Source organism: Pseudomonas sp. 29 (genome assembly GCF_002754355.1).
GTDB classification, from domain to species: domain Bacteria; phylum Pseudomonadota; class Gammaproteobacteria; order Pseudomonadales; family Pseudomonadaceae; genus Aquipseudomonas; species Aquipseudomonas neuropathica.
The window spans coordinates 4,984,360-5,042,030 of sequence record NZ_PEEY01000001.1 but is presented as its reverse complement, the minus strand read 5'-3'; the positions used below and the strand labels follow the sequence as shown (position 1 = coordinate 5,042,030).

General features: G+C 60.9%; 37 protein-coding genes (2 of these 37 only partly in view). 26 read left to right on the top strand and 11 right to left on the bottom strand.

The features are described 5' to 3' along the window. From CLU80_RS23315 to CLU80_RS23290, 6 genes are all read right to left on the bottom strand, one after another. Positions 1–11,927: the 5' portion of a non-ribosomal peptide synthetase gene (locus CLU80_RS23315; protein WP_099758497.1), read on the bottom strand. It extends 394 nt beyond the left edge of the window; only the first 11,927 of its 12,321 coding nucleotides appear in the window; its start codon is at positions 11,925–11,927; its stop codon lies off the left edge, out of view. Positions 11,928–11,940: 13 nt separating this feature from the next. Further along, positions 11,941–19,773 carry a non-ribosomal peptide synthetase gene (locus CLU80_RS23310; RefSeq protein WP_099758496.1) on the bottom strand — a complete coding sequence of 2,611 codons (7,833 nt, stop codon included), beginning with the start codon at positions 19,771–19,773 and terminating at the stop codon, positions 11,941–11,943. Next, positions 19,770–23,171 carry a non-ribosomal peptide synthetase gene (locus tag CLU80_RS23305; protein ID WP_099758495.1) on the bottom strand — a complete coding sequence of 1,134 codons (3,402 nt, stop codon included), beginning with the start codon at positions 23,169–23,171 and terminating at the stop codon, positions 19,770–19,772. Before CLU80_RS23305 ends, CLU80_RS23310 begins: the two co-directional genes overlap by 4 nt. Positions 23,172–23,349: 178 nt before the next feature. Further along, the gene (locus CLU80_RS23300) at positions 23,350–24,333 is read right to left on the bottom strand and encodes a TauD/TfdA family dioxygenase (RefSeq protein WP_099758494.1); all 984 of its coding nucleotides are present in this window, start codon (positions 24,331–24,333) and stop codon (positions 23,350–23,352) included. Positions 24,334–24,372: 39 nt separating this feature from the next. After that, positions 24,373–25,113 (bottom strand): thioesterase II family protein, encoded by a 741-nt coding sequence (locus tag CLU80_RS23295; protein ID WP_099758493.1) that lies wholly within the window; start codon positions 25,111–25,113, stop codon positions 24,373–24,375. Positions 25,114–25,185: 72 nt separating this feature from the next. After that, the gene (locus CLU80_RS23290) at positions 25,186–26,358 is read right to left on the bottom strand and encodes an MFS transporter (protein WP_099758492.1); all 1,173 of its coding nucleotides are present in this window, start codon (positions 26,356–26,358) and stop codon (positions 25,186–25,188) included. A gap of 263 nt (positions 26,359–26,621) precedes the next feature. Between CLU80_RS23290 and CLU80_RS23285 the strand changes: the two genes are divergently transcribed. The 6 genes from CLU80_RS23285 to CLU80_RS23260 all read left to right on the top strand — a co-directional run bounded on the left by CLU80_RS23285 (position 26,622) and on the right by CLU80_RS23260 (position 32,675). Next, positions 26,622–27,623, top strand: a complete 1,002-nt coding sequence (locus CLU80_RS23285) for a family 2 encapsulin nanocompartment cargo protein terpene cyclase (RefSeq protein ID WP_286079762.1) — start codon at positions 26,622–26,624, stop codon at positions 27,621–27,623. Between the two features lie 91 nt (positions 27,624–27,714). Further along, positions 27,715–28,515 (top strand): glucose 1-dehydrogenase, encoded by an 801-nt coding sequence (locus CLU80_RS23280; protein WP_099758490.1) that lies wholly within the window; start codon positions 27,715–27,717, stop codon positions 28,513–28,515. Next, positions 28,508–30,334 (top strand): glycoside hydrolase family 15 protein, encoded by a 1,827-nt coding sequence (locus CLU80_RS23275; protein ID WP_099758489.1) that lies wholly within the window; start codon positions 28,508–28,510, stop codon positions 30,332–30,334. Before CLU80_RS23280 ends, CLU80_RS23275 begins: the two co-directional genes overlap by 8 nt. 394 nt (positions 30,335–30,728) lie before the next feature. After that, positions 30,729–31,118, top strand: a complete 390-nt coding sequence (locus tag CLU80_RS23270; protein WP_099758488.1) for a hypothetical protein — start codon at positions 30,729–30,731, stop codon at positions 31,116–31,118. Positions 31,119–31,130: 12 nt separating this feature from the next. Next, positions 31,131–31,763 carry a BRCT domain-containing protein gene (locus tag CLU80_RS23265; RefSeq protein ID WP_099758487.1) on the top strand — a complete coding sequence of 211 codons (633 nt, stop codon included), beginning with the start codon at positions 31,131–31,133 and terminating at the stop codon, positions 31,761–31,763. Positions 31,764–31,775: 12 nt separating this feature from the next. Then, positions 31,776–32,675, top strand: a complete 900-nt coding sequence (locus tag CLU80_RS23260; protein ID WP_099758486.1) for an alpha/beta fold hydrolase — start codon at positions 31,776–31,778, stop codon at positions 32,673–32,675. Here CLU80_RS23260 and CLU80_RS23255 read toward each other — a convergent pair. Next, on the bottom strand, positions 32,644–33,627 hold the full coding sequence (locus CLU80_RS23255; protein WP_099758485.1) for a GlxA family transcriptional regulator: 984 nt from the start codon (positions 33,625–33,627) through the stop codon (positions 32,644–32,646). The two genes, CLU80_RS23260 and CLU80_RS23255, sit on opposite strands and share 32 nt — an antisense overlap. Before the next feature lie 89 nt (positions 33,628–33,716). Between CLU80_RS23255 and inhA the strand changes: the two genes are divergently transcribed. The 3 genes from inhA to CLU80_RS23240 all read left to right on the top strand — a co-directional run bounded on the left by inhA (position 33,717) and on the right by CLU80_RS23240 (position 37,116). Beyond that, on the top strand, positions 33,717–34,403 hold the full coding sequence (inhA, locus tag CLU80_RS23250) for an isonitrile hydratase (protein ID WP_093431900.1): 687 nt from the start codon (positions 33,717–33,719) through the stop codon (positions 34,401–34,403). A 253-nt stretch (positions 34,404–34,656) separates the two neighbouring features. Further along, positions 34,657–35,448, top strand: a complete 792-nt coding sequence (locus CLU80_RS23245) for a CPBP family intramembrane glutamic endopeptidase (protein WP_099758484.1) — start codon at positions 34,657–34,659, stop codon at positions 35,446–35,448. 102 nt (positions 35,449–35,550) lie between these two features. Continuing rightward, positions 35,551–37,116 carry a methyl-accepting chemotaxis protein gene (locus CLU80_RS23240; RefSeq protein WP_099758483.1) on the top strand — a complete coding sequence of 522 codons (1,566 nt, stop codon included), beginning with the start codon at positions 35,551–35,553 and terminating at the stop codon, positions 37,114–37,116. 253 nt (positions 37,117–37,369) lie between these two features. Here the strand turns inward: CLU80_RS23240 and CLU80_RS23235 are convergent. The 3 genes from CLU80_RS23235 to CLU80_RS23220 form a co-directional block, all read right to left on the bottom strand. Next, positions 37,370–38,553, bottom strand: a protein-coding gene (locus CLU80_RS23235; RefSeq protein ID WP_286079761.1) for an IS3 family transposase whose coding sequence is annotated in 2 segments (ribosomal slippage) — positions 37,370–38,289 and positions 38,289–38,553 — 1,185 coding nt in all. Because the reading frame shifts where the segments join, the coding sequence is not laid out codon by codon here. A gap of 66 nt (positions 38,554–38,619) precedes the next feature. Beyond that, a complete protein-coding gene (locus CLU80_RS23230) occupies positions 38,620–38,985 on the bottom strand; it encodes a DUF6124 family protein (RefSeq protein WP_099758482.1) in 366 nt (121 codons plus the stop codon). A gap of 1,182 nt (positions 38,986–40,167) precedes the next feature. Beyond that, on the bottom strand, positions 40,168–40,848 hold the full coding sequence (locus CLU80_RS23220) for an alpha/beta family hydrolase (RefSeq protein WP_099758481.1): 681 nt from the start codon (positions 40,846–40,848) through the stop codon (positions 40,168–40,170). Between the two features lie 95 nt (positions 40,849–40,943). Here CLU80_RS23220 and ccoN (CLU80_RS23215) point away from each other — a divergent pair, with 95 nt between their 5' ends. The 10 genes from ccoN (CLU80_RS23215) (at position 40,944) to CLU80_RS23170 (ending at position 49,046) form a co-directional block, all read left to right on the top strand. Beyond that, positions 40,944–42,368, top strand: a complete 1,425-nt coding sequence (gene ccoN, locus CLU80_RS23215) for a cytochrome-c oxidase, cbb3-type subunit I (protein WP_099758480.1) — start codon at positions 40,944–40,946, stop codon at positions 42,366–42,368. 10 nt (positions 42,369–42,378) lie between these two features. After that, positions 42,379–42,987 (top strand): cytochrome-c oxidase, cbb3-type subunit II, encoded by a 609-nt coding sequence (gene ccoO / locus CLU80_RS23210; RefSeq protein ID WP_003223389.1) that lies wholly within the window; start codon positions 42,379–42,381, stop codon positions 42,985–42,987. 3 nt (positions 42,988–42,990) lie between these two features. Then, complete coding sequence (locus CLU80_RS23205) at positions 42,991–43,188, top strand: cbb3-type cytochrome oxidase subunit 3 (protein ID WP_095047711.1); 198 nt, start codon at positions 42,991–42,993, stop codon at positions 43,186–43,188. Then, a complete protein-coding gene (ccoP, locus tag CLU80_RS23200; protein ID WP_099758479.1) occupies positions 43,185–44,138 on the top strand; it encodes a cytochrome-c oxidase, cbb3-type subunit III in 954 nt (317 codons plus the stop codon). The genes CLU80_RS23205 and ccoP (CLU80_RS23200) overlap by 4 nt, the downstream gene beginning before the upstream one ends. 482 nt (positions 44,139–44,620) lie before the next feature. Beyond that, positions 44,621–46,063, top strand: coding sequence for a cytochrome-c oxidase, cbb3-type subunit I (ccoN, locus tag CLU80_RS23195; protein WP_093431876.1), 1,443 nt, complete (start codon positions 44,621–44,623; stop codon positions 46,061–46,063). After that, positions 46,063–46,671 carry a cytochrome-c oxidase, cbb3-type subunit II gene (gene ccoO, locus CLU80_RS23190; RefSeq protein ID WP_095047713.1) on the top strand — a complete coding sequence of 203 codons (609 nt, stop codon included), beginning with the start codon at positions 46,063–46,065 and terminating at the stop codon, positions 46,669–46,671. Before ccoN (CLU80_RS23195) ends, ccoO (CLU80_RS23190) begins: the two co-directional genes overlap by 1 nt. A gap of 5 nt (positions 46,672–46,676) precedes the next feature. Continuing rightward, a complete protein-coding gene (locus tag CLU80_RS23185; protein ID WP_003175465.1) occupies positions 46,677–46,862 on the top strand; it encodes a CcoQ/FixQ family Cbb3-type cytochrome c oxidase assembly chaperone in 186 nt (61 codons plus the stop codon). Continuing rightward, complete coding sequence (gene ccoP / locus CLU80_RS23180) at positions 46,859–47,842, top strand: cytochrome-c oxidase, cbb3-type subunit III (RefSeq protein WP_093431872.1); 984 nt, start codon at positions 46,859–46,861, stop codon at positions 47,840–47,842. The genes CLU80_RS23185 and ccoP (CLU80_RS23180) overlap by 4 nt, the downstream gene beginning before the upstream one ends. Before the next feature lie 530 nt (positions 47,843–48,372). Then, positions 48,373–48,627: a type II toxin-antitoxin system Phd/YefM family antitoxin gene (locus tag CLU80_RS23175; protein ID WP_175559588.1), complete on the top strand. Its 255-nt coding sequence runs from the start codon at positions 48,373–48,375 to the stop codon at positions 48,625–48,627. Continuing rightward, entirely contained in the window at positions 48,627–49,046 is a 420-nt protein-coding gene (locus CLU80_RS23170) for a type II toxin-antitoxin system VapC family toxin (protein WP_099758478.1), read from the top strand. The genes CLU80_RS23175 and CLU80_RS23170 overlap by 1 nt, the downstream gene beginning before the upstream one ends. Positions 49,047–49,084: 38 nt before the next feature. On the opposite strand, the gene CLU80_RS23165 is transcribed toward CLU80_RS23170, so the two are convergent. After that, complete coding sequence (locus CLU80_RS23165) at positions 49,085–50,089, bottom strand: metallophosphoesterase family protein (RefSeq protein WP_099758477.1); 1,005 nt, start codon at positions 50,087–50,089, stop codon at positions 49,085–49,087. A 138-nt stretch (positions 50,090–50,227) separates the two neighbouring features. Here CLU80_RS23165 and CLU80_RS30365 point away from each other — a divergent pair, with 138 nt between their 5' ends. From CLU80_RS30365 to hemN, 7 genes are all read left to right on the top strand, one after another. Further along, positions 50,228–50,677 carry a hypothetical protein gene (locus tag CLU80_RS30365; RefSeq protein WP_286079760.1) on the top strand — a complete coding sequence of 150 codons (450 nt, stop codon included), beginning with the start codon at positions 50,228–50,230 and terminating at the stop codon, positions 50,675–50,677. Further along, positions 50,677–52,092 carry a cytochrome c oxidase accessory protein CcoG gene (gene ccoG / locus CLU80_RS23160; RefSeq protein ID WP_093431860.1) on the top strand — a complete coding sequence of 472 codons (1,416 nt, stop codon included), beginning with the start codon at positions 50,677–50,679 and terminating at the stop codon, positions 52,090–52,092. The genes CLU80_RS30365 and ccoG overlap by 1 nt, the downstream gene beginning before the upstream one ends. Before the next feature lie 11 nt (positions 52,093–52,103). Then, positions 52,104–52,643, top strand: coding sequence for a FixH family protein (locus CLU80_RS23155; protein WP_093431857.1), 540 nt, complete (start codon positions 52,104–52,106; stop codon positions 52,641–52,643). 212 nt (positions 52,644–52,855) lie between these two features. Next, on the top strand, positions 52,856–55,306 hold the full coding sequence (locus CLU80_RS23150; protein ID WP_099758476.1) for a heavy metal translocating P-type ATPase: 2,451 nt from the start codon (positions 52,856–52,858) through the stop codon (positions 55,304–55,306). A gap of 24 nt (positions 55,307–55,330) precedes the next feature. Beyond that, the gene (ccoS, locus tag CLU80_RS23145) at positions 55,331–55,543 is read left to right on the top strand and encodes a cbb3-type cytochrome oxidase assembly protein CcoS (protein ID WP_093431851.1); all 213 of its coding nucleotides are present in this window, start codon (positions 55,331–55,333) and stop codon (positions 55,541–55,543) included. Further along, the gene (locus CLU80_RS23140) at positions 55,536–56,219 is read left to right on the top strand and encodes a sulfite exporter TauE/SafE family protein (RefSeq protein WP_016984739.1); all 684 of its coding nucleotides are present in this window, start codon (positions 55,536–55,538) and stop codon (positions 56,217–56,219) included. The genes ccoS and CLU80_RS23140 overlap by 8 nt, the downstream gene beginning before the upstream one ends. A gap of 200 nt (positions 56,220–56,419) precedes the next feature. Further along, positions 56,420–57,671: the 5' portion of an oxygen-independent coproporphyrinogen III oxidase gene (gene hemN / locus CLU80_RS23135; RefSeq protein ID WP_099758475.1), read on the top strand. The gene runs 131 nt beyond the window's last position; only the first 1,252 of its 1,383 coding nucleotides appear in the window; the start codon lies at positions 56,420–56,422; its stop codon lies beyond the right edge, outside the window.

Below are 57,671 nucleotides of genomic sequence, written 5' to 3'. Positions count from 1 at the left end.
GACTGACCGATGTCGTCGCTGTCCGGGCGCAAACGCACCGGGAACATGCTGGTAAACCAGCCGAGGCTGCGGCTCAGGTCGATGGACTCGAACAGGTCTTCACGACCATGGCCTTCGAGCAGGATCAGCGCCGACGGTTGTTGACTCCAGCGGCACAGGGCACGGCTGAGCGCCGACAACAGCAGGTCGTTGATCTGCGTGCCATACACCGCCGGGGCCTGTTTGAGCAGTTGTTCCGTGTGCTCGCGGGACAATTTGAGCCGCGCCTGTGCCTGCTGACGCACGAGGTTTTTGCCGCGCAGGTTGTCGCATGGCAAATCGACGCCCGGCTGATCCAGTTGCTCCAGCCAATACCCCAGTTCCTGCTCGGCAATCACCGGCGCCTGCGCCTGCAAGGCTTCGGCGAACGATCGGTAACTGCTGGTGCGAATCGGCAGTTTCGGCTGCAGCCCCTGCACGCACGCCTCGTACGCCACTTTCAAATCATCAAGCAGAATTCGCCACGACACGGTGTCGACCACCAAGTGATGAATCACCACCAGCAGGCGCGCCTGGCCATCCGGCAAGGCGACGTGCATCACTCGCCAGACCGGCCCGTCATCGAGTTTCAAGCTGCGCTGGGCAAGGTTGGCCAAGGCTTCGACCTGCTCGCTGTTGTCCGCCTCGCGGCGCCAGAGCAACGTCTCGCCCTGTTCACTGAGGTCGCAGTAACGCTGCATCCAGCGCCCGCCTTCGTGGGAGAAACGCAGGCGCAACGAGTCGTGATGTTGCGCGATCCAGCCCAATGCCTGCTCGAGTGCATCGAGGTCCAGCGGCTGGCGTGCACTCAACAGCAATGACTGGTTGTAGTGATGCGCCTCGGCCATGCCTTCGGCAAAGAACCACTCCTGAATCGGCAAGAGATTGAACAGGCCCTCGGCGGCCACGTGCGTGACGTCCGTCTGCGGTTGTGCCGTGCCTTCCTTCGCCGCTTCCTGCTCGACGATGCCGGCGATGGTCTGATAACGCATCAGGTCGCGCAGCTTGAGATCCATCTGCAACGTCGGGTGGTTTCTGACGCGGGAGATCACTTGCAAACTCAGAATCGAATCGCCGCCCAGTTCGAAGAAGTTGTCGCTGATGCCCACTTGTTCGACCTGCAGCACCTGCGCCCAGATGTCCGCGAGCAGGCTTTCCTGCTCGTTGCGCGGGGCGACGTATTCTTCGGTTTTGAATTCCGGTTCCGGCAGCGCCTTGCGATCGAGCTTGCCGTTAGGCGTTACCGGGAAAGCGTTCAGGCAGACGATCTGCGCCGGCACCATGTATTCCGGCAACGAGGCGCGCAGGCCCGCCTTGAGTTCATCGCCGATGTCCTCGCCGCTTGCGGTGACCACATAACCGATCAGTTGCTTGCCCGAGGCATTGTCGCGGGCGATCACCAGTGCATCGGTGACCGACGGCAACTGGCGCAGACTGGCCTCGACTTCACCCAGTTCGATGCGGAAGCCGCGCACCTTGACCTGATGGTCGATGCGGCCGACGTAATCGACCACACCGTCGGCGCGTAAACGCACCAGATCGCCGCTGCGATACAGGCGCTCGCCCGCCGCGAACGGGTTGGGCACGAAGCGCTCGCAGGTCAGGTCCGGACGGCCGTGATAACCCCGGGCGACGCCATAGCCGCCGATGTACAGCTCACCGGCAAAGCCTGGCGGCAGCGGGTTCAGGTCTTCGTCCAGCACGTACAGCGAGCGCGCGCCCACGGCACGGCCGATCGGCGCGTACGCCGCTTCGCAATGCTGGCTGACCGGGACTTTCCAGAGCATCGGTGTGACCACGGTTTCGGTCGGGCCGTAGCCGTTGGTGAAGTACTGCGGACGCAGCGCAGCCTTGACCTGCTCGAAGGTCTGATCCGGCACCGCGTCACCGCCGAAGCAATAGATGCGCACGGGTGGCGGCGCAATGCCGCTGGCCGCCGCGTACTCGGCCAGTTGCTTGAGATAGGCCGGCGGGAAGCAGGCAATGGTGATGCCGTAGTCGTGCAGCGCCTGATAGGTCTGCTCCGGTGTCCACAGGCAACCGTCGCGAATCAGCAGACGACCGCCGCTGTACAAGGTGCTCAACCAGCGCTCATGGGCCCCGTCGAAGGCGAACGACATAAAGTGCAGCTCGCAACTGCTGGCGTCCATTTCGTACAGCTCGGCGATGGCCTGACAGTGCATGCTCAGCGGGCCTTGGGTCACCGCGACGCCTTTCGGCCGGCCGGTGGAACCCGAGGTGTAGACCAAATAGGCCAGGCCCTGCTCCTGCACGCGACGTTCGGGGGCGTGGTCGGCGTAGCGGCTTTCATCGAGGTGATCGATTTCCAGGCGCAGCAGGCCTTGCGGCGCCGGCAACGTGCTGCGCAGACTGCTCTGGGTCAGCAACAGCGCCATGCCGGAATCTTCGATCATGTAGGCCAGACGCTCCGGCGGATAGTCGATGTCCAGCGGCACGTACGCCGCCCCGCTCTTGAGCACGGCGAGGAAGCTCACGACCATTTCCAGCGAGCGTGGCAAGGCCACGCCGATCACCACTTCCGGCCCGGCGCCGTGTTCGATCAGGCAGTGCGCCAGTCGATTGGCCCGTTGCTCGAGTTCGGCGTAGGTCAGGTTCATTCCGGCGCATTGCAGGGCGATGGCCTGCGGCTGCTGTTGCGCGTGACGGCTGATCAGTTCCGGCAACAGCGCGGCTTGATGGGTGTGCGTCGGCTCGGCGCTCCAGGCTTGCGCCGCTTGCCATTGCTCGCCGCTCAGGCGCTGCAAATTACCGAGGCGCTCGTACGGCGCCGCCAGCATCGCGGCGAGGGTGTTTTCCATGGTCTGGCGAATACCGACAACCGCCTCGGCGCTGAAGTGGCTGCGCAGGTACAGGTATTCGATCGACAACTCGTCGCCAAGCATCACCGCGAGGTCCATCGGCACGTTGGTCACGCCATGGCCGATGGATTTGCCGAAGGTCAGATCGGTGTCGTTGTCTTCCTGCAAGCGATCGTCGATCGGGAAGTTTTCGAACACCACGATGCTGTCGAACAACGCCTGCCCACCGAGGCTGGACCAGCGCTGTACATCCGCCAGCGGCGCCTGGGAATAATCACGGATGTCGAGGTTGTAGGCCTGCACTTCGCCCAGCCAGTCAGCCAGACGCTGATCGGCTTGCGGGGTCTGAATGATCGGCAAGGTGTTGATAAACAGACCGAGCATGTTGCCGACATTCGCCAGACTTTCCGGACGCCCCGACACCGTGGCGCCAAAGGTCACCGTCTGCTGCCCGGTGTAGCGTTGCAACAGCAGCAACCATGCACCCTGAATCAGCGTGTTGGGGGTGATGCGCAGGTCGCGACAGAACTGCAACAGCCGCGCGGTCTGCGCTTTATCCCAGTTCGAATAGATCGCATCGTGACCGGCGACATCGGCGCTGTGGCGCGGGTGCATCGCCTGGCTCAGTGCCGTCGGCTCGTTGACCGCCGCCAGCCGCGCCTTCCAGAACAGCTCCTGAGCGTCCTGATCCTGCGCCTGCAACCAGGCGATAAAGTCGCGGTAACGACCGTTCTCGCCGATGATTACGCCCTTGGCGTAATACTGCAGCACCTCACCGAACAGCCGCGAACTGCTCCAGCCGTCCATGAGGATGTGGTGGCTGGTCCAGATCATCTGGTACTGATCGTCGCTCAGGCGCAGCAGGGTCACCCGCAACAAACGCGCATCGACCAGATTGAAACCGAGCGCACGGTCATCGCTGGCGAACTCGGCAATCAGTTCTTCACTGGTTTCGCGCTCACGCCAATCGAGCACCTGCATTTGCAACGGCGCATGGCGATGCACCACCTGCAACGGTTTGGCCAGGCCGTCCTGCCAATGGAAACTGGTGCGCAGAATCGCCTGACGGGCGATGACAAATTCCCACGCCTGACGGAAGCGCTCCACGTCCAGGCCCTTGATCGGCAGGCTGACCTGTTGCACGTAAAGGCTGCTGCCGTTATCCGACAGAGTGTGAAAGAGCATGCCTTCCTGCATCGGCGACAGCGGGTAGACATCCTCGATCTGGTCGGCCGGCACCGGCAACGCATCGAGCTGCGCCTGATCGAGTTGCGCCAGCGGATAATCCGCCGGCGCCTCGTCGGTCGACGACTCGAGCGCAACCACAGCGGCGAGCTTCTGCACGGTCTGCTGCTGGAACAGGTCTTTGGGGGTGAAGCGAATCCCCTGCTGGCGCGCACGGCTGACCAGTTGAATCGAGATGATCGAATCGCCGCCCAGCGCAAAGTAGTTGTCGGTCACGCCGACCCGTTCGATCTTCAGAATGTCCTGCCAGACCTCGGCGAGTTGCTGCTCCAGCGGCGTCGACGGCGCCACGTATTCGCGCTGCGACTGGCTGAGGTCCGCTGCAGGCAAGGCTTTGCGGTCGAGTTTTCCGTTGGGGGTCAGCGGCAACTGTTCGAGGAACAGCCACAGCGCCGGCACCATGTAGTCCGGCAGATGCGCCTTCAACGCGGCCTGCAGCGTTTCACTCAAATCATCCAATTGTTCGAGGCTGAGGCTGCTGTCACTCGGCACCACATACGCCACCAGTTGCTGACCGCTGTGGCCATCCACCGCCAGCACCACGCCTTCGCGCACGCTGTCCTGAGCGAGCAGACGCGCTTCGATTTCACCCAGTTCGATGCGGAAACCGCGCACCTTGACCTGATGATCGATGCGGCCGACGTATTCGATCCGGCCGTCATCGCTGAAGCGAGTAAGGTCGCCGGTGCGGTACATGCGTTCGCCGCTGCTCGAGAATGGATTGGGCACGAAACGTTCGGCGGTCAGGCCCGGGCGGAACAGGTAGCCACGGGTGATGCCGTCGCCGGCCAGATACAGCTCAGCCGCCACGCCCAGCGGCGCTTGCTGCAATTGACCGTCGAGCATATACGCCGTGGTGTTGACCAGCGGCCGGCCGATATTCGCCTGACCACCCAGTTCGCGGCGGGTGCAGGTCGAATAGGTGGTGTCTTCCGACGGCCCGTACAGGTCGTAGACGTGCGCCACCGCCGTTTCGCGGTAGAGCGTGTCTACCAGGCTCTGCTTCAGTGGCTCGCCGGCGAGGTTGATAATGCGCACGCCCGGCGGAATTTGCCCGGTGCGTTGTAGCGCGGCAATCGCCGACGGCACGGTGTTGATCAGGCGCACCTGATCGCGCTCGGGCAAGTCCGGCAGTTCCAGGGCATTGCGCGCCATGACGATCGAGCCGCCGCGTGCGAGGGTGACGAAGATCTCCCACACCGACAGGTCGAAGCACACCGACGTCGACGCCAGCCCCCCTTGCAGATCGTCTTCGCTGTAGACCTCGGCGGACCAGTGAATCAGCGCCTGCACGTTGCGATGGGCAATGGCCACGCCTTTCGGCTTGCCGGTAGAGCCGGAGGTGTAGATCACGTAGGCCAGATTGGCTGAATCCCCGCGCGCAGGAAGATTGTCCGCAGGCTGCTCGGCAAATGCTGCACCACCCGCCTCGACCAGCACCACCTGCGCATCGGTCTGCGGCAGTTGCGCCAGCAGCGACTGCTGCGTCAGCAATACTTTCGCCTGACTGTCGTCGAGCATGTAGGCCACGCGATCCGCCGGGTAATCCGGGTCCAGCGGCACATAGGTGCCACCGGCCTTGAGCACCGCCATCAGGGCAATGACCAGCTCCGCCGAACGCGGCATCGCCACGCCTACACGGATTTCCGCACCGACACCCAGTGCGACAAGATGATGAGCCAACTGGTTGGCGCGTTGATTGAGCTCGGCATAGCTCAGGGCGAAGCCGGCATGACTCAGCGCCAGTGCCTGCGGATGTGCCGCGACGCGACGTTCAAAACTTTGCGGGATCAACCGCTCAGCCGGATACGCGGCCTGATGGTCGTTCCATTGCGCCAGGGTCTGGCGTTCGGCGAGTGGCAACAGGCCGATCTCACCGAGCAGACGCTGCGGCGCCTCGATGAATTGACGCAGCACTTCTTCCAGATGCCCCGCCAGACCTAGCACGCTGCGTTCGGCAAAGTGTTCGGTGAGGTAGTTGAAGTCCAGGTTCAAGACATCGCTGGCCCCGGCGATCAGGGTCAGGCCGTAGTTGGTTTGCTCGCGATGCTCCAGGCCAGCGAAACGCAGACCGCCCGGATTGGCTTCCAGCGCTTCGGACACCGGATAGTTTTCAAACACCAGCAAGGTGTCGAACAACGCTTCGCCGCTCAGCTGGGCCAGACGCTGGATGTCCTGCAACGGCGTCTGCTCGTAGTCGCGCAGCAACAGGTTTTTGTCCTGCACGCTGCGCACCCAGTCGCCGACGCTGAGCGTGGCTTGCGGGCTGGCGATCACCGGCAAGGTGTTGATGAACAGGCCCAATTGCTGCTCGATGCCCGGCAGATCCACCGGACGTCCGGACACAGTCGCACCAAAGGCTACCGTGGCCTGGCCGGTGTAGCGCTGCAACACCAGCAACCACGCGGCTTGCACCAGACTGTTGAGGGTCACTTGCTGCTGACGGGAGAAACCGTTCAGGCGCTGAGTGAAGGCTTGGTCGAAATGCAGGCGATGCATCTGTTTGCCAGGCCCCGGCACGGTACGCCCGTGACAGGCCGAAGCCAGTCGGGTCGGTTCGTCCAGTGCGGCCAGTTGTCCGCGCCAGAATGCCTCTGCGCCCGCCTTGTCCTGACCTTGCAGCCAGACGAGGAAGTCGCGATAACGGCCCTGCGCGCTTGGCACCGGCTGACCGGCGTAATCCTGCAACACCTCGCCAAACATCCGCGAGTTGCTCCAGCCATCCATGAGGATATGGTGGCAGGTGAAAATCAGGCGATGGCGATCATCGGCCGTGCGCAGCAGGCACAGGCGCAGCAGCGGCGGATTCTGCAGATCGAAACCGCGTGCGCGATCAGCCTGCGCCCGCGCTTCGAGCACGGCCGGCAAGTCCGCCATACCGCGCACATCGACTTCGGGCATTTCCAGGGTCAACTGGCGATTGATCACTTGCAGCGGCGCATCGAGGCCATCGCGGCCCCAGATAAAACCGGCACGCAGCACTTCATGGCGATCCACCACGCGCTGCCAGGCCTGCTGGAAACGCGCCACGTCGAGGCCGTCGATATCCAGCAGCATCTGATAGACATAGGCGCTGGCATCGGCGTCGTACAGGCTGTGAAACAGGATGCCTTGCTGCATCGGCGCCAGTGGATAGATGTCCTCGATGCGCTGGGCGGCGATCGGCAAGCTATCCAGATGCGCCTGGGACAACCCGGCCAACGGCACGTCCGATGGTGTCAAACCACCGCTCGGATGGCTCAGGCAATGGTCGATCAACTCGCCCAGCGCCACTTCGTAGGCGCGGGCCAACGCGTTGATGGTGCTCTCTTCGAAGACATCACCGCTGTAGGTCCAGGTCAGGCTCAACTGCCCCTGATAAACCCGGCCATCGATGGTCAGCCAGTTGGCCATCGGCGCGTTTTCGTCCTGACCGGCGCCCTTGTCTTCAGTGGCCGGCACCCACAGGGCGTGTTCATCGAAGTTGTTGTCGAACTGGCCGAGGTAGTTGAACGTCACCTTCGGTTGCGCCAGTTCGTTCAAGACCCCTTGCGACTCGGCGCTGCCCAGATGACGCAGCAAGCCATAGCCGAGGCCTTTGTTCGGGATCGCGCGCAGTTGTTCCTTGATGCCTTTGATCGAAGTTTCCAGACTGGCGTCCGGGGTCAGGCGCACCGGGAACATGCTGGTGAACCAACCCACCGTGCGGCTGAGGTCGACGTCATCGAACAGGTCTTCGCGACCATGGCCTTCAAGCTGCACCAGGGCGCTATCGGTGTTCGTCCATTGGCACAGCACGCGGGCCAGCGCGGTCAGCAGCAGGTCGTTGACCTGGGTGCGATAAACCGCAGGTGCCTGTTGCAGCAACTGGCGAGTGCGTTCGGCGTCGAGACGCGTATCGACGCTGCGCTCGAAACGGTTGCTCAACTGGCCATGCGGGTTGTCCAGCGGCAGTTCGACCGACTCATCGCGCAGTTGCCCGCGCCAGTAATCCAGTTCGCTTTCCAGTTCAGCGCTACGGGCATGCTTCTGCAGACGCTCGCCCCAATCCTTGAACGCGCTGGTCTTGGCCGGCAGACGCACAGCCTGACCGCTGCTCAGTTGTTGATAAGCGCTTTGCAGATCTTCCAGCAGAATCCGCCACGACACGCCATCGACCACCAGGTGATGGATCACCAGCAGCAGACGCTGAGTGGCGTCCGGCAAGTCAACCAACACTGCACGAATCAGCGGACCATCGAGCAAATCGAGGCTGCGTTGCAAGTCCAGGCACAGCGCTGGCAATGCTGCGCTGTCGTCCAGGGTGACCGTGCGCAACAAGGTTTGCGCCTGATCCGCCGGCGCGTGGCTCTGCTGCCAGCCATCGTTGGTTTGCCGGTAACGCAGGCGCAAGGCGTCGTGGTGGCGCTGCAACTGCACCAGCGCCTGCTCCAGCGGCGCCGCGTGCAGTGCGCTGGCCGGGGTCAGCAGGATCGACTGGTTCCAGTGATGCCGCGCCGGAATGTCGCTGTTGAAAAAGTAATGCTGGATCGGTGTCAGCACTGCGTCGCCGAGCACTTCGCCCTGCTGCATTTGCACCGCGTCGCTCTGTTGCGCGACGGTCGCCAGACGTTGCACGGTCTGATGCTGGAAGATGTCTTTGGGGGTGAAGCGAATGCCCGCCTGACGCGCGCGGCTGACCACCTGAATCGAAATGATCGAGTCGCCGCCCAGCTCGAAGAAGTTGTCGTTGAGGCCGACACGCTCGACCTTCAACACGTCCTGCCAGATCTCGGCCAGACGCTGTTCCAGTTCGTTGCGCGGTGCGGCATAGACTTCTTGCGCCTGCGCAACTTCCGGGTGCGGCAGTTGCTTGCGATCGAGTTTGCCGTTGGCCGTCAGCGGCAGGCGTTCAAGGAACGCCCAACTGACCGGAACCATGTAATCCGGCAGGGTTTCGCGCAGATGCGCCTTGATCGAATCGCGCAGTGTGCCCTGCCCTTCGGTATCCAGCGCCTCGTTGGCGACAATCCAGGTTGCCAGTTGCTGGCCGCTGATACCGTCGACCGCCAGCACCACCGCTTCGCGCACGTCGGCGTGCTTGAGCAGTTGCGCTTCGATTTCGCCAAGCTCGATACGGAAACCGCGAATCTTCACCTGATGGTCGATCCGCCCGATGTACTCGATCACCCCGTCGCCGCGCAGCCGCGCTAGGTCGCCGGTGCGATACAGACGCTCGCCGGCCTGCGGATTGAAGGGGTCTGGCACAAAACGTGTGGCGGTCATGCCGGCCTGATTCAGATAACCCCGGGCCAGACCGGCACCGGCGATATACAACTCACCGATGCAACCTTGTGGCACCAGGTTCAGCGAGCCATCGAGCAAGTACCACGACAGGTCGACAATCGGCTCGCCAATCGGGCTGCTATGGCTTTGTTCAAGATCGGCCATCGACAACGGCCGGTAGGTCACGTGCACGGTGGTTTCAGTGATGCCATACATGTTGATCAGCGTGGGCGCACGGTCGCCGAAACGTTCGAACCACGGGCGCAGGCTCTGCACTTCCAGCGCCTCGCCGCCGAACACCACGTAGCGCAGAGCGTTGTTGCGCGATGACTCGCTGGCGACCTGCATCAAGGGCTTGAACGCCGACGGCGTCTGGTTCAACACGGTGACGTTTTCATCGCACAGCAGCGTGTAGAAATCCTCCGGTGAACGGCTGACGTCGTGGGGCACCACCACCAGTTTGCCGCCATACAACAGCGCGCCGAAAATCTCCCAAACCGAGAAGTCAAAGGCGTAGGAATGGAACAGCGTCCAGCTGTCCTGCGGGCCGAAATCGAACCAGTGTTCGGTGGCGCTGAACAGCCGCATGACGTTGCCGTGCGGCAGCAATGCGCCTTTCGGTTTACCGGTGGAACCGGAGGTGTAAATGACGTACGCCAGACTGTCCGGCGAGGTCAGGCATGGCGGGTTGGTTTCATTGCCGGGCTCTGGCGCCTGATGCAGATCGAGGCACGCCAGCCCCGGTGGCACCGGCAGTTGCGCGAGCAGATGACCCTGGGTCAGCAGCAGCTCGATGCCGCTGTCCGCGATCATGTAGCTCAAGCGATCATCCGGGTAGCCCGGATCCAGCGGCACATAAGCGCCACCGGCCTTGAGCACGGCAAGGATGGCAACAATCATGTCCAGCGAACGCTCGACCGCGACACCAACACGCACGTCCGGGCCAACGCCACGCGCGATCAACGCATGCGCCCACTGATTGGCGCGGCGATTGAGTCCGGCGTACGTCAGGCGTTGCCCGTCGTACGTCACGGCGATCGCGTCGGGATAACGCTCGGCCTGCGCTTCAATGGCTTGGTGAATGCACTGCTCGAGCGGTTGCTTGATGCGCTCGGGATTCCACTGCGCCAGCAATTGTTGCTGCTGGCCGGCATCGAGCATCGGCAACTGGCCAATGCGCTGGGTCGGCGCGGCGACGATGGCCTGCAACAGCGCATTCCAGTGTTGTGCCAGACGCTCAATGGTCGCGGCGTCGAACAGATCGGTGGCGTATTTCAGTACGGCTTCGATGCCATGGGCTTGTTCGGTGGTGTTGAGGGTCAGGTCGAACTGCGCGGTCTGGCTCTGCCATTCCAGCGGTTCGATGCTCAGGCCATTCAAACGGGTTTCGACACTCGCGCGGCGCTCGGCCTGATGGTTGAACATCACCTGGAACAGCGGGCTGTGACTGAGGCTGCGGCCCGGTTCCAGTGCTTCGACCAGTTGCTCGAACGGCAAGTCCTGATGGGCCTGCGCTTCTTGCGCGGTCTGTTTGACCTGACGCAGCAGATCGACAAAGGACATCTGCCCATCGATGTCGGCCTTGAGCACCTGAGTGTTGACGAAGAAGCCGATCAGCCGCTCAATCTCTACCCGGCCACGGTTAGCATTTGGCACGCCGACGCGGATGTCAGCCTGACCGCTGTAGCGATGCAATAAGGCCTGGAACGAGGCCAGCAAGACCACGAACAGGGTGACGTTTTCTTGCCGGGCGAAGGCTTTGAGCGCGTTGCTCAGCGCCGGATCGAGAATCAGGTTGTGGCTGGCGCCGGCGAAGCTTTGCTCGATGGTGCGCGGGCGATCCATCGGCAGTTCCAGCACCGGTTGTTCGCCACCGAGTTTCTCTTGCCAGTAGGCCAGTTGCCGCTCCTGTTCACCGGCCTCCATCCACTGCCGCTGCCACAAGGCGTAGTCGGCGTATTGAATCGGCAGCGCCGGCAGACCGGCGTCGTGATCGAGGTTGAAACCGGCGTAGAGCTGCACCAGTTCCTCGATCATCACTTGCAGCGACCAGCCATCGGAGACGATGTGGTGCAGGGTCAGCACCAGCACATGGTCATTGGGGCTGACTTGCAGCAGCGCTGCGCGCAAGAGCGGGCCGTGCTGCAGGTCAAAAGTTTTCTGGCTCTGGGTCTGCACGAACGCCTGGATCGAGGCATCCGCGTCGTTGGCCAGCTCAGCGCTCAGTTGATGGATCTCCAGTGCAAAGGGCCCTGCAGGCAGGACCACTTGCAAAGGTTGCGCGGTTTCCTGGGAGAACACCGTGCGCAAGGTTTCGTGTCGTTCGATCAGCGCCTGAACGCTGCGCTCCAGCGCGCTGACATCCAGCGGACCCTGCAAACGCAGGGCCGTCGGAATGTTGTAGGCCGCACTGTGCGGCGCCCACTGCCAGAGAAACCACTGGCGCTGCTGAGCGTAGGACAGCAGCAACGGCTCTTCAGCCGTGCGCTTGAAAACCGGGGCAATGTCAAAGAGGTTGACGCCTTTCTGCTTGAGCAGAACCGCCAGAGCCTTTCTTTGCTTAGCCGAAAGTTGTCCTACCGACTCGATTAACTCTTGCACGCGTTTTTCCCTCTCAAGAAATCAGTTTTTCCAGATCATCGAGGGATAGACGTTTGAGGGCCTCCAGGGATTTAGCCAATTCATCCTGAACGGGCGACATTTCGACGCGCAGAGCCTCGATTCGCGCGCAGAACGCCTTGAGGGTATCGGTTTCGAACAACTCTTTAAGCGGCACCTTGTCGCCCAGACGTTCCTTGATCCGGGTCACCACCAGCGTGGCCAGCAACGAATGCCCGCCGAGCTGGAAGAAGTTGTCCGCGAGGCCCACCTGCTCGACCTCCAGCACCTCCTGCCAGATCGTCGCCACCTGCCACTGCAAATCGCTTTGCGGCGCCTGATAGTGCTGCTGCGTCGGGCCGTCGCCCAAGGCCATCAGCGCCTTGCGATCGAGCTTGCCGTTGGGAGTCAGCGGAATGGCGTCGATCAGGTGCAAGTGGCCCGGCACCATGTGCGCCGGCAAGCGACTGGCCAGCGCATTGCGCAAACGTTCCGCCAACACCGTTTGATCGACCACTGCCTGCGCCACCACCACATAGGCGTGCAGGTGTTTGCCGGCGGCTCCGTCCTGCGCGAGCACCACGGCTTCACGGATCTCATCCTGCTCCAGCAGCCGTGCTTCGATTTCGCTGAGTTCGATACGGAAGCCGCGAATCTTCACCTGATGGTCGGCCCGGCCGATGTACTCGATGTTGTCGTCGCCGCCCTGGCGCACCAGATCGCCAGTGCGGTACAGGCGCTCGCCGTTGCTGGCGTACGGGTTCGGCACAAAGCGCTCGGCGGTCAGTGCCGCGCGCAGCAGATAACCCCGGGTGACACCGGCACCGCCCAGGTACAACTCGGCAGGCACGCCACTCGGCAGTACTTGCAACTGGCTGTCGAGCAGATAGGCCACGGTGTTCGGCAACGGCCGGCCGATGTTCGCCTGCCCCTGCGGGGTGCGCAGGGTGAAGGTCGAATAGGTGGTGTCTTCCGACGGCCCGTAGAGGTCGTAGACCTGTTGCACCGACGTGCTCGCGTACAACGTGTCGACCAGGCTTTGCTTGAGCGGTTCGCCGGCCAGGTTGATGGTCGCCACCGAAAGCGGAATCTGCCCGGCCCGTTGCAGCGCGGCAATCGCCGACGGCACCGTGTTGATCAGGGTGACCTGTTCGCGGGCCGGCAAATCGGCCAGCGCCAGCGCATTGTCCGCCAACACTAGGCAACCCCCGCAAGCCAGGGTGACGAAGATCTCCCAGACCGACAGGTCGAAGCAGATCGACGTCGACGCCAGCACGCCACGCAACTGTTCTTCGCGATAGACCCCGGCCGACCACTGAATCAGCGCCGACAGGTTGCCGTGGGTGATGGCTACGCCTTTCGGTTTGCCGGTGGAACCGGAGGTGTAGATGACGTACGCCAGATTCTGCGCAGTGACATTCATCAGCGGCGCAGTTGCCGGGAACGAACTCAACGCACCCTCGTCCACCAACAGCACCTGCGCGCTCAAGGTTTCAGGCAACAGCGCCAGTGCGGCCGGTTCGGTGATCAGCACGGCGGCGCGGCTGTCATCGAGCATGTGCAGCAAGCGTTCCTGCGGGTAGTCCGGATCCAGCGGCACATACGCGCCACCGGCCTTGAGAATGGCCAACAACGCCACGAGCATATCTGGCGTGCGTCGCATGCACACGCCGACGCGCACTTCCGGCCCGACGCCCAGTGCCTGCAGCTTGTGCGCCAGACGATTGGCCCGAGCATCGAGGCTTTGGTAATCGATCTGTTGTTCGGCGAACAGCACCGCGTGCGCTTGCGGTTGGCGCTGCACTTGCGCGGCGAGGTGTTCCAGCACCGTACACGCGTCCGTTGCCGTGAGGTCAGCTTTGCCCCAAGCGATGGCTTGTTGACGCTGCGGTTCTGCAAGCAATTGCAACTCGCCCAGCGGCAGAGAAGCATCGGCGAGGAACTGCGTCAGCAGGCTCTCCAGTTGCGCGCTCAAACTGCTGATTGCGGCCGCATCGAAACTGGCCCGGTCGTAACTGATCCCCAGGCTCAGCTCACGTCCGGTGACCGCCACCAGCGTCAACGGGTAGTTGGTCTGTTCCTGACGACGAATCGCCGAGAACGTCAGACCGGTGGCCGGGCCCTGTTGCAGCGCTTCGGCCATCGGGTAGTTTTCGAACACCAGAATGCTGTCGAACAACGCGCCGTTACCGGCACCGGCCCAACGCTGAATGTCGTAGAGCGGCGTGTGCTCGTGTTCACGCAGGGCCAGATTGACGTCCTGCACCTGTTGCAGCCACTGGCTGACGGCGATCTCGGCGGACGGCGCCGCGACCACCGGCAAGGTGTTGATGAACAGACCGATCTGCTGCTCGACACCCGGCAAATCCGTCGGACGCCCGGCGACGGTCGCGCCGAAGGCCACATGGTCCTGCCCGGTATAACGCTGCAACAACACCAGCCACGCCGCTTGCACCAAGGTATTGAGGGTGACTTTCTGCTCGCGGGCGAAGCGGTTCAACTCAGCGGTCAAGGTCTCGCTGAATACATGCTCGTGATCGGCGTAACCGCTGGCCGCGTGCTGCCCGCCCGACACGGCACTGGCCAGACGCGTCGGCTCATCAAGATCAGCGAGGGCCGTCGTCCAGAACTCACGGCTGGCCTTCTGATCGCGCTGACCCAGCCATTCGATGTAATCGCGATAACGCCCCTGCCCGGCCACCGGGGTTATGCCGGCATACCGCTGCAGCACTTCGCCGAACAACTGCGAGGTGCTCCAGCCGTCCATGAGGATGTGATGGCAGCTGTAAATCAGGTGATGCGTGGCCTCGTCGGTGCGCACCAGCGTCACCCGCAACAGCGGCGCGCCAGTCAGGTCGAAACCGTTGGCCAAGTCCTCGCTGGCCAGTTGCTCCAGCGCCGTGCCGAGGTCAGCACGACCGCGCCAGTCCTGCACGCGCCATGGCATCTGCGCACTTTGACGCACCACTTGTACTGCGGCGCCAGCGTCTTGTGGCCAGACAAATGCGGTGCGCAGGATCTCGTGGGCATCAACGGTTTGCTGCCAGGCCTGACGGAAACGCTCGACGTCGAGTTGTTGCACATCCACACGCAATTGATTGGTGTACGCCGGGCTTTCCGGATCGTTGACGCTGTGGAACAGAATGCCCTGCTGCATCGGCGACAGCGGATAGAGGTCGACGATGTCGCGGGCCGGGATCGGCAGCGCCGACAGTTGTGCCTGGGTCAGCGTTACCAGACTGAAGTCCGACGGCGTCACAGCCGCCTCGCCACTGTCGCAGCAATGTTCGATCAAACGCTCCAGCTCGCGACGATAGGCTTCGGCCAGCGCCGCGACGGTTTCTGCGCGATACATGCCGCTGCCGAAGGTCCAGGTCAATTCCAGCTCACCGCCGTAGACCTGACCGTCAACGCTCAGCCAGTTACCCAGCGGCGCTGCCGCGTCCTGATTGGCGCCGGTGCTTTCGCCGCTTGGCACGAACAGCGCACCCGCGTCGGCGTTGAACGCGCCGTCGAACTGGCCGAGGTAGTTGAAGGTCACGCGCGGCTGCGGCAATCCCTGCAACTCGGCGGATTGGCTCAGATAACGCAGCACACCAAACCCGATGCCTTTGCCCGGCACCGCCCGCAGTTGTTCCTTGATCGCACAGAGGGACGCACCTGGCGTCGCCGCCGGTGTCAGGCGCACCGGGAACAGGCTGCTGAACCAGCCCACGGTGCGGCTCAGGTCGATGTCGTCGAACAGATCTTCGCGACCATGACCTTCGAGCTGAATCAGTACCGAAGGCTGTTCGCTCCAGTCACACAACACCCGCGCCAGGGCCGTCAGCAACAGGTCGTTGATCTGCGTGCGATACGCCGCTGGCGCCACTTTCAGCAGCTTATGGGTCAGCGCCTGACTCAAGCGCGTGCTGGCCCGGGCCGCTTGTGCGCGGGTCTGGGTGTCCTGCGGGAAATCCCGTGGCAGTTGCGCGTCGCCCGCCGCCAGGGTTTGCCGCCAGTAGGCGCTCTCAGCGGCCAGCGCTGCGCTTTGCCCGTAACGGTGCAAATGCTCCGCCCAGCTGTGCAGCGAGCTGCTTTTGCCCGGCAAGACCAGCGGCGTGCCCGCCGCCAGCGCAGTGTAAGCGTGCTGCAGATCTTCCAGCAGAATGCGCCACGACACACCGTCGACCACCAGGTGATGGATAACCAGCAACAGGCGTTGCTCAGCGTTCGGCAGGTTCACCAGCAGCGCCCGCACCAAGTGCCCTTGTTGCAGATCGAGACTGCGCTGGGCGTCGTCGGCGAGTGCCGGCAAAGCGTCCAGGCTGTCCAGCTCACGCACCCACAACAGCTGCGGATCACGCTGGGGCTGTGGCATTGCCTGCCACGTGTCAGCGGACGCCTGGAAATTCATCGCCAGCGCATCGTGCTGTTCGATCAACGCCGCCAGCGCTGTGCGCAGATGCGCGGCGTCGAGCGGCGTGGTCGGCTGCAACATCACCGACTGGTTCCAGTGCTGACGCTGGGCAATCGCGGTTGCGAAGAAACGTGCCTGAATCGGCAACAACGGCAACGGTCCGCGAGCAGCAGGTGCCGCAGCCGCGACGGCTTTGGCTTCGATCAACTTGGCCACCGCAGCCAGTTGGCCGATGGTCTGTTTTTCGAACAGTTGCTTGGGGCTCAGCTTGATGCCCTGGCGTTTGGCCCGGGCAATGATCTGCAGGCTGAGGATCGAGTCACCGCCCAGTTCGAAGAAGTTGTCGCTGCTGCCCACGCGTTCAAGCTTGAGCACATCGGCCCAGATCGCCGCGAGTTTTTCTTCGACTTCACCCACTGGCGCGACGAAGTGCTGAGTGACCACGCCCGACACCGGCAAAGCACGCTTGTCGAGCTTGCCGTTGGCCGTCAGTGGCAATGTTTCCAGCAGCACAATCTGCGCGGGAACCATGTAATCCGGCAGGCACGCCTGCAATTGCTCGCGCAGCGCCTGCGCCTGCGCCTGCATGGTCCGCCCCGCCGCCGGCACACACCACGCGACCAGTTGCAGACGCGTCGGGTCGTCATCCAGTGACAGCGCCAGCACCGCCGCTTCACTGACACCGTCGAGGCCCAGCAACACCCGCGCGACTTCCGCCGGCTCCACGCGATAACCGCGCACCTTGACCTGATCGTCGGCGCGGCCGATGAATTCCACCGTTTGCTGACGATTGCGGCGTACCCGGTCACCACTGCGATACACCCGCGCACCCGACGCGCCAAACGGATCGGGCAGGAAGCGCTCGGCCGTCAGCCCCGGCTGATTCAGGTAGCCCAGCGCCACGCTGTCACCACCGATATACAACTCGCCGGCCACCTGATCGGCAACGTTGTTCAGCACATCGTCGAGCACGTAAACGTGAGCGCCGGCCAGTGCGCTACCGACCGGTACGCTGCGCGTCAGGGTCAGATCACCGACTTCATGGGCCAGCACGCCCACCGTGGTTTCACTCGGCCCGTAGTGGTTGATGAGGCGGCAGCCCGGTTTGAGCTGGCGCACGCGCTCGACCAGCGCCGGCGAGCACGCTTCACCGCCGACAATCAACGCGTGTTCCGGTAGCACGTCGGCAGCCCGCGCGGCCTGTAATAACGCGGCCAGATGGCCCGGGACGATTTTCAGCATGCCCACTTGATGCGCGGCCATGTACTCGGCAAAGCGGTCCGGATCGAAACCCAGCTCTTCCGGCAAGACATGCAACAGGCGCCCGGAACACAGCGCACCGAACAGCACGGTAAAACCAAGATCCGCAGCGATGGTCGAGACCAGCGCCATGCTGCTGTCCGCCGTCGGCGCCATCCGTTCCAGCACTCCGCGCACATAACTGCCCAGCGCACCGTGGCTGACCAGTACGCCTTTCGGTTGCCCGGTGGAACCGGAGGTGTGAATCACGTACGCCGGTGATTGCGCGCACCGCGTCACGGCTGGGCAAGTGTCCGGCATTGACTGCCACTGCAACGCTGCAAAGGCGATGCCCTGACAGCCATCGACCGCCAGCGCGCAGACACGCGCATCGCCTTCGGCGCACAACAGCAGCCGTGCTTTCGCAGCGCCGAGCATCTGCTGCAAACGTGCGTCCGGCGCCTTGACGTCCAGCGGCATGTACACCGCGCCCGCCTTGAAGATCGCCAGCACACAGGTCAGCCAGTCCAGCGAACGCTCCATCAGCACTGCCACCGGCTCGCCGTCGCGCACGCCTTGGGCGCGCAAATGATGGGCCAGTCGATTGGCCGCCTGATCCAGCGCCTGAAAACTCAAGGTCTGATTCAAGTCGCGCGCGGCCAATGCTTCGGGCTGGCGCGCGACTTCACGATCCCAGTGCTGCAACACCAACAACGCCGGTTCGGCGTGTGCCGGGAGCGGCGCTGGCGAGATCAACGCAACACGGTGCAACGGTGCCTGCGGCGCTTTCAGCAATTCGCTGAACAGACCGAGCAAGGCCGGCACGAAAGCTTCGACGGTCTGCGGGCGATAGAGGTCGCTGGCATAAGTCATCTGGCCGTGAATCAGCGTGCCGTCATCGGTGATGTCCAGCGCCAGATCGAAGTGAGTGCCGTCCTTGTCCAGCGGATATTCGGCAACCGTCAGCCCCGGCAGAGCCATCGCGCGCTGTTTCTGCATGCCGACGTTCTGGTTGAACTTGGCCTGGAACAGCGGGTTGTGGCCGAGGGTGCGTTCAGCCACCAACTCGTCCACCAGTTGCTCGAACGGCAACTCCTGATGCGCCTGCGCGCCGAACGAAGCTTCACGCACCCGCGCCAGCAAATCCTCGAAACTGCCGCGCTCATCCACCTCGCAACGCAGCACTTGGGTGTTGACGAAAAAGCCGATCAGCCCTTCGACTTCAGCGCGGCCACGGTTGGCATTGGGCACGCCGACGCGAATGTCGCGCTGCCCGGCCTGCCGCGACAGGAACAACGAGAACCCGGCCAGCACCAGCATGAACAGACTGATGCCTTGGCTACGGGCAAAAGCGTTGAGTTGCAGGGACAGCGGCGCACCGAAATCAAAACTCAGGGTCTGGCCTTCGAAGCTTTGCGTCAGTGGCCGGGCGAAGTCCGGTGCCACTTCCAGCAGCGGATGCTCTTCACCCAATTGCTGACGCCAGTAATCGAGTTGACGCTCGCCCTCGCCGGCTTCCAGCCAGCGGCGTTGCCAGATTGCATAGTCGGCGTATTGCAGCGCCAGCGCCGGCAATTGCGGTTCGCGTTCGAGGCTGAAGGCCTGATAGCACTGGACGAATTCCTTGACCATCACGTCCATCGACCAGCCGTCAGAGACGATGTGGTGCATGCTCACCACCAGCACGAATTCCTCGTCGGCCAGGGCAAACAGACTGGCGCGCAGCAGCGGCCCGTGGCGCAAATCGAATGGTCGTGCGGTAACGGTCTGCACCTGTTGCGCCAACGCTTGCTCGCGTTCTGCTGTCGGCAAGTCCGTCAGGTCGATGCGTTCCACGGCCAGCGGTTGCTGCGCAAGGATCACCTGATGCGGCTGATCACCGTCAGTCTGGAACACCGTGCGCAGGACCTCATGGCGCGCCACCAGATGATCGAACGAACGCTGCAGTGCCACTTCGTCCAGACGCCCGCTCAGGCGCAGGCCGGCGGCCATGTTGTAGGCGGCGCTTTGCGGTTCGAGTTGCCAGAGAAACAGCAGGCGCTGCTGAGCGAACGACAACGGAATCGGCGCGACATCGTGACGACTGACCGGCAGCGGCAACAGGCTGAAGTCCTTGCCATCTTCGCGCAATTTGGCCAGAAACAGCCGACGCTGTTCCAGCGGCAAGCCGACGAACCTCTTCGCGATACGTTCCGCCATGGTGCCGCTCATACTTCTTCTCCTTCCAAAGCATTCATGAACTGATCCATGTCGGACCAGTCGTCGTTCGTTGCGCCATCTGCCAGTTGCGCCAGCACGGCGGCCAGCTCGGTCAGCAGCGGCTTCTCGAACAGGCTGCGCAGCGGCAGCACCACGCCCAATTGAGTTTTGATGCGCGCAATCACCTGCGCCGCCAGCAACGAATGGCCGCCCAGTTCAAAGAAGTGATCGTCCAGACCGACCCGCGAAACTTGCAGGACATCCGCCCAGATCTGCGCCAGTTGTTGTTCGGTGACTGTTTGCGGCGGGCGATAGTCGCCTTGCAGTTGACTCGGATCCGGCGCCGGCAACGCCTTGCGATCGAGCTTGCCGCTGGGTGTCAGCGGCAGGTTCGCCAGCAACAGCAAGTGGCCCGGCACCATGTAGTCCGGCAAATGGGCTTGCAGGGCAGCGCGAATTTGCTGACGGAACGCCGCTTGCGTCGCGGCGTTTTCGAGCGTGGCCTGATCGGCGACTACGTAGGCCACCAGTTGCTGGCCGCCGCTGAGCGGCACCGCCAGCACCACGGCTTCGCGAACGCCAGGGCATTGCTGCAGGCGCGATTCGATTTCGCCCAGCTCGATGCGGAAACCGCGAATCTTCACTTGATGATCGACCCGACCGATGTACTCCACGGCTCCGTCAGGTCGCAAGCGCGCGCGGTCACCGGTGCGGTACAGGCGCTGGCCATCGGCAAACGGGTCGGCGATAAAACGCTCGGCGCTGAGCATCGGCTGGCGGTGATAACCCCGCGCCAGGCCCGGACCACCGATGTACAACTCGCCCACCGCGCCTTGCGGCAGCAGGTTCAAATCATCGTCCAGCACGTATAAACGCCGCGCGTCGAGACCGTGGCCGATCGGAATGCCGCGCCACGACACGGCGTCTGCCGTCAATGCCGTGCAATCGTGAATGGTCGAAACCACGGTGGCCTCGGTCGGCCCGTAGGTATTGAGCAAGCGCACATGGCCCAAACCGACCTGTTGCCAAAGGCGCAAACCGTCCACCGCCATCGCTTCACCACCGACGTGAATCTGCCGCAGCGCACCGAAGCCGCTCGGTGGATTAGCGGCATATTCCTGCACCAGCCAATACCAATAAGCGGCCGGCAAGTCGGCCAGGGTGATGCCGTGATCGACAATCACTTGATGCAACGCCGCGCTGTCCCACAACCGCGCATCGCGCAGGACGACTGCGGCGCCGTGGCACAGCGGCGGGAAAAACTGCTCGACAAAGCCGTCGAAGCTGCTGGTGGCGAACTGCAGAACGCGATCGCCTTCGCGCAGGTCGCTGTAATCAATGGCACGGGCGATGAACTCACTCAGCGCGCCGTGGCTGACCGCAACACCTTTCGGGCGCCCGGTGGAACCGGAGGTGTAAATCACATAGGCGAGGTTTTGCGCGGCGACCATCACCGGCAAATTGTCGGCCCGATCACTCTCGGCCAGTTGCTCCAGGCACAGGCAATCGACGCCATCCAGATCCGGCAGGCTGGCGAGGCTTTCGCGATCGGTCAGCAGCAGTTTCAGACCGCTGTCATCGAGTACGTGACGCAAACGTTCGGCCGGGGTTTGCGGATCCAGCGGCACGTAGGCGCCGCCGGCCTTGAGCACCGCCAGCAATGCCACCGCCAGTTCCAGCGAGCGCCCCAGCGCCACGCCGACCAGCACGTCAGGGCCGACACCGCGAGCGCGCAACTGATGGGCCAGACGATTACTGCGGCTGTTCAACTCGGCATAGCTGAGTGCCGGCGACGGCTCGGTCGCCAGAATCACTGCCGATGCCTGTGGCGTGCACGCTACTTGCGCTTCGAACAGGCTCTGCACGCTGGCGAACTCAGGTTCTGCTTCGGTGGCCTGAATCAGTTGTGCACGTTCCGCCTGCGCCAGCAGTTCGACTTCGCCGACGACTTGCTGCGGATCGCGACACACGGACGCGAGGATGTTGCGCCAATGCCCGGCCATCGCGGCAATGGTCGCGGCATCAAAAATATCGGTGGCGTAGGTGAACGCCGCGAACAACTGCTCGCCCTCCTCGCGGGTGTCGAGCATCAGGTCGCTGGTGGCGGCATGTTGGCGACCGCTGCCGGCCAATTGCTCCTCAGTCAAATAGCCCACCTGCAAACCGGACTCCAGTTGCACATCGTGCAAGTCGGTCACCAGCGGCTGGTGGTTGAACATCACCTGGAACAACGGGTTGTGGCTTTGGCTGCGCGCCGGTTGTAAGGCTTCGATCAAGGCATCGAACGGCAGATCCTGATGAACCTGAGCACCGAGCGCGGCCTGACGCAGGCTCTGCAACAGATCGGCAAAACGGGTTTGTGCGGTGACTTCACTGCGCAGAATCTGCGTGTTGACGAAGAAGCCGATCAGCCCTTCGGTTTCGCTGCGGGTGCGGTTGGCAATCAGCCCGCCGACGCGAATATCGGTCTGGCCGCTATAGCGATGCAGCAACGTTTTGAACGCGGCCAACAGCACCACAAACAGCGTCACGCCCTGACGTTGCGCGAGGCTTTTCAGCGCTTGACGCAGCGCTGCGTCGATCACCGTTTCCAGACGCGCGCCCTGATGACTGGATTGCGCCGGATAGGCACGATCGGTCGGCAGCTCAAGCAGCGGATGCTCGTCGCCCAATTGTGCACGCCAGTAATCCAGCTGACGCTCGCGCTCTCCGGCCTCCAGCCAACTGCGTTGCCACAGGGCGAAATCGCGGTAGTGCACGGTAAGTGCCGGCAATGACGGCTCGCGCCCCGCCACCAGAGCATCGTAAGTGCGCATGAATTCATCGATGAGAATGTTCATCGACCAGCCATCAGCGATGATGTGGTGCAAGGTCAGCAGCAACACATGCTCCTGCTCGGCCAGGCGCAAAAGGCGCAGGCTGAGCAGCGGACCGTTCTCGAGATCGAAGGCCTGAGCGGCCTCAGCCATCATGTGCTGCTGCGCCAGCGGCCAGCGCTGGGCCTCGGGCAGCGCACTCAGATCAGTGATCGGCAGTTTCAACGGCTGCGGTTCGGCGACGCGCTGAAACGCGCGCTCACCTTCCTGACCGAAGGTGGTGCGCAAGCACTCGTGCCGCGCCGCCAGCAGACTGAACGCCTGCTCCAGCGCCTGTGCTTGCAGGTCACCCGTCAGGCGCACCGCCATCGGCAAGTTGTAAGCGGCACTGTGCGGGTCCAGTTGCCAAAGAAACCACATCCGCTGCTGGGCGTACGAAAGCCCGTCGCGCTCGGCGATTCCGTCACAGGCAGTCATGGGAAGCTGCGCAAAATCGATGCCCTCACGGGCCATGCCGGCGAGGAACAAACGGCGTTTGTCCTGTGGCAGTTCGATAAAGCGACGGGCTAGTTTCTGGGCGTCTGCGGCATTCATGCATGGGGTCCTTGCTGATCGGCGGCGTGACCAGGAGACCCGGTCGTATCAACAAGAACGAATGACAAACGTGATGATTTAGCGCGCTGGCGCAACAGCGGCCCGACGCTAGGCACACAAACGCCGAAGCCGGTACGAGACCGGCTTCGGCTGCTTTACCACCAGGCGTGGGGATGGCTCAGAGCGGCCCCTGTGAATGCCCTTCCGCCATGGCGACAATCACTTTGCGCGGCCCCTCGAATGGCGAACGCGCGTGCGCCGAGAGCATGTTGTCGAGCATCAGCACATCGCCCTCCTGCCAGGGAAAGCTGATCGCGCACTCGTCGAGCACCGCGCGAATCTGCGCCAGCACCTCGTCTTCAATCGCCGAACCATCGCCGTAATAGACGTTACGCGGCAAGTCCTCTTCGTCGACGATATCGAGCAGGCTTTCGCGCACTTCCGCTTGCAGATTGGAAATGTGGAACAGGTGCGCCTGATTGAACCAGACGTTGTCGCCGGTCACAGGATGCACCGCCACCGCCTGACAAGTCTGGCGAGTACGCAACTCACCGTCGTCCTTCCATTCGCAGACAATGCCGTGGGCCTTGCAGTAGGCCTCGACAACCTCGCGATCGTCGGTGTTGAACACGTCTTCCCAAGCCACATCCAAACCGTTGCCGAAGTTGCGCACATACATCAGCCCTTTGCTGACGAAGCGCTCGCGAATCGCCAACGGAATGCGCCGATAAACTTCACGGCTGTCGGCAATCGGCGTCTCGCCGCCGGACTTGGCGGCGATCATGCTGTAGAACCAGATCTTCATCGGCCAGTCGCGGGAATAAGCCTGCTCGTTGTGCAGCGGAATGCTCTGGTGCGCCGGGTATTCGGTGGAGGTGTACACGCCCTGCGTCACGTTGGTGCGCGGCGTCGAACCGAATTCATAGTTCAACAACGGATGGCCAAAACTGGCCGCGAACTGCCGGAACTGTTCGGCACCGTTCAGACGGAAGCCGCGAAACAGCACCCCGCCGTCGCGCAGCAGATGCTCGTCCACCAGTTCTTTCAATTCATCGAACACCGCCAACAAGTCAGTGTCCGCATCGGTCGCTTCCACCAACAACGGCAAGCGCCCCCGTTGCGGCAGCAGTGGCCGAACGGAAAATCCCACAGCAACAGCCATGACTGGCCTCCTGTAATCACTCGATAGGTGAACCGCGCGCTAAAACGCCGGTGCCGTAGCCTGCGCATGACGGCGCTGATGGACTTCCAGATGGGTCTTGATCGTGCGGATGACCCGGGCTTCGTGTTCATGAATGAAGAAATGCCCACCGGTCATCATGTCCACGGAAAAACTGCCCAGGGTTTCCTTGCTCCAGCCGATCAGTTGCTCGGTGGTCGCGCGGTCTTCCTTGCCGCCCAGCACGTGCACCGGACAATTGAGCAAGGGACGCTGCGCCGGCGTGAAACGCCCGCACATCATGAAGTCCGCGCGCAGCACCGGCAGGGTCAGGCTCATCAGTTCTTTGTTGGCCAATACTTCTTCGCTGGTGCCCTGGAAGGTGCGCAACTGATCGATCAATTCCTCATCGCTGCGCGCTTCGGCAAAGCCGCGATCGTAGTCACTGCGCATCGTCGGCGCAGCAGTACCGGAAGCGAACAACGCCACCGGCTCCGGTACTCCGAGTTCGCGAAAGGCATGCGCCATCTCGCACGCTAGCAGCGCGCCGAGGCTATGCCCGAACAGTGCGTAAGGCGTCTGCAAGCCAGCCTTGCGCTCGCGGGCCAGTTGCCGGGCCAGCGCACGCATGTCGATTTGCAGGGGTTCGTCGAAACGGGCACCGCGCCCGGGCAGCTCCACCGGTTGCAAGTGCAGCCACGACGGCAGTTGGCGCCGCCAGCGGCTATAGACCATGGCGCTGGCGCCCGAATAGGGCAGGCACAGCAGTGTCAGCTTTGTCACCGCGTTTACCTCAATAGGGTTATCTGTAAAAGAGAACGGATGAGATAGCGCGGGAATTAGTCGGTTAGCCGATCACTTCAGATGACGGAAACTCTGCACCGCCGATGCGAGGACTACCGCCCCGGCTGCAATCGCCAGCCAGAAGCCGCTGCGCGCGCCGAAGGCATCGACCAGCGCACCGGCGCCGGCGGCGCCCACCGCCACGCCGATACTCAAACCGGTCACCAGCCAGGTCAGGCCTTCAGTGAGCTTGGCCGGCGGTACGATGCGCTCGATCAACGCCATCGCCACAATCAGCGTCGGTGAGAAGAACAGCCCGGCGACGAACACCGCCACCGACAATCCAACAATATTGCTCGCCAGCAACAGCGGCAATGTGGTCACCGCCGTCGCCACTCCACCGTACAAAAACAGCTGCGGCAACGGCAGCTTCGAGCGCATCGCACCGAACGCGATACCGGACAGGAAAGAACCGACTCCGTACACCGACAATACGATGCTCGCCGCCGCCGGCTGCCCCTGTTGCTGGGCGAACGCGACGCTGACCACATCAATCACACCGACGATGACGCCCATGGCGGTCATCAACAACAGCAGCCACTGCATGTCCGTGGAGCGAATGATCGAGCCTTGATGGTGTGGCTCATGCGGATGCACCGAGGGCTCCGTGCTGCGCTGGGCGACAAACGCGGTGACGCCGACCGCCAGCATCAACAGTCCCGCCAGTGGTCCGGCCTCGGGAAACAGCGTCACGCACAGCCCCACCGACAGCGGCGCACCGACGATAAAGCAGACTTCATCGAGTACTGACTCCAACGCATAAGCCGTCTGTAACTGCGGCTGGCCACGATAGATCTCCGTCCAGCGCGCCCGCACCATCGCCGACATGCTCGGCATGCACCCGGCCAGCGCGGCAAAGATAAACAGCGTCCAGTTCGGCGCCTGCAACCGCGTGCACAGCAGCAACAGCAGCAGCGCCCCGCCGCCGATCAATGCCGATACCGGCAGAATGCGTCGCTGCCCATAACGGTCAACCAGACGCGATACCTGCGGCGCGCAAAACGCTGTGGCCAGGGCAAAGGTTGCCGCCACCGCGCCGGCCAGCGCATACCCGCCCTTCAACTGCGACAGCATGGTGATCACGCCGATACCGGTCATGGAGATCGGCATGCGCGCGATCATTCCGGCCAGGACAAAATTCCGTGCGCCGGGGGCGTTGAACAATTCGCGGTAGGGGTTTGCCATGGACTGCAGCCTCATCAAGGGCCGCCAAGTTGCCATAGGGTCGGGTGGCGTGGAAGCAGGGAATTGTTGGTGGAATGTGAAGGTGCGAAGCCCCGGGTCGTTTCGCTGAACAGATGACTCAGTCGCCCCTGCCGGCCTGCCGCTGGCAACTGATCAGACCGACAGAAACCTCCGTCAGACTCTGGATCCAGGATGACCATCTGTCGCAAAGCGCGCAGACCTGTCAGGTCTGACAGGTGCCTTTTTTCGCCAATCGGGCTCTGATGACCCTGCGCTCAACCGCGAAGGAATCGCCGATGCAATCGCCCTGGACTGTCCCGCCGCTGTATGGACTTGCCCCTTTTAGAGTCGACCCGTCTCTGGCGGCAGAAGTGGATGATCGCCTCATGCCGTGGATCGAGCAGGTCGGGATTTTTCCAGGCCAGCACAAAAAAGTGCGGGCGATGGGCTTCGGGCGCTTCGCTGTGCTTTGTCATAACGATACGGATGATCCGGACCGCCTGCTGCTGGCGGCGCAATGTTTTGCCGCCCTGTTCGCCGTCGATGATTACTACTGCGATGACGAGAGAACCGGATCTGAACCGAAAATGGTCGGCCCACGCCTGTCCGTGGCGCTGGCAGCGCTGGAACCGGTTTACTTGAGCGAACGGTTCCGCCCCGGCCTTGAGCGGGCATTGAGCGGCGATCCGGTATTGGTCGCTCTGCGCGGGTATCTGGCGCGGGTGGAGTCCTTCGCCACACCGGCACAGGTGGCACGCGTGCGCCATGAAATCATCGCCATGTTCGTGACCATGAGCGCCGAAGCGGCCTGGCGCACCGAAGGTCTCACGCCAGCACTTTGGGAATATCTGGCCCACCGTCAGGTCAACAGTTTCCTGCCGTGCCTGTCGTTGATCGACATCATTGCAGGCTACGAACTACCGGCCAATGTGTATAGCGCACCCGACGTGCGACGCGTGACGGCACTGGCCGCCAGCGCGACGATCATTGCCAATGATCTGTTTTCGGCGCTGAAGGAGCAGCAAGCCGGAATCGGTGACTTCAACCTGCCCTTGCTGTTGATCCGCGAACAGCACTGCTCGCCGGAACAAGCAATGGCGCAAAGTGCCGCCATTCACGACGAGATCATGCGTTTGTACGAGGCCGCAGAACAGGCCGTACTGCCGCACGCATCAGCGCCGCTCATACGTTACCTGGGCGGAGTCAAGAGCTGGCTGGCCGGCAATGTGGAATGGCATCGCACCAGTGGTCGCTATCAGGTCTGAAGCTGTCGATCTTTTCATGATTGCAAGATGAACTCTCGCCGCCGCCCGTCAGTCAGCTAAATAAGCCCACTGACCCCAGGCGCGATTTTGCATGCATATTTCCCTCGCCCGACAAACAGCCCTGATCACCGGCGCCAGCTCCGGCATCGGCCAGGCGTGCGCCAAAGCCCTGGCCGCTGCCGGCGCGGCGGTGGTCATCAACTACAACCGCCAGGCCGAGCCTGCCGAAGCACTGGCCCGGCAAATCATCGCTGACGGTGGGCAGGCCATCGCCATTCGCGCTGATGTCTCCAAGGAAGACGAGGTTGAGCGGCTGTTCTCGGCGGCCATCGATGCCTTCGGTTCGCTGGATATTCTGCTGGCCAACTCGGGTATGCAAAAAGATGCCGCCGCTGTGGACATGACCCTCGACGACTGGAACGCGGTGATCGGCGTCAACCTCACCGGGCAGTTTCTCTGCGCCCGCGCTGCCCTGCGGATTTTCAATCGCCAGGGCGTTCGTGAAGGCGTGTCCCGCGCGGCCGGCAAGATCATCCACATGAGCTCTGTGCACCAGCGCATTCCCTGGGCCGGGCACGTCAATTACGCCGCGTCCAAGGGTGGTGTCGATCAGTTGATGCAGACCCTTGCACAGGAAGTCAGCCATCAACGCATTCGCATCAACGGCATCGCGCCGGGGGCGATTCGCACGGCGATCAACAAAGACGCCACCGAAGGCGCTGCCGGCGAAAAGCTGCTTGATCTGATTCCCTACGGGCGCATCGGCGACGCGCAAGACGTCGCCAACGCCGTGGTCTTTCTCGCCTCGGATGCCGCCGATTACATCGTTGGCACCACCCTGTTCATCGACGGCGGCATGAGCCTCTATCCGGAGTTTCGCGGCAATGGCTGAGCATCACCTGGAACGACAAAGCCCGATCGACGCCCACGGCATCATCGGCGACATGCGCAGTGCGGCACTGATCAACGACCGTGGCAGTGTGGATTTTTTCTGCTGGCCGGAATTCGACAGTCCGTCGATTTTCTGTTCGTTGCTGGACACCCCGGACGCGGGGATTTTCCAGTTGGCGCCGGACTTGCCCGACGCGCGCCGCGAACAGATTTACCTGCCCGACACTAACGTTCTGCAAACCCGCTGGCTGAGTGAGCGCGCGGTGGTCGAAGTCACCGATCTGCTGCCAGTGGCGGACAACGCCGATGACCTGCCGCTGTTGATGCGTCGGGTGCGCGTGGTCAGCGGCGAAGCGACTTTCACCATGCGCTGCGCCGTGCGCCACGATTACGCCCGAGCCGACACCCGAGCTCAGATGGATCAACAAGACGTGACATTTAGCGCTTCCGGCCAACCGTCACTGCGCCTGGCTTCGGACCAGCCGATGCAGATCGACGCGCAAGCGGCGGTGGCACAATTCACGCTCAAGCAAAATGAAACGGCGGCGTTCATGCTCGGGGCGACTGATGATCCACGATTCGCCGAAGGCGCCGGACACTTGTGCATGGAACGCACATTGAAGTTCTGGCGCGACTGGATCGGTCAGTCGATTTACCGCGGACGCTGGCGGGAAATGGTCAACCGCTCGGCCCTCGCGTTGAAGCTGCTGACCTCACGCAAACACGGCGCGATTCTCGCCGCCGCCACATTCGGTCTACCGGAAACGCCGGGCGGCGAACGTAACTGGGACTACCGCTACACATGGATCCGCGATGCCTCGTTCACGGTGTACGCGTTCATGCGCCTGGGCTTTGTCGGCGAGGCCAACGCCTATATGGGCTGGCTGCGCGGACGGGTCAGCGACTGCTGCGGCAAGCCGATGAAGTTGAACATTCTGTACGCCATCGATGGTCGTCAGGAACTGCCGGAAACCGAGCTGTCGCACTTGTCCGGTCACGGCGGTGCGCAACCGGTGCGCATCGGCAACGGCGCTTACGATCAGATTCAGCTGGATATCTTCGGCGAGCTGATGGATGCGGTGTATCTGGTCAACAAGTACGGCGACGCGATTTCCCATGAAGGCTGGAAACATGTGCGCGAAGTGGTCGATCAAGTCTGTGAAACGTGGCAGACCGCCGATGTCGGCATTTGGGAAATGCGCGGTGAGCAGCATCACTTCCTGCACTCACGGCTGATGTGCTGGGTAGCGCTGGACCGGGCGATTCGCTTGGCCTCGAAACGCTCGTTACCGGCACCGTTTGCGCAATGGGACTCGACCCGGCAGGCGATCTACGCCGACATCTGGGACAACTTCTGGAATGAGGAGCGCGGGCACTTCGTCCAGTACAAGGGCGGCACCGCGCTGGATGGCTCGATGTTGTTGATGCCGTTGGTGCGTTTCGTCAGCGCCAAGGATCCGCGCTGGCTGTCGACCCTTGCGGCCATCGAAAAGACCCTGGTGCGCGACGGCATGGTTTATCGCTATCGCAATGACGACAGCAATATCGATGGCCTGGCCGGCACTGAAGGCGCCTTCGCCGCGTGTTCGTTCTGGTACGTCGAATGCCTGGCTCGCGCGGGGCAGGTTGAAAAAGCCCATCTGGAGTTTGAGCAATTGCTGCGCTATGCCAATCCGCTGGGTCTCTACGCCGAAGAGTTCGACGCCCATGGCCGGCACTTGGGTAATACCCCGCAAGCCTTGACGCATCTGGCGTTGATCAGTGCGGCGAGTTTTCTCGACCGCAAGCTGAGTGGGGAAAAGAGTTACTGGCAGCCGTAATTGTCACCAAAGGCTGTAGGAAATAGTCTGCATCAACAACCAATTGTAGGACTGACACCTACGCAAAAGCAGGCTCACTCCCACCCCCTATGGCGAGGGAGCTTGCTCCCGCCGGGGCGCGAAGCGGCCCTGAAATCTGCCTCGCCAATCCCACTGAAGCACCGGGTTGCCTGACTTTGCGCCTGCTGCACAGCCGAGCGGGAGCAAGCTCCCTCAGCACAGTTTTCAACTGCCGTAAGACTACAAATGGTCAACATCCTCCGAACCGTGCCTGCCCTGCAACTCGCAGTCACACCCGGAAATACCCTGTTGCCAGCTGTTACATCCACCCCTACCATCCACCGCAACGGGCACAGCGGAGCTGTCCAATAAAACCCGAATTCAAGGAACCAGAATGTCCCAGCACGTCCAGCGCACCATCGACACGCCGCTTCGCAGCGGCCTGACCCGCACCCAACTCTGGGAAGCCGCGGACAAAGGCCTGATCAAGTGCTGGGAAATCGGCCGCCAGCGCGCCACCCGCTTCCCCGACCTCGCGCAAAAATGTCTCGCTGGCGAACTGCCCGTGCTCGGCTGGAAAGGTGGCGTGAGCCGCAGCCTGAAGAAAAACGAGAAATATGGCTCGCTGAAGTATCTGGCGCAGTGGCAAGGCTTGCGCGGTGAGGATCTGGATATTGATCTGAACGAAGAACGCTCGTTGACCTGCTCGCGAACGAAGATGCGGGTGACGTTTACCCCGGATCGAACGAAGTATTTCAATCAGGTGGCGGAAGCTGAGGTTTAAGGAGAAACAGCGATGGTCGATTTGCATCAGGAATTTCAAAACAGCCGTTTCTTTCACGAAGCGCGGATTGACAGGCGTTCGGCCGACGCACTGGCAGGGGTCGCTGCCGGGCTAGCCGCTGATGGCAAGATCAATCAGCAGGAAGCCGAGTTTCTCAAGACCTGGATCGAAACCCACTTGGTTCACTTGGGGGATCCGGTGGTAAATATTCTCTACAAGCGTCTTGAGGGCATGCTTAGCGACGGTTTATTGGATGCCGATGAATCGGTGGAATTGCTGGAGATTCTTCATCAGTTCGCCGGCCTGCCAGTGGGCGCAGCACAAACCTTCAGTGTGCCCAACAGCCTGCCGCTCGATAGTCCAGCCCCAACTCTGGACTGTGCCAATCGTGTTTTTCTGTTTACCGGTGTTATGGCTTACGGGCCGCGCAAAGCGTGTGAATCGCTGATCGTAGAACGCGGCGGAATGATAGGTGCAGGTGTCAGCAAGAAAATCCATTATCTAGTGATCGGCAGCATCGGCAATGAACAGTGGCTGCACAGCAGCTATGGTACGAAGATCAAAAAAGCCGTTGAGCTGAGAGACAGCGGCGTGCCGATCGCCATCATCAGTGAAGATCATTGGCAGAAGGTGCTGTTCGGATAACAGGAGCCAGGTATGAGTGGAAAAGCGATTCTGTTCTGCAAAACCGCTAGCCTGACCATTGCCTATGAAGCGCATGGCCCGGAAACCGGTGTGCCGGTGATCCTCCTTCATGGCTTCCCCTATTCCCCTCGCGCTTACGATGAAATCGCGCCGCTCCTCGCCGCTCAGGGTTATCGAGTCATCGTTCCGTACCTGCGCGGTTATGGGCAGACTCGCTTCAACGATGCACAAACACTGCGCTCAGGCCAGCAAGCCGCACTCGCTCAGGATTTGTTGAATTTGATGGATGCACTCTCCATCGAACAAGCCACGCTCTGCGGGTATGACTGGGGTGGTCGCGCGGCATGCATCGTCGCGGCGTTATTTCCGGAACGAGTGCACGGCTTGGTGACCGGTGATGGCTACAACCTGCAGGACATCCCCAACTCGATTCGACCGCTGGATCCCGAGACCGAGCATCGGTTCTGGTATCAGTATTACTTCCACACGCCACGTGGCGTTGAGGGCCTGAAGCACAATCGTCGGGAGTTTTGTGAGCTGCTCTGGAGGCTTTGGTCTCCGACCTGGTCGCACGCTGCCAAGCGTTTTCCCCTGACCGCGCCTGCCTTCGACAACCCTGATTTCGTTGACGTGGTGATCCACTCCTATCGCCACCGCTTCATGTACGTCGCGGGAGATCCGGCGTTTGAGTTGATGGAAGATTTGCTGATTCGGCAACCGACCATTGGCGTGCCGACCATTTCTTTGTGCGGTGCCGACGACGGTGTCGGCCCTGCGCCACAAGAGGATGAAGACGCAGAGCATTTCACCGGTTTTTATGAGCGGCGTGTGTTGCCCGATGTCGGCCATAACATTCCCGAGGAAGCTCCTGAACAAACCCTCAAGGCATTACTGGATCTGTTGCAGCGCTGACCGAAAACCGCTCCCGATAAGCCTGCGGCGTCACCCCGATAGCCCGCAGAAAACTTCGGCGCAATGTCTCTTCACTGCCAAAACCGCAATTGGCGGCGATGCGTTTGACCGGCAAACCGGTGTCACTGAGCAAGCGCCGGGCGGTTTCGACGCGAATCAATTCGATCGCCCGCGCCGGGGTCTGGCCGGTGTCGGCGCGGTAGTGGCGGACGAAACTGCGTTCGCTCATGCCGGCTTGTTCTGCGAGGGTCGGGATGCCGAGGTCGCAGGTGAGATTCTCGGCGATCCACGCGTGCAGTTCATCAAAGCGATTGCCCTGATTCTGCAAGGATAAGGTCACGCTGAACTGCGATTGCCCGCCCGGGCGCTTGAGGAACACCACCAGATGCCGGGCGACGTCCAGGGCGATGTCGCTGCCCAGATCCTCTTCAACCATGGCCAAGGCCAGATCGATGCCGGCCGTAACCCCCGCCGAGGTCCAGACCGGGCCGTCATTGATGAAAATCGGATTGGCCTCGACGTGCAAATTCGGATGTTGCTGCGCCAGTTGTTCGCATCGCGTCCAGTGGGTAACCACGCGACGGCCATCGAGCCAGCCGCTCGCCGCCAACAGAAATGCCCCCGTACACACGGAGGCCACGCGTCGACATTTGCCCGCGTGTTCGCGTACCCAATCGACCAAAAGCACGTCTTCAGCGGCAGGATAAATGCCCCAGCCACCGGCGATGATCAACGTATCGCTGGGCGCTTCGGGCAACGGTTCGGCTAGTACCGCCAACCCCGCCGAGGACATCACCGCCCCGCCGCCGCTGGCAATCACGCTCGGCGCATACGGGATCGGCAAGCCGCGCTGACGGGCGATGTCGTTGGCAGAGGCGAACACCTGCAAGGGGCCGGTGACGTCGAGGATCTGCATGTTGGCAAACGCGAGTACGTGGATGGCTTTGGGCATTTGGCGTAATTCGTGGGGTGATTGGCGTATGCGCCAGAACCTACGCGCCTACAGTGAAGCCGTCCAGCCCTTTTCATGGAGTAAGAACGATGACGTTGCAGATCGGTTTTCTGTTGTTCCCGCAGGTTCAGCAACTCGACCTGACCGGGCCGTATGACGTGCTCGCCTCGCTGCCGGGCGTGCAGGTGCACTTGATCTGGAAGGATCTGATGCCGGTCACCGCCAGCACCGGACTGCTGCTGAAACCAACCACCACGTTTGAGGATTGCCCGGATCTGGATGTGATCTGTGTACCGGGTGGTGGTGGCGTCGGCGCGCTGATGGAAGATGAGCTGACGCTGGCTTTCATCAAGCGTCAGGCTGCGCAGGCGAAGTACGTGACATCGGTGTGCACCGGTTCGCTGGTGCTCGGCGCGGCGGGTCTGCTGCAAGGCAAACGGGCGACCACGCATTGGGCGTATCACGATCTGCTGCCGACGCTGGGGGCGATCGCGGTGAAGGATCGGGTGGTGCGTGACGGCAATCTGTTTACCGGCGGCGGGATCACGGCGGGGATTGATTTTGCGCTGGTGCTGGCTGAAGAGTTGGTGGGGGCCGATGCGGCGCAGTTGATCCAGTTGCAATTGGAATATGCCCCGGCGCCGCCGTTCAACGCGGGCAGCCCGGAGACTGCGCCGAGTGAGATTGTCGATGAAGCACGTTTGCGTGCAGCGCCATCGCTGAAGCTGCGCACGGAAATCACCGAGCGTGCGGCGGCGAAACTTAACTTGCGCTAGATCCCACGCCAAACGCAAAACCCTTTTTGGAATACCAATCCCCTGTGGGAGCGAGCTTGCTCGCGAATGCGGTGTATCAGTCGAAACAACTATTGCCTGTCACACCGCTTTCGCGAGCAAGCTCGCTCCCACATTGGGATTTATGTTTGGCCAACGGTATTGGAGTTGTCCCGGTTTGCCGCCTCACCTTCACTTGTCCCCCGCCGCTCGTCCGTGTAGAAAGCCCTTCCACAAATTTGCACAGGGACTTTCGATGAAGGCTTTGCCATGGCTCTATCTGGCGCTTCTCAGCCTCGGTTACGGATGGGCGCTGAGTTACGGCCACCTCGGCTGGCTGGCGCTGATTTCCATTGGGCTGCTGGTGTTCGCAGGTTTCGCCGTGCATCTGCAGAAAGTGCCGGTCGCACGTTTTCTCGGCCATGGCCTGTTCATCGTGCTGGCCGTGGCGTTGGCATTGCACTGGCTACCGGGCTTCGCCAACGGTCGCGCCATTGATCCGCAACGCTTCACCGACAACGCCGTGCCGTTCGCGATGTACCTGAACCTCGACAAACCGCTGGTTGGCTTCTGGTTGTTGCTGGTGTGCCCGTGGATTGTCGGGCGACGTTCGTTGCGCCTGAGCGTCTACGCCACCGCCCTCGCCCTGACGCTGAGCGCGGTTCTTGCCATTGGCGGCGCGCTGTTGCTGGGCGTGATCGCCTGGGCACCGAAGTGGCCTGATCAAGCGTGGCTGTGGGTGCTGAACAATCTGCTGCTGGTGACCTTGGTCGAGGAAGCGCTGTTTCGCGGCTATATACAGGGCGGCCTCAGTCAGCGTTTCAAAAATCTGCCCTACGGAGAAAATCTCGCCCTGCTGCTGGCCTCTTTGCTGTTTGGACTGGTGCATGCCGGCGCAGGCTGGACCTGGGTGTTGCTGGCAGGGCTGGCGGGTGTCGGCTATGGTCTGGCCTACCGTTTTGGCGGGCTCGGCGCGGCGATCGCCACGCATTTCGGCCTGAACCTGCTGCATTTTGGTTTGTTCACTTATCCGATGCTCGCCGGCTGAAGCAAGCGCCGTTTTGCGACGCCGTGCTGATTATTGAAAAAAAATTTCAATAAAAAGCTGTCACCGCCGACAACCTTTCAAAGCCTTGCGGATTGAAAAACCATGCGTAACAACCAGCCCATTACACAACGCGAACGGACTTTCCCGGCTCAGCAGCGGTTGATTTCCACAACCGACGCCAAGGGCGTGATCACCTACTGCAACGACGCTTTCGTCGAGATCAGCGGGTTTTCGCGTGAAGAGCTGATCCGTGCGCCGCACAACCTGGTCCGTCACCCCGACGTCCCGGCGGCGGTGTTTTCGCACATGTGGGGCACATTGAAACAAGGCTTGCCATGGATGGGCATTGTCAAGAATCGCTGCAAATCCGGTGACCACTACTGGGTGAACGCCTATGTGACTCCGGTGTTCGACGGCAATCAGGTGGTCGGTTACGAGTCGGTGCGGATCAAACCCACGGCCGAACAGATCCGCCGCGCCGAAGCGCTCTACCAACGCATCAACCAGGGCAAGTCGGCGATCCCTTCCAGCGATAAATGGCTGCCGGTGCTGCAGGACTGGCTGCCGTTCATTCTGGTCAGCCAACTGAGCTTCGTGATCGGCGCGACCCTCAACTCGCACTGGGGCTTCGCCCTCGCCGCCGGTCTGTCGGTGCCACTGGGCCTGATGGGCCTGCAATGGCAGCAACGCGGGCTGAAACGCCTGCTGCGCTTGGCCGAGCAGACCACTTCCGACCCGCTTATCGCGCAGATGTACACCGACAGCCGTGGCGCCCAGGCGCGTCTGGAAATGTCGATCCTCAGCCAGGAAGCACGCCTGAAAACCTGCCTGACCCGTCTGCAGGACACCGCCGAACACCTGACCGATCAGGCCAAGCAGTCCGACGTCCTGGCGCACAACAGTTCCAGCGGCCTGGAACGTCAGCGCGTGGAAACCGAACAGGTCGCCACCGCCGTCAACCAGATGGCCGCGACCACTCAGGAAGTGGCGAGCCATGTCCAGCGCACCGCTGACGCCACTCAGGAAGCCAATCGCCTGACCGGTCGCGGCCGTGACATCGCCGGCGAAACCCGCGAAGCCATTCAGCGTCTGTCTGTAGTCGTCGGGGAAACCGGCCTGACCGTGACGCAACTGGCCAAGGACAGTGACGAAATCGGCGGCGTGGTTGATGTGATCAAAGGCATCGCCGACCAGACCAACCTGCTCGCCCTGAACGCTGCGATTGAAGCAGCGCGTGCCGGTGAGATGGGCCGTGGTTTTGCCGTGGTGGCTGACGAAGTGCGTCAACTGGCGCAACGCACCAGCGAATCGACCGGGCAGATTCATGCCCTGATCGCCAAGTTGCAGCAGACGGCTTCGAGTGCCGTGCAAACCATGGAAGCCGGACATCGTCAGGCTGAAGAAGGTGTAGCGCGGGTGCTGGAAGCGGATCAGGCGTTGGTCGGTATCAGTGAAGCGGTGGCCAACATCACCGACATGACCACGCAGATTGCTGCAGCGACGGAAGAGCAAAGTGCGGTGGCTGAAGAGATCAGCCGCAACATCAGCAATATTTCGGAACTGGCGGATCAGACGTCGGAACAGGCGCATAACTCGGCGTTGTTGAGTGAAGAGCTGACGAAGACAGCGAATACGCAGTACTCGTTGGTGGAGCGGTTTAACCGCTGATTGAACTGGCGATAACAAAAAACCCGGAAAGCGAGAGCTTCCGGGTTTTTTGTTGTGTCATTGAATATCTCCCCCTCACCCCAGCCCTCTCCCCCCAAGGGGGCGAGGGGGAAAGGGAGCCGATCTCTGTGCATTTCAGAATTTGAGTTCGACTCGGTATCTCAAGTCGGTGCACCTGGCACATTCACCTCGGTCAGTCCCCTCTACCTCTGGGAGAGGGTTAGGGTGAGGGCCGGCCCAATAACTGCAGTGGTCAACTAATTCCGGACACCTCGATAGGTGGTTTTGACGCCATCGCCCGCTCGTAAGCGGTCGGTGGCAGATATCCCAGTTTCGAGTGCAACCGTTCGTTGTTGTAAAACCCAACGATGTACTCGGTGATGTCGCGGATTGCTTCAGCATGGTTCGCGTAGTCACGGCGCCATACCCGCTCCATTTTCAAACTCAAAAAGAAGCGCTCCATCACTGCGTTGTCCCAGCAATTACCTTTGCGGCTCATGCTCTGCTGCATGCCGTTTCTTGCCAGTAATTCTCTGTAAGTTGCACTCGCATATTGGCTACCCCGATCTGAGTGGGCAATCAAGCCTGGCGGCGGTTGACGCTGCGCGATAGCCAGTTGCATCGCGGTGCACACCAGCTCTGCCGGCATATTCGGAGCCATCGACCAGCCCACTATCTTGCGTGAAAACAAGTCCAATACCACGGCCAGATACAGCCAGCCACTGCGGGTGCGGATATAGGTGATGTCAGCCACCCAAGCCTTGTTTGGCGCCACTTGATCAAATTTTCTGCCCAGTACATTCTCTGCAATCGGCAGGTCATGATTGCTATCGGTCGTGTGTACAAACTTGCGCTTCCAAGCCGAACGCAGCCCATTAGCTCGCATCAAACGACGGATTTTATACAGCCCGACAAGCATGCCCTTGGCACGCAAAGCGTCGCGCAAAGGGCGGCTGCCGTAGCAGCCTCCACTCTCGGTAAAAGACGCCTTGAGTTGCACAACAACAGGACAACTCTGCCGAACAGGTGCATCAGCACGCTTCTGAGACTCATAGAAGCCCGAACGACTGATGCTCAGCAACCGACAGACATGTGCCACTGAGTAAGCCTTCTGTTGCAGCTGCCGAACCAGTCGATACGTTACTTCAGCTCGCGGGCAAAGAAGGCGGTAGCCTTTTTTAAGATGTCGTTGTCCATCTTGAGCTGCCGATTTTCCTGCTCCAACTGCCGGATGCGCCGCTGTTCCGCCGTCAATGGCTTGCCGATTCCGGCCTGTCCCAGTTGCTCTGCCTCGTATTGCTGAACCCAGCGTCGAACGGCTGTCTCACCAATGTTCAGATCCTGGCAAACCTGCGTAACGGTCAGTCCCTGATCCTTGATCATCTTCACGACTTGCAGCTTGAAGCTGTCGTCGAATGCCCTGCGTTTTTTAGTCATGAATAACTCCTCGATAGATGTATTTTCCACCTATCGGGGTGTCCGGGGAAATTAGACCACTGCAAACTACTGAGGCAACTTCAGCTTATCCAGCAGTCGATTGACCAACAGCTCGTTGAGCATGATCACCTGTTGCAGCGCCAGCAGCGGTTTGCGCTCCGGGCCGCCTATTGAGTTGGCGATGTTGCCGGCCATGGCGTGGGCGTATGAAAGCGACTCGCTCGCCTCGACCAGCAGGGTTTCGTCATCCAGCGTGGGGTCGACGAGATAGACCGGGCGAAATTTTGGCGAGCTTGGTGGAGCCCCCAGTGCTTCGGGTCTGAGGTAATAGTCGAGGGCGCGGTCGGTTGCTTCTTTGATCTTTTGCGGGCTGAGCGCTGGGTCGTGGGGGATTGGATCAGTGGGTGGTGGGTTTGGTGTGATTTTGAACATAGATAAAGCTCCAATTTGAAAAAACGGGAGCCATCACCCTCGCTACCAAACGGCGGGTGGCGGCCATGCGCGGGTTGGTAGACCGGTCAAATTGGGTAACCCGGCGCTCACAGAGGAGCCCCACGCATGCCCACCATACAAAGCCATATCTCAAAAAGGAGACAGCATCGACAGTGTCGCAACAACGACAATTTAAGGCGGGCTACCAAACCCGATCACTGTTTTTCAGTGACAAGGAAACGATATAGCCCGGCCTGTAGTCGTGTAAGCCGGCGGATTCTGGCGTACGCGTAGGTAACGGCGCAAGGTGTTGTAGGCCCCGAGGCGTAACGGGTTGTGTAATTTAAACGTGCTCACAAAATCACGTTTGTGCAAGGGAAATGCCGGACAGTGAGCGCTTCCAGTTCTTTATCGTGTCAGCGAAATTGCCCCTCACCCTAACCCTCTCCCAGAGGGAGAGGGGACTGACCGCATGGAATGGAAGAGATACGCCGACGTGCGATAACAAGTCGAACTCAGATTCTGAAACAGATCAAAAGCCCCTCACCCTAGCCCTCTTCCCGAGGGAGAGGGGACTGATCGCGGTGTTTGGGAGAGGTACGCCGACGTGCAATAGCGCGTTGAACTCAGGCTTTGAAAAGCCCAAAAATCGGCTCCCTCTCCCTCGGGAGAGGGCTGGGGTGAGGGGCGAGAACACCACAAAAACCAAAGCCAAGCGCGCCGTGCTCTTCACCACTCAATAGGCCGAGTGTCAGCTCGCCTGCTTTTGATCTTGATCCACGAGCGACGTCGGAAGGCTGAGTGGAGGGATTGATCCGGGCGTGGGAGCGCAGCGACCGTTTGGCGAAGCCAAACACAGCGAGAGGAGGTGCAGCGAAGCAAACCGTAGGCGCTGCGCCCGGATCGATCCCGGAGCGAAGGGACCCCGAGCTTTAGCGAGTGGGCCGCACGTAGGAGCAAGCGTTTTTTTGCTTACTTTTTTTAGGCGTTTGTAAAAAAAGTGAGTCGCCGTAAGGGCGAAACCCTAAGTGGGCTTAACCGCAGCAACGGATATGCACATAGATCGAAAAATGTGCAGTGTTCAAGATCTACCCCCTCACCCCAGCCCTCCCGAAACGTCGGACCGCCCCCAAGGGGGCGAGGGGGAAAGGGAGCCGATCTTTATGCAGTTCGGGATCTCGGTTAACCCTTGAGAAACTCGGATACTTTCTGCGCGGCGCTGGCCAAATGCTGTTCATGGGTAAACCCGGAAACCTTTAATGGCTTGAGGTCATGATCGCCGGCAGCTAACCACGTCACCTCAATACTCGGTGACAAGGTGTAAGCCTCAACCGCCTCCCGATTACCCAGCGCATCCCGCTCCCCCTGCACAATCAAAGTCCGCGTCTGCAAAGAAGCCAAATGCTCAACCCGCGGTTTCTCCGGTTTACCCACTGCATAAAACGGATAGCCCAAACACACCAACGCATCAACGCCCAATTCGTCAGCCAAAAGACTCGCCATCCGCCCGCCCATGGACTTGCCGCCGATCCCCAGCGGCCCAGCGACATGACGTCGCACTTCGGCAAACACTTCGCGCCAGCATTCCTGCAGTTTCGCAGCAGGATTCGGCGGCCGCTTCACCCCATCCACCCGCCGCTGCGCCATATACGCAAACTCAAACCGCAACACGTTGATGCCAAGCCCGGCAAGGCGCCCAGCCATATCCGTCATCCAATCGCTATCCATCGGCGCCCCCGCCCCGTGAGCAAGGATCAACGTCGCCGACGCCTTACCCTCAGCAGCATCCCAAAGCCACCCATGATCACGCACGCACTGCGCCCATTGATCCCCGTCAATACTGGCCTTGTGCTGTTTGTCCATGCTTGCCTCGCTTTTAGTCTGCCTATAACTCCAGACGAAGGATTCGCCGCGTGTCTTGCGCGCGCTCACTTCGGCTGAACCGTGGATGGGGAACCATGAACACTTCTATCAGTACCGCCTACAACTACAAGGTGGTCCGCCAATTCGCCATTATGACGGTGGTGTGGGGCATCGTCGGCATGGGCCTCGGGGTTTTTCTCGCGGCTCAATTGGTCTGGCCCGAACTCAACTTCAATTTACCCTGGACCAGTTTCGGCCGTCTGCGCCCGCTGCACACCAACGCGGTGATCTTCGCGTTCGGCGGCTGTGCGCTGTTCGCCAGTTCGTTTTACTCGGTGCAACGCACCTGCCAAACCCAGTTGTTTGCACCAAAAATCGCCGCGTTCTGCTTCTGGGGCTGGCAGTTGGTGATCCTGCTGGCGGCGATCAGCCTGCCACTGGGTTACACCAGCTCCAAGGAATATGCCGAACTGGAATGGCCGATCGACATCCTGATCACCATCGTCTGGGTCGCCTACGCCATCGTGTTCTTCGGCACGATCATGCAGCGCAAGACCAAGCACATCTACGTGGGCAACTGGTTCTTCGGCGCGTTCATAATCACCGTGGCGATTCTGCACATCGTCAACAACCTTGAATTGCCGGTGAGTTTCACCAAGTCGTACTCGGTGTACGCCGGTGCAACCGACGCGATGGTGCAATGGTGGTACGGCCACAACGCCGTAGGCTTTTTCCTCACCGCCGGTTTCCTCGGGATGATGTACTACTTCGTGCCGAAACAGGCCGAGCGTCCGGTGTATTCGTATCGCCTGTCGATCGTGCACTTCTGGGCATTGATCACCCTGTACATCTGGGCCGGCCCGCACCACTTGCACTACACCGCGCTGCCAGACTGGGCACAGTCGCTGGGCATGGTGATGTCGCTGATTCTGCTGGCACCGAGCTGGGGCGGCATGATCAACGGCATGATGACCCTCTCAGGCGCCTGGCATAAATTGCGCAGCGACCCGATCCTGCGTTTCCTTGTGGTCTCGCTGGCGTTCTACGGCATGTCGACCTTCGAAGGTCCGATGATGGCGATCAAGACCGTCAACGCCCTCTCCCACTACACCGACTGGACCATCGGCCACGTACATGCCGGCGCCCTCGGCTGGGTGGCGATGATCTCGATCGGCGCGCTGTACCACATGATCCCGAAAATCTTCGGCAAGGCGCAGATGCACAGCGTCGGTTTGATCAACGCGCACTTCTGGCTCGCGACCATCGGCACCGTGCTCTACATCGCCTCGATGTGGGTCAACGGCATCGCCCAAGGCCTGATGTGGCGCGCGGTGAACGAGGACGGCACGCTGACCTACTCCTTCGTCGAAACCCTGGTGGCCAGCCACCCAGGCTTCGTCGTGCGGCTGATTGGTGGGGCGATCTTCCTCAGCGGCATGTTCCTGATGGCTTACAACACCTGGCGCACAGTGCGGGCCTCGCGGCCTGCTGACGTCGTTGCTGCCGCGCAGATGGCCTGAGGAGTCCGCCATGAAACACGAAACGATTGAAAAGAACGTTGGCCTGTTGATGTTGCTCATGGTGTTCGCCGTGAGCATCGGCGGCCTGACCCAGATCGTCCCGCTGTTCTTCCAGGACGTCACCAACAAACCGGTGGAAGGCATGAAGCCCTACACCGCGCTGCAACTGGAAGGCCGCGACATCTACATCCGCGAAGGCTGCGTCGGTTGCCACTCGCAGATGATCCGCCCGTTCCGCGCCGAAACCGAGCGCTACGGGCACTACTCGGTTGCGGGCGAAAGCGTGTGGGATCACCCGTTCCTGTGGGGTTCGAAACGTACCGGTCCGGACCTCGCCCGGGTCGGCGCGCGTTACTCGGATGACTGGCACCGCGCGCACTTGTACAACCCGCGCAACGTCGTACCGGAATCGAAAATGCCGGCCTATCCGTGGCTGGTCACGCAAGCGGTCGACAGCAGCCACACCGAAACCAAGCTCAAGACCATGCGCACCCTCGGCGTGCCGTACACCGACGACGACATCAGCGGTGCGGTGGCCAGCCTCAAGGGCAAGACCGAAATGGACGCCCTCGTCTCCTACCTGCAAGTGCTCGGCACTGCGATCAAGAGCAAGAGGTGAGCCATGGTCATTGAAATGAGCACAGGGCTGATCCGTGGTTTAGGCACCGTTGTCGTGTTTATAGCTTTCGTCGGTTTGACTTTGTGGGTATTCAACCGCAAGCGCACCCCGGAATTCGCCGAAGCGCGTCTGCTGCCGTTCGCCGACGAGCCGCAACCCGACACAACCCCAGTAAATGAGACAAGGAGTACCCGGCCATGACCACCTTCTGGAGTACGTGGATCTGCGTACTGACCATCGGCAGCCTGATCGGCCTGACGTGGCTGCTGATCGGCACGCGCCGGGGCGAGACCAAGGGCAGCGTAGACCAGACCATGGGCCATAGCTTCGACGGCATCGAGGAGTACGACAACCCGCTGCCGCAGTGGTGGTTCATGCTGTTCGCCGGCACGCTGGTGTTTTCCGTGGGCTATCTGATCCTCTATCCGGGCCTGGGCAACTGGAAAGGCATTCTTCCCGGTTACGAGGATGGTTGGACCGGTGTGCACGAGTGGGAAAAGGAAATGAATAAGGCCGACGCCAAATTCGGGCCGATCTTCGCCAAGTTCGCCGCCATGCCGCTGGAAGAAGTGGCGAAGGACCCACAGGCGCTGAAAATGGGTGGCCGCTTGTTCGCCTCCAACTGCTCGGTGTGCCACGGCTCCGACGCCAAGGGTGCGTTCGGTTTCCCTAACCTTGCCGACAGCGATTGGCGCTGGGGCGGCGACGCCGACACCATCAAGACCACCATCATGGGTGGCCGGATGGCGGCGATGCCGGCCTGGGGCGAAGTGTTAGGCGAAGCCGGGGTGAAAAACGTGGCCGCCTATGTGCGTCACGAACTGGCCGGCCTGCCATTGCCCGCCGACAGCAAAGCTGACCTGCAAGCCGGACAGCAGGCGTTCAGCACTACTTGCGTGGCCTGTCATGGGGCGACCGGCCAAGGTACTGAAGCCATGGGCGCGCCGAATCTGACGCACCCGGCCGGGTTTATCTATGGCACCAGCCTGACCCAACTCGAGCAGACCATTCGCCATGGTCGCCAGGGTCACATGCCAGCGCAGAACGAACTGTTGGGCAACGATAAAGTGCAATTACTTGCCGCTTATGTGTACAGCCTGTCACATGGATTGAATACAGAAAAACTGATTACTGAAGACAACAAGAAGTAATCATTGCGTACACCTCTGCCGCACCATTCTCGGTGCGGCAGCATCCAGCCCCTTTGCGACGCATTGTCGCACCCCTTCACACCCTCTCCTTTCGGTTCCTCTGATTCGGGTCTACGCTTGCTCGATGCGGACTGGCTTGTGCCGGTTCCAGGTCAATGCTGACTGCTGTGTTCCGCGAACCGGCTGACTGATGTGGCCGCAAACGCCGGTAGATACCGGCTGTCGTGCCATTTACCGTCCGTCACCCGAACTGAGCGTTTGAACACACCCCGTTACAAGCGACCTGAACCCCTCGCTTTTTTCGTCCGCTGCGACATTTTGTCCGAGGCCAATTTTGTCCTTACGCGGCGCATGGAAAGGCCGCAGAATCAGCGTTGGAAAGCATTGACCCAGGTCATGGCGCGTTGCAATGACCCCCTGCTCTCTGCATACTTGCGGCCGATTTTAATCCTAATAAAACACCCAAACCGTGGAACCTTAGAATGAGCACAGCAATCAGTCCGACTGCTTATAACTATAAGGTAGTCCGCCAGTTCGCCATCATGACGGTGGTCTGGGGGATCCTTGGCATGGGGCTCGGTGTCTTCATCGCCTCGCAACTGGTCTGGCCGGAGTTGAACTTCGGTCTGCCGTGGACGAGCTTTGGACGCCTGCGCCCGTTGCACACAAACCTGGTGATTTTCGCCTTCGGTGGTTGTGCACTGTTTGCCACTTCCTACTATGTCGTGCAGCGAACCTGCCAGACGCGACTGATTTCCGACAGCCTCGCGGCCTTCACCTTCTGGGGCTGGCAAGCGGTGATCGTCGGCGCAATCATCACCTTGCCGCTGGGTTACACCACCACCAAGGAATACGCGGAACTGGAATGGCCACTGGCTATTCTGCTGGCGATTGTCTGGGTCACCTACGGTCTGGTGTTCTTTGGCACCATTACCAAGCGCAAAACCAAGCACATTTATGTGGGTAACTGGTTCTACGGTGCGTTCATCGTGGTCACGGCGATGCTGCACATCGTCAACCACGCCTCCCTGCCGGTGAGCTTCTTCAAGTCCTACTCCGCCTACTCCGGCGCGACCGATGCGATGATCCAGTGGTGGTACGGCCACAACGCGGTGGGCTTCTTCCTGACCACCGGTTTCCTCGGGATGATGTACTACTTCGTGCCGAAACAGGCCGAACGTCCGATCTACTCCTATCGTCTGTCGATCGTGCACTTCTGGGCCCTGATCACCCTGTACATCTGGGCCGGCCCACACCACCTGCACTACACCGCACTGCCGGATTGGGCACAATCGCTGGGCATGGCGATGTCGATCATCCTCCTGGCGCCAAGCTGGGGCGGCATGATCAACGGCATGATGACCCTGTCGGGCGCCTGGCATAAGTTGCGCACCGACCCGATCCTGCGCTTCCTCGTGGTTTCGTTGGCGTTCTACGGCATGTCGACCTTCGAAGGGCCGATGATGGCGATCAAGACCGTCAACTCGCTCTCGCACTACACCGACTGGACCATCGGCCACGTACACGCTGGCGCTCTCGGCTGGGTAGCGATGATCTCGATCGGCGCGATCTACCACATGATCCCGCGTCTGTTCGGCCGTGCGCAGATGCACAGTGTCGGCCTGATCAACGCGCACTTCTGGCTCGCGACCATCGGCACCGTGCTGTACATCGCTTCGATGTGGGTGAACGGCATCACGCAGGGCCTGATGTGGCGTGCAATCAACGACGACGGCACCCTCACCTACTCGTTCGTTGAAGCGCTGCAAGCCAGCCACCCGGGCTACATCGTTCGCGCCTTGGGCGGTGCTTTCTTCGCCAGCGGCATGTTCCTGATGGCTTACAACGTCTGGCGCACCGTGCGCGCCTCGAACCCGGCTGAAGCCGAAGCCGCTGCCCAGATCGCTGTCGTTGGAGCTCACTGATGAAGCATGAAGCTGTCGAGAAGAATATTGGCCTGCTGGCCTTCTTCATGGTCATCGCCGTCAGCGTTGGCGGCCTGACCCAAATCGTTCCGCTGTTTTTCCAGGACGTCACCAACAAGCCGGTCGAAGGCATGAAGCCGCGTTCGGCGCTGGAACTGGAAGGCCGCGACGTTTACATCGCCAACGGCTGTGTCGGCTGCCACTCGCAGATGATCCGTCCGTTCCGTGCCGAAACCGAACGCTATGGGCACTACTCGGTCGCCGGTGAAAGCGTCTGGGATCACCCGTTCCTGTGGGGTTCCAAACGTACCGGGCCAGATCTGGCCCGTGTTGGCGGTCGTTACTCCGATGACTGGCAGCGTGCGCACTTGTACAACCCGCGCAACGTCGTGCCTGAGTCGAAAATGCCGGCTTACCCGTTCCTCGTAGAAAACAAGCTCGACGGCAAAGACACTGCCAAGAAAATGGAAGTGTTGCGCACGCTCGGCGTTCCTTACACCGACGAAGACATCGCCGGGGCCAAGGATGCCGTGAAGGGCAAAACCGAAATGGACGCGCTGGTGGCCTATCTGCAAGGCCTGGGCACCATCATCAAAAGCAAACGGTGATCTAGATGGATATCGGGATGATTCGTGGCCTGGGCACCGTTGTCGTGATGGTGGCCTTCATCGGTCTGGCGTTGTGGGTGTTCAGCCCCAAGCGCAAGTCGGAGTTTGAAGACGCGACCTTGTTGCCTTTTGCGGATGATCCCGAAGCCATCAAGCACGTCGAGCAAGCTTCTAGGAGTAACAAAGAATGACTACATTCTGGAGTCTGTACGTCACAGTCCTCAGTCTCGGTACGATCTTTTCCCTGACCTGGCTGCTGCTGTCGACCCGCAAGGGCCAGCGCAGCGAACAGACGGACGAGACGGTCGGGCACTCTTTCGACGGGATCGAGGAGTACGACAACCCACTGCCGAAATGGTGGTTCATGCTGTTTGTCGGCACCATCATTTTTGCCTTGGGTTACCTGGTGCTGTACCCGGGCCTGGGCAACTGGAAAGGCCTGCTGCCGGGCTACAACTACCTCGATAACGACAAGCAGACCGCGTTCGCCAACGGCCAGACCGGCTGGACCGGCGTGCACGAGTGGGAAAAGGAAATGGCCCGCTCGGACGCCAAGTTCGGTCCGATCTTCGCCAAGTTCGCTGCCATGCCAATCGAAGAAGTGGCCAAGGATCCGCAAGCACTGAAGATGGGTGGCCGTCTGTTCGCCTCCAACTGCTCGGTGTGCCACGGTTCCGACGCCAAGGGCGCCTACGGTTTCCCTAACCTGACCGACGCCGACTGGCGCTGGGGCGGCGAGCCGGAAACCATCAAGACCACCATCATGGGCGGTCGTCACGCGGTGATGCCGGCCTGGGCTGAAGTGATTGGTGAGCAAGGTGTTGCCGACGTGGCAGCGTTTGTCGTGACCAACCTGGATGGCCGCAAGCTGCCGGAAGGCACCAAGGCTGATCCGGCCAACGGCGGCAAACTGTTCGCCGCCAACTGCGTGGCCTGCCACGGTCCGGCCGGCAAAGGCACCCCCGCCATGGGCGCGCCTGACCTGACCCACCCGGGTGCGTTCATCTACGGTTCGAGCTTCGCGCAACTGCAGCAGACCATCCGTTACGGCCGTCAGGGCCAGATGCCTGCGCAGGAACAACTGCAAGGCAACGACAAGGTGCACCTGCTGGCGGCATATGTTTACAGCCTGTCCCACGGTGAAAAAGCACCCGAAGCGAACGCCGAGTAAGGCCAGCGCTTGAAGTACAAAAGGCCCCGCCAATGTTGATTGGCGGGGCCTTTTTTCATGCTGGCATTCATGCCTTGAGACATATGCTCAATAGACCTGAGCAGCACTGCCCTGTAGGTTTTTCCCACTCCGATGAACAGCATCGGGTCAACCTTCAAGGATGAAGCCTACATGTCAAAGAATGACGAAACCACACTGCCAAAACGTTTGCAGCCCCTCCATGATCATGAAGCAACGGCGGTGAATAGGCCTGTGGCACCCGCACGCTCACCCTCACCAAACCCTGTAGGTCGCCCAGATAACAGCGGCGGTCTGGACGGTCTTGGCGGCGGCAGATTGCCCTGACAGGGGGCAGCAAAACACAGCGAATTTACGTCCAATATCCTGCGCCCCTGCCCTTTGGCCGGGGCGCTTTCGCCGGTGCCGTTATGACAGTGATAAACCGATCGTCCGCAACCCACCTTTTCGATTGCTGGGCAAACCCCAAAGTAGTAACGTTTCTACACCAGAATCACCGGAGGCCGAACATGATGGCCATCACGACCATTTCCAGCCGCGAATTCAACCAGGACACCAGTGCCGCCAAAAAAGCCGCGCATCAGGGCCCGGTCATCATTACCGATCGTGGCAAACCTGCCCATGTACTGCTGAGCATCGAGGAATACCAGAAACTGACCGGTAGCCAGACCAGCATCGTCGATCTGCTGGTGATGCCGAATGCGCCTGACATCGAATTCGAAACCGAGCGCGCCGTCATCACTCCTCGCAGCGTGGACCTGTCCTGATGTTTCTACTGGATACCAATGTAGTTTCCGAACTGCGAAAACCTCAGGCCGACAAGCAGGTGGTGACATGGGCAAACAGCGTCGCCCCGGCCAGCCTGTATTTATCGGCCATCACTGTGCTGGAGCTGGAAACCGGCATTCTGCGTATCGAACGCCGCGACCCGCCACAAGGAGGGATGCTGCGCAACTGGCTCGAGCGTCATGTCAAACCCGCATTCTCGGGAAGAATCCTCTCGGTCGATAGCGCCGTCGCTAGCCGATGTGCACAGCTGCACGTGCCTGATCGCAGCAATGAATGCGACGCTTTGATCGCCGCCACCGCGCTTGTTCATGGTCTGACGCTGGTCACCCGTAATGTTGCCGACTTCCAACTCAGCGGCGTTCATCTGATCAATCCATGGAACGCGGCCAATCACTGATCGTCCAAAGCCCCGCCTAATCACTGGCGGGGCTTTTTTTATGGGCGCTTGGCAAAGATTGAATGCACCGGCGTCGTATCGATCAGCGTTCGATTGCGCCACTGATTGTTCTTCACCAGATAGACCTGCAACTGCTTGCGGTCCTCGGTGAAACTGGCAATCAGATAGGTTTGCTGAGACGTACTGCCGCTCAGGTAGATGGGTACGCTACCCTCCCAATAAGCATCACCTCCATCCTTATGCAAATGGCCGGCAAAGATCGCCGTCACTTGATATTTGTTGACCATATCGGTGAAGCGTTTCTGTTGCGCCTGGGTCCCCTGGTGGCGCAACGGTTTATGCATATTGATGATGATGGCGTACCCCGAGGCTCGCGCCAGTCTGAGGTCCGTCTCGAGCCAGTCGAGCGCATCGTTGATTTCAAATGTCGTCGGGTTCAATGGATGAGCAATCCGGGTGGTATACGTCGGTTCGTTATTGAGTTGAACCATATGAACTTCGCCGATGTTTTTTGAATAGGCGAGACTGCCAGAGTACTTTTTACTGAGAAACCCACTGGTGATTTTCAGATCAAAGCTGTCGACTTTACCCTCATGGTGCTCTTTGAACTCGACAATACTTCCCGCCGCACAGCTATTACTAAAACAATCATCAACATTGTTTTCATAATCGTGATTACCCAAGCCGTATAAATACTCACCTTTGAAGTGCTTGGTCAGTAAATCCTTCATGAACGAACGCTGCCAGCCATGACCAAAAGCGGTTATATCGCCATTGATCATCAAAGGCACCTGGGCTTGAGAGCCGTGCTGATTTCTGAACTCGGCAATACTCCCAAGCTGAGTATCAACCAGCCATTTCGAACGAACATCGAATTCGGCGTCGGATTCCGGCTCCCGGTCATCGGTCTTGTCGGTCCAGGGATATTGAGTATCCGAGGCAAAAACCATGTGTTTCGGTGTTCCGGTTATAGCCTGCGCCGATGCACCCGTCGCCCATAAACACACACCCAGCACAACGCTTGCAAACTTGTTAAAAGCCATACATTAAATTCCGTTTAAATTAATCAATCAGGCGCAAACTTTTCGCGCAAACAGAACTTATTCGAAAAAACAGAAAACTTCAAAGCACTCACAAAGAACAATCAATTGGATTTATTTCAGAGACACTAACCGCACAACTTGAATAACCTGCAGAGCACTGAAAATAAACATGACAAGTTCCATTCAACCTGGCGTGGCCCACGCAAAACCACATTCAAAGTTTTCTTTCAGGACAGACACGCGTCGAGTTTTGCAAAGGAAACCCTGAACGTGACGCCATTCGTGCGTGCGTCCAATCTGACCAGACTTTTTTATGAAACTCGCAATGACCGCAGCGGCGGACTGTTCTCCCATGGAAACAATGAATTAGCCCTCAAGCCAAAACCGTCCATACTCAACAAGTCAATTGACCTGCATCATGCTTTGCTGCATTCGCTACACCATTCAGGTTTTTTACCCAACGCGACCAAAGGTCGCACCCTTGTTCCAGAGCGACCGGCGTATCATTGCGCCACTGCAACACCCCTTTCTGACCTGGGTTGGCACGTATCGACCGAGGCATTTTTCCACTGCCGTGGGATGCAATGATGAGCAACCAGATTCCGGTACACGACGTCACACCACCGAGCAAAAACGCGAACAACAGCGTTGACCTTTACGCCTCTCGAGAAAAAATCTACACCCGCGCGTTCACCGGCCTGTTCCGCAATCTGCGGATGATGGGCGGTGCGGCATTGTTCCTGCTGTATTTCGGTACGGTGTGGCTGAACTGGGGCGGTCATCAGGCCGTGTGGTGGAACCTGCCGGAGCGCAAGTTCTTCATCTTCGGCGCCACTTTCTGGCCACAGGATTTCATTCTGCTCTCGGGCCTGTTGATCATTGCCGCGTTCGGCCTGTTCTTCATTACCGTGTACGCCGGCCGGGTCTGGTGCGGCTACACCTGTCCGCAAAGTGTGTGGACGTGGATTTTCATGTGGTGCGAGAAGGTTACCGAAGGCGACCGCAATCAGCGCATCAAGCTCGACAAGACGCCGATGAGCACCAACAAATTCGCGCGCAAATTCGCCAAACACGCGCTGTGGCTGTTGATCGGTTTTGTCACCGGCATGACCTTCGTTGGCTACTTCTCGCCGATCCGTGAACTGGTCTTCGAATTCTTCACCGGCCAGGCCGATGGCTGGTCGTATTTCTGGGTCGGTTTCTTCACCCTCGCCACTTACGGCAACGCCGGTTGGCTGCGTGAGCAGGTGTGCATTTACATGTGCCCGTACGCACGCTTCCAGAGCGTGATGTTCGACAAGGACACGCTGATCGTCTCCTACGACCCGCGTCGCGGTGAAAGCCGTGGCCCGCGCAAGAAAGGCGTCGATTACAAGGCCCAGGGGCTGGGCGATTGCATCGATTGCACCATGTGCGTTCAGGTGTGCCCGACCGGCATCGACATCCGCGACGGCCTGCAGATCGAGTGCATTGGCTGCGCGGCCTGCATCGACGCCTGCGACAGCATCATGGACAAGATGGATTACCCGCGCGGGCTGATCAGCTACACCACCGAACACAACCTGTCCGGGCAGAAAACCCATAAACTGCGGCCACGCCTGATCGGCTATGCCGTAGTGTTGCTGGCGATGATCAGCCTGTTGGTCACTGCATTCGTGATGCGCTCGCTGGTCGGCTTCGACGTTAGCAAGGACCGCGTGCTGTACCGCGAAAACGCCGAAGGCCGGATCGAAAACGTCTACAGCCTGAAGATCATGAACAAGGATCAGCGCGACCACACTTACGTGCTGGAAGCCGCGGGCCTGCCCGACCTGCGCCTGCAAGGCAAACGCGAGATCAAAGTCGCGGCCGGCGACATCGTCAGCATGCCGGTCGAGTTGTCGAGCGCACCGGAGCAACTGCCATCGAGCACCAACGAGGTGAAATTCATCCTCAAGGATGCCGATGACGACAGCGTCCACGTTGAAGCCAAGAGCCGATTCATCGGCCCACAAATCCGTTGAGAGAACTGAACATGCCCGCAGCAAACGCCGCAAGTCCCTGGTACAAGCACCTTTGGCCATGGATCATCATCGGGATTCTGGCCTGTTCGGTGACCCTGACCCTGTCCATGGTGACCATTGCGGTGAACAACCCGGACAACCTGGTCAACGACAACTACTACGAGGCCGGCAAAGGCATCAACCGTTCGCTGGACCGTGAACTGTTGGCACAGACTCTGAAAATGCGCGCCGCTGTGCATCTGGATGACGTGACCGGTGAAGTTGATTTGCGCTTGAGCGGTGACAGTCAGCCAAAGACCCTGGAGCTGAACCTGATTTCACCGACGCAGCCGGAGAAGGATCGCAAGATTGTCCTGACCCGCAGCGAGACTGAAACCGGGCGTTACATCGGTCAATTGGGTGACAAAGTTGAAGGTCGCCGGTTTGTCGAGTTGCTGGGCAGTCAGGATGATCACGTCTGGCGGATGTTCGAGGAAGAATTGGTTAACCATGACAAGGATCTGCTGCTGGGTGATGAACCGCTGCAAGGTGCCGAAGACTTGAAGAAGTAAACAACTTCAAAAGCCCCCTCACCCTAGCCCTCTCCCCCAGGAGAGGGAACTGATCTCGAGCGTTTGCACGTTTTGTGTATGACAGTAATGATCCAGCCGACTGAACCAGTTTTTCCGGCTCACACCGATCGGCTCCCTCTCCCTCCGGGAGAGGGCTGGGGTGAGGGCAAGCGGACAACTCCAATGCAAGGGCTTAACCCCTCAACGATGCCATGACCACCCCACTCCCCTGCTATCACTGCGCCCTGCCGGTCCCGTCCGGCAGCCGCTTCACTGCCGTTGTACTCGGGCAATCCCGCGAATTCTGCTGCCCGGGCTGTCAGGCCGTGGCCGAAGCCATCGTCGCCGGCGGCCTGGAAAGCTATTACCAACACCGCAGCGAAGCCTCGGCCAACCCCGAAGCATTGCCGGTGCAATTGGTCGATGAGCTGGCCCTGTACGACCGCGCCGATGTGCAGCAACCCTTCGTCCGCCATGAAGGCGAACTGGCTGAAACCACCCTGTTGATGGAAGGCATCAGTTGTGCCGCCTGCAGCTGGCTGATCGAAAAACACCTGCGCACGCTGCCCGCCGTGGCCGAAGCGCGGCTGAACCTGTCCAACCATCGCCTGCATGTGCGCTGGGCCGACGCGCAATTACCGCTGAGCCAAGTACTCGCCGAACTGCGCCACATCGGCTACGCCGCCCACCCGTATCAGGCCGATCGCGCCAGCGAACAACTGGCCAGCGAAAACCGCCTGGCCCTGCGTCAGCTCGGCGTCGCCGGGCTGCTGTGGTTCCAGGCGATGATGGCGACCATGGCCACCTGGCCGGAATTCAACATCGACCTCAGCCCCGAGCTGCACACGATCCTGCGCTGGGTCGCGCTGTTCCTGACCACACCGATCGTGTTCTACAGCTGCGCGCCGTTCTTCAAAGGCGCGATGCGCGATCTGCGCACACGCCACCTGACCATGGATGTCTCGGTGTCGCTGGCGATCGGCAGTGCCTACATTGCCGGGATCTGGACCTCGATCACCGGGGTCGGCGAGTTGTATTTCGACGCGGTGGGGATGTTTGCACTGTTCCTGCTTGCCGGCCGCTATCTCGAACGCCGTGCCCGCGAACGCACCGCTGCCGCCACCGCGCAATTGGTCAATCTGTTGCCTGCCTCCTGCCTGCGCCTTGATGCAGCCGGCCAGAGCGAACGCATCCTGCTCAGCGAACTGCGCCTCGGCGAGCGGATTCTGGTGCAGGCCGGCTCGATTCTGCCGGCGGACGGCAAGATCATCGACGGCCAATCGAGCATCGACGAATCGCTGCTCACCGGCGAATACCTGCCGCAACCGCGTACCCTCGGCGACACGGTCACTGCCGGCACGCTCAATGTCGAAGGCGCGTTAACCGTGGAAGTTCAGGCGCTGGGCCAAGACACGCGCCTGTCGGCCATCGTCCGTCTGCTCGACCGCGCCCAGGCGGAAAAACCGCGACTGGCGGAAATCGCCGACCGCGCCGCGCAATGGTTTTTGCTGTTATCACTGATTGCCGCCGCGGCCATCGGCCTGCTCTGGTGGGAGCTGGATTCATCGCGCGCATTCTGGATTGTCCTCGCCATGCTCGTTGCGACCTGCCCGTGCGCGCTGTCGCTGGCGACACCGACCGCGCTCACCGCAGCCACCGGGACATTGCACAAACTCGGTTTGCTGCTGACCCGTGGTCACGTGCTGGAAGGCTTGAATCAAATCGACACGGTGATCTTCGACAAGACCGGCACCCTCACCGAAGGCCGACTGGTGCTGCGCTCGATTCGCCCGCTCGGCGCGCGCGACAGCGATGAATGCCTGAGCCTTGCCGCCGCACTGGAAAACCGTTCGGAACACCCGATTGCCCGTGCCTTTGGCCGTGCGCCGCTGGCCGCTGAAGAAGTCCACAGCACGCCGGGGCTTGGCCTCGAAGGCTTGGTGGGCGGACAGCGTTTGCGCATCGGTCAGGCAGAATTTGTCTGCGCCCTCAGCGGTGCGAACGTGCCCGCCATGCCGAATGAGGCCGGCCAATGGTTGCTGCTCGGCGACACTCAAGGGCCGCTGGCGTGGTTCGTTCTCGACGACCGCTTGCGTGATGACGCCCCCGCGCTGCTCGCCGCGTGCAAGGCGCGCGGCTGGCGTACGCTGTTGTTGTCCGGCGACAGCTCGCCAATGGTCGCCAGTGTGGCAGCGGAATTGGGCATTGATGAAGCTCGTGGCGGTTTGCGTCCGGACGACAAACTGCAGGTCCTGCAACAGCTGCACCGGGAAGGTCGCAAAGTGCTGATGCTCGGCGATGGCGTCAATGACGTGCCGGTACTCGCCGCGGCCGACATCAGCGTGGCCATGGGTTCGGCCACCGATCTGGCGAAAACCAGTGCCGATGCGGTGTTGCTGTCCAACCGCCTCGACGCCTTGGTCCAAGCCTTCACGCTCGCGCGGCGGACCCGTCGGGTCATCATCGAGAACCTGCTGTGGGCGGCGCTGTACAATGGCCTCATGTTGCCGTTCGCCGCCCTCGGCTGGATCACTCCGGTGTGGGCCGCCGTCGGCATGTCGATCAGTTCGTTGACCGTGGTGCTCAATGCCCTGCGCCTGACTCGCCTGCCGAGTCCGCCGCCCGCCAGCACCCGATCGCACACCCGCCCGCTGCCGGCCTGAGCCGCGCGGGCACCTGGAGTACAGATGCCAGCTCTCTACGTGATGATCCCGGCCGCCCTGCTGATCGTGGCCATCGCCGTTTACATCTTTTTCTGGGCGGTGGACAGCGGTCAGTACGACGACCTCGACGGACCGGCGCACAGCATCCTGTTCGATGATCAGGATCCGAACCACACCGCCGCCGTGGACGAAGCCAACCCCGACAAACCGGACGACAAGGCCCCACCTCATGCTTGAACTGGCGCCCTTGCTGGTATCGGCATTGATCCTCGGCCTGCTCGGTGGCGGTCATTGCCTGGGCATGTGCGGCGGTTTGATGGGCGCGCTGACCCTGGCGATTCCCAAGGAACAGCGCAGCCGGCGTTTCCGCTTGTTGCTGGCGTATAACCTGGGCCGAATCCTCAGTTATGCCACGGCGGGCTTGCTGATCGGGCTGGCGGGATGGGCGGTGGCGAACAGTCCAGCCGCATTGTTCATGCGTGTGCTGGCCGGGTTGTTGCTGATCGCCATGGGTTTGTATCTGGCCGGATGGTGGAGCGGGCTGACGCGCATTGAAAGTCTTGGACGCGGTTTGTGGCGTTACATTCAACCGGTGGCCAACCGCTTGCTGCCGGTGTCGAGCCTGCCTAGGGCTCTATTGCTTGGCGCGTTGTGGGGCTGGCTGCCCTGCGGACTGGTTTACAGCACGTTGCTGTGGTCGGCGAGTCAGGGCAATGCGCTGGACAGTGCGTTGTTGATGCTCGCGTTTGGCCTCGGCACCTGGCCGGTATTGCTGGCGACGGGGCTTGCGGCGGAACGCGTGACTGCCATTTTGCGCAAACGCAGCGTGCGCATGGCGGGTGGATTGCTGGTGATCCTGTTCGGGATCTGGACATTACCCGGCCCACATCAGCATTGGCTCATGGGCCATTAGATCGGCGGCGCGGCCTTCGCGAGCAGGCTCGCTCCCACAGGGGATTTGTGTTGCACCACCGATCGAATGTGGGAGCGAGCCTGCTCGCGAAGAGGCCCGCACTAACACCACACTTCTCCCCGTTGATGCAAATCAAAAGCCCCATCGCCGCCGCCCTATAGACTCGCCCACACTGCCAGCCTATCCGGGGGAATGCCCGCATGCTCGACGCCATTCGTTGGGACTCTGATCTGATCCGCCGCTACGACTTGGCGGGGCCGCGCTACACCTCGTATCCGACGGCCGTGCAATTTCATAGTCAGGTCGGCACCTTCGACCTGTTTCATGCCCTGCGCGACAGCCGCAAGGCCCTGCGCCCGTTGTCGTTGTATGTGCATGTGCCGTTCTGCGCGAACATTTGCTACTACTGCGCCTGCAACAAAGTCATCACCAAGGATCGTGGTCGCGCCCTGCCCTACCTGCAGCGGCTGGAGCAGGAAATCCAGTTGATCGCCTGCCACCTCGACCCGGCGCAGAAGGTCGAACAACTGCACTTCGGTGGCGGCACGCCGACCTTTCTCAGCCACGACGAACTGCGTCAGTTGATGGCGCACCTGCGCAAGCATTTCAATTTACTGGAGGACGACTCCGGTGATTACGGCATCGAGATCGACCCGCGTGAAGCCGACTGGTCGACCATGGGCCTGCTGCGCGAACTGGGTTTCAACCGGGTCAGCATCGGCCTGCAAGACCTTGATCCAGCGGTGCAGCGCGCGGTCAATCGCCTGCAAAGTCTGGAAGAAACCCGCGCGGTGATCGATGCCGCGCGTACCTTACAGTTCCGCTCGATCAATATCGATTTGATCTACGGCTTGCCCAAACAGACCCCGGAAAATTTCGCCCGCACCGTTGAAGAAGTCATCAGCCTGCAACCGGACCGGCTCTCGGTGTTCAACTATGCGCACCTGCCCGAGCGTTTCATGCCGCAGCGACGGATCAACGGCAATGAATTGCCCGAGCCTGCGCAGAAGCTGGAAATGCTTGAGCGCACCATCGAGCAGCTCACCGCCGCCGGCTATCGCTACATCGGCATGGATCACTTCGCCCTGCCCGATGACGAGCTGGCGATTGCTCAGGAAGAACAAACCCTGCAACGTAACTTCCAGGGTTACACCACTCACGGCCATTGCGACCTGATCGGGTTGGGCGTTTCGGCCATCAGCCAGATCGGCGACCTGTATTGCCAGAACAGCAGCGACCTCAACGAGTACCAGAACACCCTCGCCGCCGCACAACTGGCGACCAGCCGGGGCTTGGTGTGCAACGCCGATGATCGCTTGCGCCGAGCGGTGATCCAGCAGCTAATCTGCAATTTCAGCCTGGAGTTCGCCGCGATCGAGCAGCAGTTCAACATCGATTTTCAGGGCTATTTCGGCGCGCTGTGGCCGCAGTTGCAAGGCATGGCCAGTGATG

Excerpts from the sequence above, each read along its gene's own strand:
- CLU80_RS23310 (WP_099758496.1), bottom strand. The coding sequence starts at position 19,773 with ATGAGCGGCACCATGGCGGAACGTATCGCGAAGAGGTTCGTCGGCTTG.
- ccoO (WP_003223389.1), top strand. The coding sequence starts at position 42,379 with ATGAAACACGAAACGATTGAAAAGAACGTTGGCCTGTTGATGTTGCTC.
- CLU80_RS23275 (WP_099758489.1), top strand. The coding sequence starts at position 28,508 with ATGGCTGAGCATCACCTGGAACGACAAAGCCCGATCGACGCCCACGGC.
- CLU80_RS23300 (WP_099758494.1), bottom strand. The coding sequence starts at position 24,333 with ATGGCTGTTGCTGTGGGATTTTCCGTTCGGCCACTGCTGCCGCAACGG.
- inhA (WP_093431900.1), top strand. The coding sequence starts at position 33,717 with ATGACGTTGCAGATCGGTTTTCTGTTGTTCCCGCAGGTTCAGCAACTC.
- CLU80_RS23245 (WP_099758484.1), top strand. The coding sequence starts at position 34,657 with ATGAAGGCTTTGCCATGGCTCTATCTGGCGCTTCTCAGCCTCGGTTAC.
- CLU80_RS23140 (WP_016984739.1), top strand. The coding sequence starts at position 55,536 with ATGCTTGAACTGGCGCCCTTGCTGGTATCGGCATTGATCCTCGGCCTG.
- ccoO (WP_095047713.1), top strand. The coding sequence starts at position 46,063 with ATGAAGCATGAAGCTGTCGAGAAGAATATTGGCCTGCTGGCCTTCTTC.
- CLU80_RS23175 (WP_175559588.1), top strand. The coding sequence starts at position 48,373 with ATGGCCATCACGACCATTTCCAGCCGCGAATTCAACCAGGACACCAGT.
- CLU80_RS23150 (WP_099758476.1), top strand. The coding sequence starts at position 52,856 with ATGACCACCCCACTCCCCTGCTATCACTGCGCCCTGCCGGTCCCGTCC.
- CLU80_RS23155 (WP_093431857.1), top strand. The coding sequence starts at position 52,104 with ATGCCCGCAGCAAACGCCGCAAGTCCCTGGTACAAGCACCTTTGGCCA.
- ccoS (WP_093431851.1), top strand. The coding sequence starts at position 55,331 with ATGCCAGCTCTCTACGTGATGATCCCGGCCGCCCTGCTGATCGTGGCC.
- CLU80_RS23170 (WP_099758478.1), top strand. The coding sequence starts at position 48,627 with ATGTTTCTACTGGATACCAATGTAGTTTCCGAACTGCGAAAACCTCAG.
- ccoP (WP_093431872.1), top strand. The coding sequence starts at position 46,859 with ATGACTACATTCTGGAGTCTGTACGTCACAGTCCTCAGTCTCGGTACG.
- CLU80_RS23205 (WP_095047711.1), top strand. The coding sequence starts at position 42,991 with ATGGTCATTGAAATGAGCACAGGGCTGATCCGTGGTTTAGGCACCGTT.
- CLU80_RS23240 (WP_099758483.1), top strand. The coding sequence starts at position 35,551 with ATGCGTAACAACCAGCCCATTACACAACGCGAACGGACTTTCCCGGCT.
- ccoN (WP_099758480.1), top strand. The coding sequence starts at position 40,944 with ATGAACACTTCTATCAGTACCGCCTACAACTACAAGGTGGTCCGCCAA.
- CLU80_RS23185 (WP_003175465.1), top strand. The coding sequence starts at position 46,677 with ATGGATATCGGGATGATTCGTGGCCTGGGCACCGTTGTCGTGATGGTG.
- CLU80_RS23220 (WP_099758481.1), bottom strand. The coding sequence starts at position 40,848 with ATGGACAAACAGCACAAGGCCAGTATTGACGGGGATCAATGGGCGCAG.
- CLU80_RS23165 (WP_099758477.1), bottom strand. The coding sequence starts at position 50,089 with ATGGCTTTTAACAAGTTTGCAAGCGTTGTGCTGGGTGTGTGTTTATGG.
- CLU80_RS23230 (WP_099758482.1), bottom strand. The coding sequence starts at position 38,985 with ATGTTCAAAATCACACCAAACCCACCACCCACTGATCCAATCCCCCAC.
- CLU80_RS23290 (WP_099758492.1), bottom strand. The coding sequence starts at position 26,358 with ATGGCAAACCCCTACCGCGAATTGTTCAACGCCCCCGGCGCACGGAAT.
- CLU80_RS23270 (WP_099758488.1), top strand. The coding sequence starts at position 30,729 with ATGTCCCAGCACGTCCAGCGCACCATCGACACGCCGCTTCGCAGCGGC.
- ccoG (WP_093431860.1), top strand. The coding sequence starts at position 50,677 with ATGAGCAACCAGATTCCGGTACACGACGTCACACCACCGAGCAAAAAC.
- CLU80_RS23285 (WP_286079762.1), top strand. The coding sequence starts at position 26,622 with ATGACCCTGCGCTCAACCGCGAAGGAATCGCCGATGCAATCGCCCTGG.
- ccoP (WP_099758479.1), top strand. The coding sequence starts at position 43,185 with ATGACCACCTTCTGGAGTACGTGGATCTGCGTACTGACCATCGGCAGC.
- CLU80_RS23255 (WP_099758485.1), bottom strand. The coding sequence starts at position 33,627 with ATGCCCAAAGCCATCCACGTACTCGCGTTTGCCAACATGCAGATCCTC.
- CLU80_RS23265 (WP_099758487.1), top strand. The coding sequence starts at position 31,131 with ATGGTCGATTTGCATCAGGAATTTCAAAACAGCCGTTTCTTTCACGAA.
- CLU80_RS23260 (WP_099758486.1), top strand. The coding sequence starts at position 31,776 with ATGAGTGGAAAAGCGATTCTGTTCTGCAAAACCGCTAGCCTGACCATT.
- ccoN (WP_093431876.1), top strand. The coding sequence starts at position 44,621 with ATGAGCACAGCAATCAGTCCGACTGCTTATAACTATAAGGTAGTCCGC.
- CLU80_RS23305 (WP_099758495.1), bottom strand. The coding sequence starts at position 23,171 with ATGAATGCCGCAGACGCCCAGAAACTAGCCCGTCGCTTTATCGAACTG.
- CLU80_RS23280 (WP_099758490.1), top strand. The coding sequence starts at position 27,715 with ATGCATATTTCCCTCGCCCGACAAACAGCCCTGATCACCGGCGCCAGC.